This window comes from Achromobacter sp. (assembly GCF_050285565.1).
In the GTDB taxonomy this organism is placed as follows: Bacteria; Pseudomonadota; Gammaproteobacteria; order Burkholderiales; family Burkholderiaceae_B; genus Achromobacter.
In genome coordinates this window covers 169,254-226,924 of the sequence record NZ_JBLZXG010000009.1, presented here as the reverse complement: position 1 = coordinate 226,924, position 57,671 = coordinate 169,254, and the positions used below count along the sequence as shown (strand labels likewise).

Sequence of the window (57,671 nt, the reverse complement as noted above, 5' to 3'; positions counted from 1 at the left end):
CGAGGTGGCCGGCCACGCCCGCCAGGCGCCGCTGGCATCGGTGCTGGCGGCGCAGCCGGGCATCCGGGTGCTGGGGTCGTACCCGCGCAAATAGGCGCGCGGTGGCCGCGCCCGGGGGCCCGCGCCTAGGACATGGCAGCGCCCCCGCGCGCGGGGTCCGGACGGATCTTGAACCAGATCGAATACATCGCCGGCAGGAAAACAAGCGTCAGGATCGTGCCCGCGAAAGTGCCGCCGATGAGCGTATAAGCCAGCGTTCCCCAGAATACCGAGTGCGTCAGCGGAATGAAGGCCAGGATCGCGGCCAGGGCGGTCAGAATCACCGGACGCGCGCGCTGGACCGTCGCCTCGACTACCGCATCGAACGGCGCCAGGCCCGCGCGCTCGTTGTGGTGGATCTGGCCGATCAGGATCAGCGTGTTGCGCATCAGAATGCCCGACAGCGCAATCAGTCCGACCAGCGCATTGATGCCAAAGGGCTGCTGGAACAGCAGCAAGGTCGGCACCACGCCGATCAGGCCGAGCGGACTGGTGGCGAACACCATCACCATGGCGGCAATCGATCGTACCTGCAGGATGATGATGAGCAGGGTCAGCGCGATCATGATGGGAAACAACGGCATCATGGCGACGGTCGCCTTGGCCGACTCCTCGATGGAACCCGCTTGTTCGATGCGATATCCGGGGGCAAGCGCGTCGATGACCGGCTGCAATTGCTTCATGACCGCGGTCGACACATCGGGCGGTTGCAGTCCTTCGGCGATGTCGCCGCGCACCGTGATGGTGGGCGTGCGGTCACGGCGCCGCAAGATGGGATCTTCCATCCGCACCTCGACAGTGCCGACCTGCGACAAGGGCACGCGTTGGCCCGAGGACCCAACCAGCGTGAAGCCGGCGATCTTGGCCGGGTCGAGGCGGATGCCGCCGGCGGCGCGCCCCACCACCTGCACCGAGCGGATATCCTCGCGCACCTCGGTCAACGGCACGCCGCTCAGCAGAAACTGCATTTGCTGGCCCACTGAGCTGGACGTGAGCCCCACGGCCTGCAGACGATCCTGATCCAGGGTGAAATGCAGCACCGGCACGCGCGCGCCCCAATCGGTGTTCACGGTACGCATCATGGGATGGGCCCGCATGATGGCCTCGACACGCGCGGCGATGCCGCGCAGGATCTCCGGGTCAGGCCCCATCACGCGGTAGGCCACGGGAAATGGCGAGGGAGGGCCGAATACGATCTGGGTGACGCGCACTTGCGCTTCGGGCGCCAGGCCGTCCGCCACCGCCTGCCGCAGCCGGAATTTCAGGGCCTCGCGTTCCTTGTCGTCGCCCGCCAGAACCACGATCTTGGCGAACGAGGGATCGGGCAGCTCGGGCGCCATCGCCAGGAAGAAGCGCGGCGCCCCCTGCCCGATGTAGGCCGTCACGATCCTGGCTTCCTTCTGCCTGGCCAGCCAGGCTTCGACTTTCGCGGTCGCCTGGCTGGTCTGTGCAATCGAGCTGCCGTAGGGCATCTGCACCTCCACCAGTACTTCCGGCCGGTCGGAGGTCGGGAAGAACTGCTTTTTCACCGCGCCCATGCCGACGATGGCCAGCGCGAATGCGCCGACGACCGTTGCCGCCACCAGCCATTTGCGCGCGATGACCTGCCTGAGCACCCGCCGGAAGCGGTTGTAATGGCGCGTGTTGTAGATGGCGCCATGCCCGCCGTCCACCTTGCGAATGTCCGGCAGCATCTTCACGCCCAGGTACGGCGTGAATGCCACGGCCACCACCCACGACGCGATCAGTGCAATGCCGACGATCCAGAACATGTTGCTCGTGTACTCGCCCGCGGTGGACCGCGCAAAGCCGTTCGGCATGAAACCCACCGCGGTGACCAGCGTGCCGGACAGCATCGGCGCCGCCGTGTGGCTCCAGGCGTAGGCCGACGCCGCCACCCGGCTGTAGCCCTCCTCCATCTTCACCACCATCATTTCGATGGCGATGATGGCATCGTCCACCAACAGCCCCAATGCCAGGATCAACGAGCCGAGCGTGATGCGGTCGAAGTTCTTGCCAGTGGCCGCCATGATGACGAAAACGGCAGCCAGGGTCAGCGGCACCGCCGCCGCGACGACGACCCCAACCCGCCAGCCCATGCTGAGAAAACACACCAGCATCACCACGAGCAATGCGACGAAGAACTTCACCATGAACTCATCGACGGCGGCACTGATGTTGACCGCCTGATCGGTGACTTTGGTGAGGCTCATGCCCAACGGCAACGCGGCGTTGATGCGAGAGACCTCGCGTTCGAGTGCCTTGCCCAGATCCAGCCCGTTCCAGTCGTCGCGCATGACCACGCCAAGCAGCAGCGCCGGCTCGCCGTTGTTGCGTACCAGAAATGTGGCGGGGTCCTCGTAACCACGCTCGACGCTCGCCACATCCGCCAGTGTCAGGGTGCGGCCGTGGGCGCTGATGGGCGTCTGGCGGATCTTGTCCAGATTGTCGAACGCGCCGTCCACGCGCAGCAATACCTGCGGCCCCCGGGTCTCGATCGAGCCCGCCGGCGTGAGCATGTTCTGGCCATTGAGCGCGGCAAAGATATCCTGCGGGCTGACCCCGAGCGTGGCAAGGCGATCGTGCGAGAAAGACACGAAGATGCGTTCGGGCTGTTCTCCGATGATGTTGACCTTCTTGACGCCGGGCACGTGCAGCAGTTGCTGGCGCAACGCCTCCGCGTCACGCACCAACAGGCGCTGCGGTTCGCCTTTCGCCTTGAGCGCAAAGAGCGCAAAGGTCACATCCGCATATTCGTCGTTGACCATGGGGCCGATGACGCCCGCGGGCAGCCGCCTGGATTCGTCGGCCAGTTTTTTGCGCGCCTGATAAAACTCCTCCTGCACCTGCGCGGGCGGGGTACGGTCAAGCAGGGACACCATGGTGAAGGCAAGGCCCGGGCGCGTATAGGTTTCGGTGCGGTCATACCAACGCAATTCCTGGAGACGCTTCTCCAGGGGTTCGGCCACCTGGTCTTGCATCTCCTGCGCCGTCGCGCCGGGCCAGGCCGTAACCACCGTCATCTGCTTGATGGTGAAGGGCGGATCCTCGGCCCGGCCGAGCTGGAAGAACGCCAGGATTCCCGCCACCGAAACGAGGAAAATCAGGAACAGCGTGATGGCGCGCTCACGCACCGCGAGCGCGGACAGATTGAAACGTCCCTCGCTCATTGACGCTCTCCCGCCGCCGGCGTGTCATCCTGCCCGATGAGTCTTACCTTCTCGCCGTCCCGCAACAGGTGGGCGCCCAGCGCCACGACCCGCTCGCCGGCCTTCAGGTCGCCGCCGACCCTGGCAATATCGTCGCTCAGGCCATGCACCTGAACCGACCGCCGCGCCACCTGCGCCGGCGTGCCTTCGATGACCCAGACGCCGGGCCCGGCGCCGGCGTCGAACACCGCGCCGATCGGCACCTGCAACAACCGCTCCGTTGGCGCGCCGTCCGGCACATCGACCGTGACGGTCGCGCCCAGCGGCGCATGGGCCAGATCCTCCTCCAGCACGTACCTCGCCTCAAAAGTGCGGGTGACGCGATCCGCCGCGTCCGACAACTGCCGCAGCACTGCCGGCGCGGGCGGCGTCCGCGCGCCGTACAACGTGGCCCGGGCAACCGATCCCACGGCCGGCCGCAGTGTCTCGGGCAGATGCACGATGGCTTCGCGCTGTCCGGCCCGCGCCAGACGCACGACCGGCTGTCCGGCGCTCACGACCTGCCCCGGCTCGGCCAACGTATCGACGATAACGCAATCGGCATCGGCCAGTAGCACGGCGTAGCCCGAGGCGTTGCTGGCGACATCAGCCTGCGCCTCGGCGGCTTTCAGATCGGCCCGCGCCGTATCGGCCGCGGCCTTGATGCGATCGTAGGCGGACGCCGACACCGCGCCTTCGGCCACCAGGCCGCGGTAACGCGTTTCGTCCTCCACGGCCTGGCGGGCGCGCGCGCGGGCGGCGGCCACCGCTTCCCGTTGCGCGCGCGCCTGCAAGGCCAAATCCTCAGGATCCAGGCGCATGAGCGCCTGGCCGCGTTTCACCGTCTGTCCCGTGTCGACCAGCCGTTCCAACACCTTGCCGGCCACGCGGAATGCGAGTTCGCTCTGGACACGGGCCGCCACCACGCCGGAAAACGACCGCGACTCGGTGGCCGCGGGCCGCACCAAGGCGGCCCTGACGAGCGGGGCGTCCCCGCGCGGATCACGCGGCGGGCTATCGCCACAAGCCGCGAGGATGAGCGGCAACAGGCAGAAGGCAAACGGGACAAGCGGGCGCCGAACCATGGGGACCATTCCTTACAAGAGAAGGGCCCCATTCTATACTTGTGACTATATTAGTCAATAGTCACTTCACGAACTACGGCGCCAGGCTCCGCAGGATCAGGTTGGTCAACTGGAGGGTCGCTTCCGCGGCATTCTCCAGGTTGTGCTGCAACAACAAGGGATTGGTGTATGGCCGCATCACCAGATAGATGGCGTTGGCGGTCTCGTCCAGCGGTGTCTTGCGTTCGAAGTCGCCTGCTTCGCGGCCCTCTCGCAAGACCTGCACGATGAGGTCCTTGACGTGTGCTTCATAGGCACGCGCCGACGGCCACGATTCGCTGGCCGAGGTCCTGGCGATGTCATAGAGCTTGCTGTCCTGGAAGAACAGCTGGCTGCCCGCCTCCACCAGGGCCCGGAACATGCGCCGCAGGCGCTCGGGCGCGGAGCGCGCGTCGGCGACGGCTTCGTCCACGGCGACCATGATCTGGCTCAGCCGATTGCCGCAGATGACCTCGCCGATGGCCTGCTTGGAATCGAAGAACTTGTAGATGTAGGCCTTGGAAAAACCGATCGCCTTGGCCAGGTCGGAGACCGTGGTCTTGTCGAAGCCGTAAAGGCCGAAATACTCGGTGGCCGCTTCGACGATCTGATGACGGACCTCGTGATCCGAGGGGCCGCGGGCCTGGGGTGCGGGAGAGGATGCTTTAGTCATGTTGGCAGCTTACCGCGCGCGCAGATCCTTGACAACAAGTGACCAATTTGTATTATAGTCACGAAAAATGGCTTCCAAGGATTCCCATGCTCGCCCGTCGCCTCCTCCTGTTCCCGCTATGCGCCGGCCTGACGGCCGGATGCGCGGTGGGGCCCGATTACCACCCGCCCGAGGCGCCCTTGCCCGGTCACTTCCAGGCACAACAGGCCGCTACCCGCCCGGCGCGCGCCTGGACGGCGCTCGAACTGGCCACCTGGTGGCGACAGTTCGACGATCCGCTTCTTGCGCGCGTCGTCTCCCTGGCGCTCGCTCAAAATCTGGATCTGGCCCAGGCCACGGCGCGGGTAGCCCAGGCCCGCGCCGGCCTGGGCGCCGCCAACGCGGCCTTGCTGCCTTCGGCCGCGGCGCACGGTTCGGCCGCCCGCGCGTATCAGTCGGTTCAGACGCCGTTGGGGCAGGTGCTCAATGCCACGCCGGGCTATGACCGCTGGGGCAATGCCTATGAGGCGAATCTCGAGGCGGGCTGGGAAGTGGATCTGTTTGGCGGACTTCGACGCGGCCAGGAGGCGGCGCAGGCCGATTACCAGGCGGCCCAAGCCGCCGCCCTGGCGACACGCCTTGCCGTTGCCGCGCAAACGGCGGACATCTACATCACCATCCGCGGCTTGCAGACACGCCTGGACGTCGCACAACGGCAGATCGCGGTTCAGCAGCAGCTCGTGGCCAAAGTCGCGTTGCTCCTTAGCAGGGGCCTGGCCGCCGAATACCAGGCGCGGCAGGCAGAGGGGGCGTTGGCGCAAGCGCAGTCAACCGTGCCGGTGCTCCAGACTGGCCTGGATGCGGCCATGAATGCGCTGGACGTGATGCTGGGCGTCCCGCCGGGTACCTATCGAGCCGAACTCGCGCGCCCGGCGGCGATCCCCGCGGCGCCCCGCCTCGACGATATGGGGGCCCCCGGCGACCTGCTCAAACGCCGCCCCGATCTCATCGTGGCCGAACGCCGGCTCGCCGCCACCAATGCAAGAATCGGCGAAGCCATCGCCGAGTACTATCCGAAGTTCTCGCTGAGCGGATTGCTGGGAAGCGCCACGACGATTTCCAGCGGCAACCTGTTTGCCGGCGGCGCAAGCCAATCGGCGGGCGTGCTCGGCTTACGGTGGCGCCTGTTCGACTTTGGCCGCATCCAGGCGCAAATCGATCTGGCGAAGGGGCGCGACGCCGAAGCGCTGGCGGCGTATCGGCTGGCTGTCCTGCGCGCGACAGAGGACGTCGAAAACGCGTTCTCGGCGCTGGTCAATCGCACGCAACAGACCGCGACCTTGACGCAAGGCGAGGCCGCGCTCGCCCGGGCGCGGGCTTCCGCGTTCGCGGCCTATGAACGCGGCGCGTCGAGCCTGATCGATGTCCTGTATGCCGACGCGACCGTCCTGCAGGCGTCGGATGCCAGAGCGCAGGCACAGACCGAAACCGCGCGCGCCGCCGTCGCCGCCTACAAGGCGCTCGGTGGCGGCTGGCAACCGGTCACCGCCCAGGAACTCGCGCGACGCTGAGGCGTGACAGGGCGACATGCCGCCGCGCCTACGTCCGCCCCAGGGCCCGCCGGTCCAGCCACACCGCCACGAATTCAACCGCGCCCGCCAGCAGGCCGATGCCCCAGATCATCCCATGGCCGAGGAGCGCCGCGCCCAAGGCACTGCCGATGGCGAATCCCAGGTACATGGTGGAGGTATTCAAGGCCAGCGCCAGTGGCGCCTGGGCGGTCTCGCCGGCGGCGATCAGGCGCGCCATCTGCGCCGGGAAAAAAGACCAGACGGTAAAGCCCCAGACCGCGACGCCGAGCAGCACCGGCACGACCGCCACGGCGGGCGGCAGCGCGGTGGACAGCGCCAGCAGCCAGAACGACACCCCCAGCACCACCAGCGAGCCGCGCGCCACCCGCCGCGAGCCCAGCCGGTCGTTCAACGCGCCGCCGCTGGTGACGCCCAGCGCGGCGGCCAGCCCCCACAGCGCAACCGTGGCGTTGATACCGCCGGCCTGGTAGCCAAGCACGCTGCCCAGATAGGCCGCGATATACGGATAGGCGGCATAAGCGCCGATCGACCAGAACAGGCTGACCGACAAGAGGCGCACGACGGCCGGCTGGCGCAGGACGGCGACGCGCCGCGACCAGGTCGCCACCGGGATGCCGGCGCCGGCGTTCCTGTCGATGCCGATCAGGATGCCGGCAATGGCCGCCAGGCTCATCGCGCCCACCGCCAGAAAGGTGGCGCGCCAGCCAAAGGCGTGCCCCACCAGACCGCCCAGCGGCAAGCCGAGGGCGATGGCCAAGGTCATGCCGCCGCTGACAATGGCCAGCGCCCGGCCGCGCCTGACGGGCGCGACGATGGCTCCGGCGAGCGCATTGGCGTTAGGCACGTACAGCCCCGAGGCGACCGCCATCACGACGCGCGCGGCCATCAGCACACCGAAGTCCGGCGACCACGCCGCCAGCAGATTGCCGGCGGCGAACAGCGCCATCGCGATCAGCAGCGTGGCGCGGCGCGGCAGGCGCGCGCTCAACAGCGTCGAGACCGGCGCGCTCAGTGCCAGGGTCAGCGTGAACACCACGACCAGCAGCGCCACTTGGGGCACCGTCATGCGGAAATCCGCCGCCATGGTCGAGAGCAGCGGCGCGATCATGAAGCCTTCGGTGCCGATGGCAAAGGTGCCCAGGGCCAGGAAGGCCGCCGGGACCAGCGAGGGCGCGGGCGCGGCAACGCGCGGCGCGGAGGCGGCCGAGGCCGCGCAGGTGTCTGTGGACATGATGGTTTCCAGGGCGGGGCGGGCGGGCGCCCGCCGAAATGGCCGTCAGACCGGAATCGGCTGATCGACCAGGCTCTGGTTAAAGCCATGCACCAGCGCGTGCTCGTGCGCGCCGGGGTTGTCGCGCAAGGGGCGCACGGCCTCGACCAGCACTTCGGGGGCATCGGTCGCCAGCCCCTTCATGGTTTCGGCGATGAACGCATCCAGCGGCATGGCGCGCGGGTCGCCGCTCTTCTTGATGAGATCGGTGTCGACCCACGGCGGCGCGATTTCCTGCACGGTGACGCGGGTGTCGCGCAGCATGAAACGCTGCGACAGCGCGTACGAATGCAGCGCCGCCTTGGACGCCGAATAGACGGCGTTGGAAGCGATCGGCACGTAGGCCAGTATGGAAGTGTTGTGAATGATGGTGGCGCGCGGTTGCGCCTTGAGGTGTTCGATCAACGCCGAGGTCAGCCGGATCGGGCCCAGCAGGTTGGTCTCGAGGATGCGGCGCGAGGTGGCGTCGTCGATGGCGCCAGCGGGATTGTCGAACGGCATGATGCCGGCGTTGTTGACCAGCACGTTCAAGGCCGGGTATCTGGCGATCAGCGTCTTGGCCACGCGCGCGATGTCGCCGGCGTCGGCGATGTCGAGCTCGATACCATCGATGCCGGGGTGTTGCGCGGCGATCTCGTCCAACAGCGCCTTGCGGCGGCCGGCGACGATGACTTTGTTGCCCAACGCGTGAAAGGCCTGCGCCAGGGCGCGGCCGATGCCGGAGGTGCCGCCGGTGATGAGGATGGTGTTGTCGGTCAGTTTCATGGTGGTATCCAGGAAGGGAGGAGATTGCGTTCCCGCGGTGCAGGAGCGCCCATGGCCGTTACTATGACGCGCATGAATGAAGTCTCAAATGACATTAAAACGTCAATTTAAGACACTCATACCTCATGCTTGCGCTTTGCCGCCGCTGTCCGCTTCGATATCAAAACAATCGCAATTCAGCGGATACCACGGGCATCGGCTTGACGGCGCCCGCCCGGCATGAATTAATTGAAACCACCATTTCCAGACAACTCACCCGCGATGCGACAGATCGGCTTGATCCTTGAAGACGGCTTCCAGATCATGGGGCTCTCCGCGCTGGCGGCCTTTGAGTTCGCCAACGCCGAACTCGGCCGCGACGGCTACCGCATGACCATCCTGTCGGAACATGGCGGCATCGTCCGCTCGACCCTGAGCGCCGGCATCGAAACGGTCGCCTTCAACGTGATGCCGGACACCGTGATGGTGGCCGGCGAGCTGCTGCCCGGCCCGGTGTCGCCGGGCCTGAAAGCCTACCTGGTGCGCGCGGCCAGCGAGGCGCGGCGCGTGGCCGGGGTCTGCACCGGCGCCTTCGTGCTAGCCGAGGCGGGGCTGCTGGACGGCCGCGGCGCCACCACGCACTGGGCGCATGCGCGCGCCCTGCGCGAACGCTTTCCCGCCGTGCGGGTCGAGGAAGACCGGATCTTCATGCGGGACGGCAACATCTGGACCTCGGCGGGCATGTCGGCCGCGATCGACCTGGCGCTGGCGCTGATCGAGGACGATCACGGCGCGGCGCTGGCGCGCAACGTGGCGCGGCGGCTGGTGGTGTATCACCGCCGGCCCGGCGGCCAATCGCAGTTCTCGGCGCTGCTGGAGCTGGAGCCGCGGTCCGACCGGATCAAGCGCGCCCTGACCTACGCCAAGGAGCATCTGCGCAATGCCCTGTCGGTGGAAGAGCTGGCCGAGGCGGCGCGCTTGTCGCCGCGCCAGTTCAGCCGCCTGTTTCGCGCCGAAACGGGCCAGTCGCCGGCCAAGGCGGTCGAGTCGCTGCGGCTGGAGGCCGCCCGCGCCATGCTGGAAGATGGCAGCCACCCGCTGGACGTGGTGGCGCGCGATACCGGCTTTGCCGACCGCGACAGGATGCGGCGCGCCTTCCTGCGCGCCTATGGCCAGCCGCCGGCCGGACTCAAGCGCAGCCTCAGGTTGGTCGGCGGCGCGCCAGCCGACTGAGCGCGCCGCCGCGCCCTTGCCTCAATACTGATACCGCATCGTCAGCGTGGCGCTGCGACCGGCCGCCCACGCGCCCTGACTGTAGAAGCCGATCTGCGAGTAGTACTTGCGATCCATCAGGTTGTTGATGTTGAACTGCGCCGACAGGCCTTTATCGAACTTGTAGCGCGCCATCAGGTTGACCAGCGCATAGCTCCCCTGCCCCACGCGCTCATCGCCATTGGGGCCGCTGGCAATCTTATAGACATGACTCTGCCAGTTGACCCCGCCACCCACTGTCAGACGGCTCCAATCCCCCGGCAATCGATAGGTGGTGAACAACCGCGCCAGGCTGCGCGGCTGGTCGGTCTGGATGGGGTTGCCGTCGCCGTCGCGCGCGGTCCAGTGCGACCACCCCGCCGCCACGTTCCAACCCGGCGAGACTTCGCCGGACACTTCCAGATCGAAGCCCCGGCTGCGCGTCCCGCTGGCGGCGCGGGATGCCTGGATGAGCGTGCCGGGCACCAGGTAGCCGGGATCATCCTGCGCCAGATTGTCCTGGTTGATCTGGAACACCGCGGCCGAGGCATTCAGGCGACCTTCGAGGAATTCACCCTTGATGCCGGCCTCGTAGGCCTTGCCCTCCAGCGGATCGAGCCAGTTGCCGTTGCGATCCTGCTTGTCCTGCGGATTGAAGATCCCGGTGTAGCTGACGTACGCCGTGTAATTCTCGTTGATGTCATACAGCAGCCCGGCATACGGCACGAAGGCATCCTTGTCGAACGCCTGCCGGCTGCCACCGCCCCAGCCCACCGCGTCGGTTTTCCAGGTGCTGTAGCGGCCACCGACGATCAGCTTGAGCGGGTCGGCCAGACTGAAACGCAAGGCGCCATACCAGCCGGCCTGCTTGGTGGTGTAGCGACTGGCCAGGGTGGCGGTGTCGCTCCACTGCGGCTCGGGGTAAGAGCCGTCCCAATCGAGGAAATTGCCGATGGCGGCCGGCGATACCGCGCTGCGGTTGCGGAAATCGGCGTACTGGCGCGTGAAGCTGGCGCCGACCACGGCTTCGTGCGAGCGGCCGAACAGGCTGAAGGGGCCGGAGGCCTTGAGGTCGAGGCTGTTCTGCTTGCGGTCGCCGTAATAACGCTGGGCCGACGCGCCCATGCCCAGGCCGGTAGTGCGATCGGGCCAGCCGGTCAGGTAGAGCAGCTTGCCGTCCATTTCGTGCTTGGAATGCGAGCCGACGGCCTGCACGCGCCAGCCGTTGTCGAAGCGGTGTTCCAGGCTGGCGAAGGCGCCTTCGGTGGTGCTGGCCCACTTGCTCCAGTCGGCACCCGTGTTCAGCGAGCGCTTCCAGTCGGTGCGGCCGCCATCGGCGTACCACAGCGGAAAGCCGCCCCAACTGCTGCGTCGCGGCGCGTTGTCCTGGTAATTGAAGCCGGCGCTGAACGTGGTGCGCGCGCTCAGGTCGGCGTCGACCACGCCATAGAACACCTTTTTGCGGTTCTGGTAGCCGTCCAGGTACGAATGATTGTCCTGGTAGGCCGAAACGATGCGGCCGCGCACGCTGCCGCTGGCGTTCAGCGGCGCGGACAGGTCGGCGGTGGCGCGGTAGGTGTCCCAGGTGCCGGCGCTGACGCTCAGGTCGGCCGCGAATTCGCGGCGGGTGGCGTGCTTGCGCACCAGGTTGACCGAGGCGGACGGGTTGCCGGTGCCGGTCAACAGGCCGGTGGCGCCGCGCACCACTTCGACGCGGTCGTAGATGATGGGATCGACGGAGGACTCGCCCGCCGAGTAACCGGTATCGAAGCTGGTGGGCACGCCGTCGTACAGGTAGTTGCTGATGTCGAAGCCGCGCGAGCTGAAGGAATAGCGCTCGCTGTCGTAGTTCTGCACCGAGATGCCGGGCGTGTTGCCCAGGATGTCGGTCAGCGAACGCATGTCCTGGTCTTCGATGCGCTGGCGCGTGACGACGGTGACCGATTGCGGGGTTTCGCGCAGCGACAGCGCCAGGCCGGTGCTGGCGGCGGTGGCGCGCGGGGTGTAGGAACCGGTGCCTTCCGTCGTGGTCGGATCGCCGTCGGCCTGGACCTGCACGGCGGGCAAGGTGGCGACGCCCGCCTCCTGCGCCAGCGCTGTGCCGCTAGCAAGCGCCATCAGCACCAGGCTGGCGGTGCATCGCAGGGCGAGGCGCGGGCAGGTGGAGGGAATTGGGCCGGCGGGCCGCGGGTCTTGCATGATGGCTTCCTTTCGCGGGGGGATGAAACAAGGCGAAGGAAAGTTTAATGCGACTTATTCTCACATGCATTGGTGTTGCTAATCCGCATCGCATAAGTCGGGCGGCTTTCCGCGGGGTTGCGCCAGGGGGATAGGCGTGGCACGCGCGCGATTGGTGTGGCCCCGCCCAGCCGATGGCCCTGCCCTCACTGATCCACCGACTTCATATCGCAGGTCGTCTCCTGCGCCTCGCACAGCCCCCGGAACCATGCCCGTCCCGCCAACTGCTCGCCTTCGCCGCGCGCGACGATCTCGTCGCCGGGCGAGCGCTTGCGGTCCACCAGATAATCGATCAGTACCCAGTTCTCATGGCAGGCCCGGATGCCTTGGATCCTGCCCACTTCGGTGAGCCAGTCGCCGCCCAGATCCAGTACGCGCTGGCTGGCGGCGTCGGGCTTCAGATAGCCGCGCGCTGACTGGATGCCGACGCGGGCATCGTCGGCGCGGATCCAGCCTTCGCCCTTGTAGAGCTCGCGCGGAGGCAGGCCGGGATATTCTTCCTCGTTATAGGCGTCGCTGGCGTTGGCGATCCTGAGCCAGCCGTCCTGGGCCTGCTTCACGTCGAAGATGACGCTGTAGGCGTATGCCGGCTCGCCAGCCGCCGGCCGGGTGGGAATCTGGCCCAGCACCTTGGCGTGGGTGGCGGGCGCGGCGCGTACCGTGATTGAAGGTTTGTCATAGTTGGCCCAGGCGCCGAAGGCGCAGGCGGTCGCGCCGGCGGGAAGGTCGGCCTGCGGCGCGGCGCGGGCCGATGGCGCCGCAAACAGCGCGAGGGTGGCGAGCGAAGCGGCCAGGCGGGCACGAACAGGCATGAAGACTCCGAAGCGCTGACGTTCTGAACCCTGCCGGTATGGCCGGCAGGCGTTTCCATTGATCGGGCGATGCCGCGACTGTAGCAAATACGCCCGCGCCAGCCGGCGGCGGCCAGCGGGAACAGGTAGTAGCGCCCCAGCCCCAGCGCCTTGGCGCCCAGCGCCAGGGCCTTGAGGACGTGCGTGCCGCGCTGCGCGCCGCCGTCCATCATCACATCGATGCGGTCGCCGACGGCGTCGAGGATGTCGGCCGAATGCCCCTAGCCGCCCGGGCGTGATGGGCGCAATTGCAGCGGGCGGGCGGCGCGTCGCGCATAACAGCTTTGCCATCCGGGTGGAGCCTGCCGTGGCGCGGAAATCCTAGACTGGCCGCACTTCACAGCAGTCAAGGAGAAGGCGTTGCAGCCGCTGTTATCAAACCTGAAAGTACTCGACCTGAGCCGCGTGCTGGCCGGGCCCTGGGCCAGCCAGATCCTGGCCGACCTGGGCGCCGACGTCATCAAGGTCGAGCGGCCCGGCCAGGGCGATGACACCCGGTCCTGGGGGCCGCCCTTCCTGAAGGACGAACAGGGCCGCGACACCTCGGATGGCGCGTACTTCGTCGCCACCAACCGGGGCAAGCGCTCGATCACGCTGGATCTGCAGACGGCCGAGGGCCAGGCGCTGGTCAAGCAGTTGTGCCGCGACGCCGACGTGGTGCTGGAAAACTACAAGGTCGGCACGCTGGCGCGGCTGGGGCTGGACTATGCATCGCTGTCCGCCATCAACCCGCGCCTGGTGTACTGCTCGGTGACCGGATTCGGCCAGACCGGGCCGCGCGCGGCCGAGCCGGCCTACGATTTCCTGATCCAGGCCATGGGCGGGCTGATGAGCGTGACGGGCGAACGCGACGACAAGCCTGGCGGCGGGCCGCAGAAGGTGGGCGTGCCAATCGTCGATCTGACCACCGGCGTCTACGCCGCGCTGGGCATCGTGGCGGCGCTGCTGCGGCGCGCGCAGACCGGCCAGGGCGAGTACATCGACGTGGCCATGCTGGACGTGCAGGTGGGCCTGTTGGCCAACCAGGCGATGAACTTCCTGCTGGGCGGACGGGTGCCGCGCCGCACCGGCACCGCGCACCCGAACATCCAGCCGCAGCGCACCTTCGCCTGCGCCGATGGCGACATCGTCATCGTGGTGGGCAACGACGCGCAGTTCGCCACCTTGTGCGAGGCGCTGGGCCGGCCCGAGCTGGCGCGCGATCCGCGCTACGTCAGCAACAGCCAGCGCGTCAAGAACCTGGACACGCTCGATCCCCTGCTGGACGCGATCTTCGTTGCGCGGCCGCGGGCCCATTGGCTCGACCTGCTCAAGCAGGCCGGGGTGCCGGCCGGTTCGATCAACGCGGTGCCCGAGGTGTTCGAGGATCCGCAGGTGCTGCATCGCGGCATGCTGCGGCGCCTGCCCCACCCTGCCGCCGGCGAGGTGCCGCAGGTGATGAACCCGCTGCGCTTTGGCCAATCGACGCTGCGGGTGGAACGCGCGCCCGCGCTGCTGGGCGAGCACACCGACGAGGTGCTGGCCGAACTGGGACTGAGCGCGGCGCAGATCCAGGACTACCGCGACCGCAAGATCATCTGACCCGCCGCCTCTGACCAGACAACAAGGAGACAAACCATGAGCATGCCGGAAAACCTGGCCGGGCCCTACACCGCGCTGGACGTCGCAATCGACGGCGGCGTGGCCACCATTCTGCTGGCCAATCCGCCCGTCAACGCGCTCAGCACCGAGATGATGAACGAGCTGTCGTGGGTGCTGGACCGCATTTCCGAGACGCCCGAGGTGCGCGCGGTGGTGCTGTCGGGCCAGGGCAAGACCTTCTGCGCCGGCGCCGATCTGAAGAACCGCGCCGCCACCATCAAAGGGCCGGGCGACCTGCCGCAGCATTCGCGCCGCACGCGCGAGTGCTTCCACGCCATCCGCGAGTGCGCCAAGCCGGTGGTGGGCGCGATCAACGGCGCGGCGCTGGGCGCGGGGCTGGCCATCGTGGCCTCGTGCGACATCCTGGTGGCGGCGGCCGACGCCGTGGTGGGGCTGCCCGAGATCAACGTCGGGCTGTTGGGCGGCGGCCGCCATGGCATGCGGCTGTTCGGCCATTCGCGGCTGCGGCGCATGATGCTGACCGGGCTGCGGGTGGACGGCAACGAGCTGTACCGGCTCGGCGTGGTCGAAGAGGCGCTGCCGGCGGCGGCGTTGATGCCGCGCGCCCAGGAACTGGCGCGCGAGCTGGCCTCCAAGAGCCCGCTGGCGGCCATGCTGGCCAAGCAGACGCTCAACGCCATCGAAGACATGAGCCTGCGCGACGGCTACCGCTACGAGCAGGACATGACGGCCGCCATCGCCAAGACCGAGGATGCGATGGAGGCGCGCCGCGCCTTCCTGGAAAAGCGCGCGCCGGTGTTCCAAGGCCGCTAGCCGCGCGGCGGCGCAACGCATAACAGCTATTGCGGTAGCGCCGTAGGCGCTAGGCCGGGCGCTGCCTAGACTTGAAAAAAACAAGGAGACAACATGACGAGCGCGTTGGACGGCGTGAAGGTGCTGGACCTGAGCCGGGTGTTTTCGGGGCCGTGGGCGGCGCAGATGCTGGCCGACTTCGGCGCCGAGGTGATCAAAGTCGAACGCCCGGGGCGCGGCGACGACGTGCGCCACCAGGGCTACCCGCTGCCCGGGCGCGATGGCGCGCCAAGCCCGCAGACCTCGTCGTTCGTGGCGATGAACCGGGGCAAGAAGTCGCTGACGATCGATATCGCCCGGCCCGCGGGCCAGGCGCTGGTGCGCCGGTTGGCGCAGCAGGCAGACATCGTCATCGAGAACTTCAAGGCCGGCGACCTGCGCCGCTACGGGCTGGACTACGCGGCGCTGGCGGCGGTCAATCCGCGCCTGGTGTATTGCTCGATCACCGGTTTCGGCCAGAGCGGGCCCTATAGCCACCTGCCGGGCTACGACCCGATCTTCCAGTCCATGAGCGGGCTGATGAGCGTGACCGGCGTGCCCGACGGCGAGCCGGGCGCGGGGCCGGTCAAGGCGGGCTATTCGGTGTCGGACCTGACCGCCGGCTTTTATGCGGTGTGCGCCATCCTGGCGGCACTGCGGCACCGCGACCAGGTCTCGGGCCTGGGCCAGCATATCGACCTGGCGCTGCTGGACGCGCAGATCGCGGCGCTATCGCATATCGGCATGAACTACCTGGCCAGCGGCCAGTTGCCGGCGCGCATGGGCTCGGCCTCGCAGATCACGGCGCCGTTCCGGGCCTTCGAATGCCAGGACGGGCACCTCATGGTGGCGGTGGGCAACGACGCGCAGTTCCGCGCTTTCTGCGCGGTGCTCGGCCTGCCGGAACTGGGGCAGGATACGCGCTTCGACACCAACCCCAAGCGCGCGGCCGCGCAGCCGGAACTGTCGCGCCTGATCGAACCCGCGATGCGCACACGCACCGTGCAGGCCTGGAACCAGGCGCTGGCCGCCGCCAACGTGCCTTGCGGGCCGATCTACACGATGGACCAGGTGTTCGAGGACCCGCAGGTGCGCCACCGCCAGGTGCTGGGCAGCGTCGAGCATCCGCAGGTGGGCCGCATGCCGGTCATCCGCAATCCGATCCATTTTTCCGGCACGCCGATCGCGGCCGGCCTGCCGCCGCCCCTGCTGGGCGAGCACACGGCGCAGATCCTGCGCGCCGAACTGGGTCTGTCCGAGGACGAGATCGCCCGCCTGCAAGCGGAGGGCATCGTATGAGCGGCGCCGACCACGAACTGATCGAAGAGATCCGCGACAGCGCGCGCGACTTCCTGCAACGCCGCGACCAGCGCCAGCGCAAGCGCGCCGCCCAGGCGGATCGCGCCTACTGGCGCGAGATCGCCGCGGTCGGCTGGCTCGACATGAGCGTGCCGCAGGCGCTTGGCGGCCTGGACTTGGGTTGGCGGGCGATGGCGGCGGTGCTGGAGGAAGCGGGCCGGGCGCAGTTGCCCGAGCCCCTGGTGGGCGCCGGCGTGTTGCCCGCGACGCTGCTGGCGCGCATCGCGCCGGTGGATGAGGCGCGGCGCCAGGCACTGTTGCGGGCGGTCTGCGCCGGCGACAGCCTGATCGGTCTGGCCTGGCAGGAAACCGAGGGCCAGCTCGAAGCGGGCGAGGCCGCCTCGGCCTTCGGCGTCAGCGTGATCGAGCGCGAGGGCGCGTACGTGCTCAATGGCGAGAAGCGCCACGTGGTGCCCGGCGCCGGGGTCGACGGCTGGCTCGTCACGGCCGATGGCGAACAGGGCACCGCCCTGTTCCACCTGCCGGCCGGCACGCCGGGCGTGACGCTGCATGCCCATGCGCGCGCCGACGGCAGCGCCGCCTGCCACCTGACGATCGAATCGGCGGTGGTGGCGGCCGACGCGCTGCTGGCAAGCGACGGCGTGGCCGATGCGGTCGACGACGCCCTGGATCTGGGCCGGCTGATGCAGTCGGCCGAGTTGGTGGGCGTGGCGCGCCAGGTGCTGGCCGATTCGGTGGCCTACCTGAACACGCGCCAGCAGTTCGGCCGGCCGCTGGCGTCGTTCCAGGCCCTGCAGCATCGCCTGGTGGATGCGGCGATGCAGGTCGAGCTGGCCGCCAACAGCCTGCTGGACGCGCTCGATACCCTGGCCGCGCAACCGGACGACGCCACCCAGCGCAAGACGCTGGCCAGCCGCGCCAAGGCCCGCGCCGCCCGCGCCGGGCTGGAGGCGACGCGGCTGGCGATCCAACTGCACGGCGCCATCGGCTATACCGAGGAATGCGACGTCAGCCTGTATTTCCGCAGCGCGCTGCACCTGGCGGCGTGGCTGGGCAACGCCGGCGCGCACCGCCAGCGCTACGGCGCCCTGGCGGCGCTGCCCGGGCCCGCCGCCGACACCGACGACGGCGCGCCGATCACGCACTTTCCGCGCGAGGCCGACTGGAACGGCATGCCGGAGGCGGACTTCCGCCGGCTGGTGCGCGGCTTCTTCCGCGCCCACTACCCGGAGCACCTGCGCCACGTGCCGTGGCGGCTGCATTGGCACGAGATCAAGGACTGGTACTACACGCTGTCGCGCCAGGGCTGGATCGCGCCGTCGTGGCCGCGCGAACATGGCGGCATGGCGCTGTCGCCGGCCCGCCAGATCGCCTTCATCGAGGAAGCCGAGCGCCACGGCGTGGCGCGCGCTCCGGATCAGGGGCTGGTGATGCTGGGGCCGATCCTGATCCGCCATGGCACCGAGGAACAGCGCGCCCGCTTCCTGCCGGGCATTCTGTCGGGCGAGGCGGTCTGGGCGCAGGGCTATTCGGAGCCGAACGCCGGCTCGGACCTGGCGTCGCTGCGCTGCGAGGCGCTGGTGGACGGCGACGACCTGGTGGTGAGCGGCCAGAAGACCTGGTCGACGCTGGCGCAGGACGCCACCCACATGTTCATGCTGGTGCGCACCGACAAGACCGTCAAGAAGCAGGCCGGCATCAGCTTCCTGCTGGTGGACCTGGCCAGCCCGGGCGTGAGCCGCCGGCCGATCCGCACGCTGTCGGGCCACGAGGAATTCTGCGAGGTGTTCTTCGACCAGGTGCGCGTGCCGCGCGCCAATGTCGTCGGCGAACTGAATGCCGGCTGGGGCATCGCCAAGGCGCTGCTGGGCTTCGAGCGCCTGTTCAGCGGCAGCCCCAAGCACGCCAACCATGCGCTGCAGCAGATCTTCAGCATCGCGCGCCAGCGCGGCCTGCTGGCCGATCCGGCGTTCGCCGACCGGCTGGCCGAGCTGCGCCTGGATGCCGCCGACCTGACCGCCATGTACAGCGTCTTCGCCGAGCTGGCCAAGGCCGGGCGGCCGCTGCCGCCGGCGCTGTCGTTGCTGAAGATCTGGGCCACCGAAACGCACGAACGCCTGGGCGCGTTGCTGATCCAGATCGCCGAGGAATACGGCGGCGCGGACATGCGGCTGGGCTACGGCAACGGCCAGGTGCATGCGCTGGCGCCGTACGTCAACGCGCTGGCGGCGACCATTTTCAGCGGCACCAACGAGATCCAGCGCAATATCTACGCCAAGCAACTGGGGCTGGAAGGCGCATGACAACAACGCGCCGGCCGCGCGCCGGCGCCACAGGAGAGAGACAGATGAAACAAGCAACCGCATTGACGGTGGCGGCCCTGCTGCTGGGCGCCGCCTGCGTTCCGCCGGCCCAGGCCGCCGCGCCCTGGCCGAGCCAGCCGATCCGGCTGATCGTGCCCTACCCGCCCGGCGGCTCGGTCGACAACCTGGCGCGCCTGCTGGCGCCGGCACTGGGCCAGCGGCTGGGCCAGACCATCGTGATCGAGAACAAGGCCGGCGCCAGCGGCACCATCGGCGTGGACGCCACGGTGCGCGCCACGCCCGACGGCAACACCTTCGGCTTCGGCGTGCCGGGCGCCATCACCGGCCTGCCGCACGTGATGAAGGTGCCCTACGACGTCTCGAAGATCCAGTACGTATCGCTGGTAGCGCGCATTCCCCTGGTGATCGTGGTCAACCCGGCCCTGCCCGATGCCACGCTGCCGGCCTTCGTCGCCAGCGCCAAGCGCCAGCCCGGCAAGTACAACTACGGCTCGGCCGGCAACGTCACCACGCCGCACCTGGGCGGCGAGCTGCTCAAGCAGCAGACCGGTATCGACATCATGCACGTGCCGTACAAGGGCGCCTCGCCGGCGGTGACGGCGCTGCTGGCCAACGAGGTGCAGATGTTCCCCGGCGACGCCTCGGCGGTGCTGGGCTTCATCAAGGCCGGCAAGCTGCGCCCGCTGGCGGTGGCCAGCCCGGCGCGTTTCGAGGGCCTGCCGGACGTGCCGACCACCAGGGAAGCGGGTTTTCCCGACGTGATCGTCGAATCGAACTACGGCATCATCGCGCCGACCGGCACGCCGCCGGAGATCGTGCAAAAGATGTCGCGGGCCATCGCCCAGACCCTGGCCGAGCCCGCCTTGCGGCAGAAAATGATCGACCAGGGCGCGATCCCCACCGCGACCACGCCCGAGGCCTACCAGGCGCTGATGCAGGCCGAGTCGAAAAAATGGGGCGAGGTGATCCGGCGCGGCAAGCTGGGCCTGGAATAACGGACGCGCCCCAACATGCCGCGCCGCTTTTACCGTAACCTTGTGCCGTCTCTTTCGTTGCCGCGTTATCCATCATGCCGCCTGCCAAAGCCACGGGCCTGAGCCTGGACGTCACCGCCGACCTGCACAAGTGGCGGGCCTTCCTGGCGATCGCGGAACTGGGCAGCATCTCGCGCGCCGCGCTGTACCTGGACCAGGACCAATCGGTGCTGAGCCGCCGCATCAATGCGCTGGAGCGCGAGTGCAATGCGCGGCTGTTCAACCGCACCGGCCGCGGCGTGCACCTGTCGGAAGTGGGCGAGCGCCTGTTTCCGCTGGTGCGCACGCTGCTGGGCGACGCCGAGCGGCTGGAGCTGGAACTGAACGGCGAGGCGCGCGAACCGGCCGGCGAGGTCACGCTGGGGCTGCTGCCGTCCACCGCGCATCCGCTGATCCGGCGGTTGTTCTCGCGGCTGCGCAAGCAGTTTCCCAAGGTGCACCTGAAGATCCTGGAAGGCTCCAGCGGCCAGATCGAGGAATGGCTGACCGACAGCCGCGTCGACATCGCCATCCTGTACCGCTACGGCGACAAATGCCCGCCCGGCGAACAGGCGCTGGCCTCGGTCGATTCATACCTGGTGGGCGCGGCGGGCGACGCCCTGACGCGGGCCGGCGCGGTCACCTTCGAACAGTTGGACGGCCTGCCCTTTATCCTGCCGGGCGCGCCCAATGGCCTGCGCAATGCGCTGGACGGGCTGGCGCGGGCGCGCAAGATCAGCATCGCGCCGCTGATCGAGGCCGATTCGCTGCCGCTGATGAAATCCATCGTCGAACACGAGCACATGTACACGGTGCTGCCACTGCACGCGGTCTGGCAGGAGGTGCAGGAAGGCCGCCTGAGCATCGCGGCGCTGCGCGACCCGGCCATGGGCCGCATCATCTCGATGGCCTTCGCCCGCGCCAAGGGGCCGGGCCGCACCGTCACCGAGGTGGCGGCGCAGATCCAGAGCCTGGTGCGCGAGATCGGCGGCGAAGGCGTGTGGCACGCCAGCCCGTGACGGGGCCAGCGCTTCAAGCGAAGCCGTAAAGCCGCGCGGGATTGTCGACCCAGACCTTGCGGTGCATGGCGTCATCGCCCAGCCAGCGCTGCGCCACGGCCACCAGGGCGTCGGCCGAGGGCGCGGCCGCGCCCATGCGCACGAAGGGCCAGTCCGAGCCCCACAGCACCTGGTCGGGGTTGGCGGCGACAAAGGCGTCGTGGATGAAACGTGCGTTCTCGTAATCCGGCGCGCTGCCCACGCGGCACAGCGTCAGCTTGATCCAGACCCGGCCGTCGGCCAGCAGCCCGCGCAGCAGCTGGAAGGCCGGGTCTTGCGCGCCGCGCGCGGGCACCAGGCTGCCCAGGTGGTCGATCACCAGCGGCAGGTCCAATTGCGCCAGCGCCGGCAGGTGTTGCAGATAGGTGTCGCACGGCGCCCACAATTGCGCATGCAGGCCGTGCTGCTTCATGCGCGGGGCCAGCGCCGCGATCTGGTCGAAGCCCACGCTGCCCGGGAACAGCTTGCCGGCCGGATCGCGCGCCTCGACGAAGCGCAGCCCCCGCACGCCGCCGTCATACAGGGCTTGCAGTTGCGCATCGCTGATCGGCGGGTCGGCCACGGCAATACCGCGCAGGCGGTCGCCGCCCTGCGCCAGCGCGTCGAGCAAGGCGTCGGCGTGCGTGCCATAAGGCGCGGGCTGCACCAGCACGCCGCGCGCGGCGCCCAGGGTGTCCAGCATGTGCAGGTAGCGCGGCGCCGGCGCGTCGGGCGCGGCATAGGAGGACGGGTGCCACAGCGGAAAGCGGTCGTAGGGGCCGAACACGTGGCAATGCGTGTCGCAGGCTTGCGGCGGCAGGGGCCGCGCCGGAGCCGCCGGCATGCGCGGGGTCTCGACGCTGTCCGGCACGTAGGCGTGGGCGGCGGTCATGCCTTGCCCTCCGCGGCCAGCGGCGCCAGCCGGCTCAGCGCCGGCCGGCCGTCCTGTTGCGGCAGATCCAGCGGCGCGGGCGCGTCGTCCGGCATCGGGATCTCGTGCGCGTTCAGCGTCATCGACACCATGGTGTAGTAGCCGATGACGGCGGTCAGCTCGACCACGCCGACGGCGTCCCAGCGCTGCACCGCCTCGGCATACAGGGCAGGATCGACCTGGCCGGTCTCCTGCAACTGGCGGGCGTAGGCGTAGATGATCTCGTCGTCGCGGTGGTCGAACACCGGTTCGCGCCGCGCCTGGATGGCGTCCAGCACCGCGTCCGAAATGCCGGCGGCGCGGGCGGCCTGGGCGTGGATGTGCCATTCGATCTGGCTGTTCCAGCGGCGCGCGGTGACCACGATGGCCAGTTCGCTGACGCGCGGCGGCAGGCTGGTGCCAAAGCGCAGCAAGGCGCCCAGCGCCTGCCAGCGTTCGGCCAGCTCGGGGCTGTGCAGCGCCGCGCGCAAAGGGCCGACCAGCCGGCCGCGCGGACCAGAAACGATGCGCTCATAGACGCGCTTCTGGTCGGCGCTCATGCTGTCGGGGGTGGGCAGGGGGATACGGCTCATCGTCGTCCTTCGTTCAAGGGGTCTCATCGGGCTGGCTGCGTTGCACCGAGGGCCGGGCGCAGAACGCCCGATGCCAGGCGGCCAGCGCGGGATGGCCGTCGCGCCAGGCAATATCCGGGAAACGATAATCCAGGTACGACAACGCGCAGCCGATGGCGATCTGGCCCAGGTCGAAGCGGCTTTCGCGCAGGGCGGGCGCCTCGGCCTCCAGCACGGCCAGCGCCGCGCGGGTCTTCAGCGCGAAGGCGTCGAGCCAGGCCTGGGTCTGCTTTTCCAGAGGCTTGTTGCGTTCCTGCCGATACAGCAACAGCGCGTCCAGGAAACCATCGCCCAGGGCCTGGCGGCGCTCGGCCAGCAGGCGCGCGGCCGGGTCGGCGGGCAACAGGCCGGCGCCGGTCAAGCCATCCAGGTAGGCGCAGATGACGCGCGAATCGTAGACCGGCGTGCCGTCGTCCAGCACCAGCGTCGGCAACTTGATCAGCGGATTGTCGGCCACCAGGTCGAGGTTGGGCTTGTCCATCGCGACCGGCGTGCGCACTAGCGTCACGCGGTCGGCGATGCCGGCTTCGTACAGGACGATCATCACCTTGCGCACGAAGGGCGAGCGCGGCGACCAATGCAGTTTCATCAGGAGGCTCCCAGGAGATTCGAAATCGTGATTCGGTTCAATGGCCCTGCGCGGGCCGCACCGCCGGATCGTTGGCGGCGTCCGGCGCGCGCATCTGGAACAGGTCGCTGGTGTGCGCATACCAGCCGGCGCCATGCATGCGGCCCAACAGCCGCAGCGCCGGGGTGTCCACATGGAACCGCTGCGCGTCCAGCAGCGCATCGTCGCGCAGATACAGCGCCACCACCCGCGCCAACACGATGACGCGCTGCGGCGCGGCATCCAGCACCTGCCACACGCGGCATTCCAGCGCCGCCGGGCTGAGCGCGATGCGCGGCGGGGCCACCACCCGCGAGGGTTCGGTCGCCAGCCCGGCGCGCGCCAGTTCATCGACCTCGGCGACGTAGTCCAGACTGGTGTGGTTCATCTGCGCGGCCAGTTCGGCCGACACCAGGTTGATGACGAATTCGCCGGTCTCCAGGATGTTGCGCGAGGTGTCCTTCAACTGGCCGCCGCGCGGGCCGATGCCCAGCGCCACGATTGGTGGATCGCTGCTGATCACGTTGAAGAAGGAGAACGGCGCGGCATTGCGTTGCCCTTGCGCCGACTGGCTCACCACCCAGGCGATGGGCCGCGGCACCACCACGCTGGAGAGCAGTTTGAAAGCGTTGGCGGTGCTGAGTTCGCTGAAATCGAAGTTCATGGATGCGTTCCTGGCGGCCGGCGCCGCGTCTTCACTCGGCCGGCGGCCGCGGGCATGCGGGGTCGTGTGTCCAGTGGCCGTGTTTTCATTTGGCCAGCAAGCCCAGGGTGCCCAGCAGCCTGCGCATATCGGCCTGGTCCTTGGCGACGTAGGCGTCCGCTTCCGGCGGCGAAAATGCCATCAACGATATCGCCTGCTCCTGCATGACGCGGCGGTAGTCGGGATCGTCGTTCACGGCCCGGACGGCGTCGCTCAGCGTGCGCACGATGTCGGCGGGCGTGCCGGCCGGCGCCGCCAGGCTATACCAGGTGGCGGCATCGGCGCCGCTCACGCCGGCCTCGGCCAGCGTGGGCACGTCCGGCAGCAGCGGCGATCGCTTGTCCGAGGCATAGCCAAGCGCCAGCAACCGCCCCTGGCGGATGAACGGCAGGCTGGCCGACAGGTTCAGCATGGCCAGATCGGTCTGCCCGCCCACCACGTCGTTGATGGCGGGCGAGGCGCCGGCATAGGGAATGTGGTTCAGTTGCACGCCGGCAACCTGCTGGAACAGTTCGGCGCCCAGGTGCGTGGCGCCGCCCACGCCGGCCGAGCCGTAGCTCCACTTGCCGGGTTCGGATTTGGCGCGGGCGATCAGCTCGGACACCGAGCGGATGCCGCGCGATGGATTGACCACCAGCATGATGGGCTGCACCGCCACCACCGAACAGAAGGCGAAACCCTTGACGCCGTCGTACACGGTCTTCTGCATCAGCGGCGTGACCACGTGGCCGGCCGAGGTGCCCAGCAGCAGCGTGTAGCCGTCCGGTTTGGCGCGCGCCACGAAGCCGGTGCCGATGGAGGCGCCGCCGCCGGGCTTGTTCTCCACCACCACCGGCTGGCCCAGGCGCTTTTCCAGCGCCCGCGCCAGGCTGCGCGCCACCACGTCGGCGGGGCCGCCGGCGGCGTAGGGATTGACCAGGACGACAGGCCGGTCGGGATAGGCCGCCACGGCGGACACGGCGCCGACGGACAGGGCCACCGCCGCCAGCAGGGATCGAAGCATCAATCGCATGGAATTTCCTTCCAGGGGGCCCGGCCGCCGGGCGGGCCGGGAGCCGAGGCCTCAGTCGGCGCGCGCGCCGGACTGTTCGATGATGCGCGCCCATTTCGCCGTATCGACGCGGATGCGTTCGGCGAAGGCTTCGGGCGTGCTGTGGGTGGTCTGGATGCCGTAACCGGCCATGCGCTCGACCATCTGCGGCGACGTCATCAGCGCCTGGATGTCGGCGTTCAGGCGGTCGATGACGGGACGCGGCGTGCCCGCCGGCGCCAGCACGCCGGACCACAGGCTGACCTCGTAGTCCTCGAACCCCGGCGTCTCCGACATCGACGGCACGTCGGGCAGCGCCGCCAGCCGCTGGCGGCTGGTCACCGCCAGCGCCCGCACCTTGCCCTGCCTGACCTGCTCGATGAAGTTGGACGAGGTGTCGATCATCATCGAGATGCGGCCGGCCAGGAAGTCGTTGATGGCGCCCGAGGTGCCCTTGTACGGAATGTGGCGGATGTCGGCATGCGCCGCCGTCTTGAACATCTCGCCGGCCAGGTGGCTGGTGGTGCCGTTGCCCGAAGAGCTGAAGGTCAGCTCGCCCGGCCGCTGCCGTGCCAGTTCGGCCAGTTCGGCGACCGAGTTGACCTTCAGGTCGGGGTTGACCACCAGCAGGTTGGAGGTGAGGTTGGTCATCGACACCGGCGCGAAGCTGCGCTGCGGGTCGTAGCGCAGCTTGGGGTACAGCGACGGGTTGATGGTCAGCACGCCCATGGTGGAGTACAGCAGCGTGTAGCCGTCGGGCGCGGCGCTGGCCACGGCCTCGGCGCCGATGGTGCCGCCCGCCCCGCCACGGTTCTCCACCACCACGGTCTGACCCAGCTTTTCGCCCAGGCCCTGCGCCAGCGAGCGCGCCATCAGGTCGGTGGCGCCGCCGGCCGGGAACGGCACGATCAGTTTCACCGGACGCTCGGGATAAGCCCCGGCCGCCACGGCCACGGATATCAGGCCCGCGCCGAGCCACAGGCTGACCGCGGTCAGCGCATTTGCCATTCTCATGCTGTCTCCACCCTGGGGGTTTTATGTTTGCAGCATGGTAGGCGCGGGGCGGCGGCGGCGCTATGCGCGGGATCGCATATCTGCTTTGTGCGGACACCGGGGCGGCCGGGCGTGCCTGCCAGCAGCGGCAGCCTGCGCGAGGGCGGGATCGGGTATCGTCTGAACCAGGCCCCTTCCCCCCCTTCGTTCGCAATGCCCCACCGCTCCGACCTGTTCTCGCCGCCCACCCGCCAACGCGCCGCCCGCGCCAATTCGCTGCTGTGGATCCTCGACCCGCTGGAACGCGATGCCGGCTATCTGCGCCGCAGGATGTTCGGCTGCGACGCCGCTTATCTGGATGGCGCGCTTTACCTGGTGGTGGCCGACCGCGAGCCGCCCTGGAACGGCGTGATGGTGTGTTCCTCGCAGGACCGCCACGCGGCGCTGCGGGCCGACATGCCGAGCCTGCTGCCGCACCCGGAGCTGGGCAAGTGGCTGTACCTGCCGCAGACCGACGAGGCCTTCGAGACGCTGGCGGCCCGGTTGGTGGAACTGGCATTGGCGCGCGATCCGCGGTTGGGCGTGGTGCCCAAGCCGCGGGCGCGTCGCAGCAAGTCCTGGCGTTCGGAGGCGTGAACCGAAGCCTCGACGGCGACGATTCGGCCGGGCCCGCCTGACCGCATCGGCCAAACCGGCCGCCTTGCATGGGCCCGCCGTCGCCCCTGGTCTTGCCCGCTCCATGGCCCACACACTAGAATTGAGGATAATTCTCATTTCCAACGCACCATCCGCCCCGCTTTGCGCGCCGGAACCTCGACCGGATCACCCATGCCCCCGCCCAGTATCGAAGCGCTGTATGTCGACCATCACGGCTGGCTCAAGGGATGGTTGCGCCGGCGGCTGGGCAATTCGTTCGACGCCGCCGACCTGGCGCACGACACCTTCATCCGCCTGATCGCGCGTGAAGCCCCGCCCGTGGTACGTGAACCGCGCGCGCTGCTGACAACGGTGGCGCAAGGCGTGCTGTCGAACTTCATGCGGCGCCGCAAGATCGAGGACGCCTATCTGGCCACGCTGGCCGCCCTGCCCGAGCAGACCGCGCCCAGCCCCGAGACGCGCGCCATCCTGATCGAGACCCTGGTCGAACTGGACCGCCGCCTGGACGCCCTGCCCGCGCCGGTGGTGAAAGCCTTCCTGCTGTCGCAACTGGACGGCATGAGACAGGCCGACATCGCCGCCGAACTGAAGCTGTCGCTGGCCACGGTGCAACGCCATATCGCCAGGGCGGCGCATTGCTGCTTCTTCGGCGCCTGAGCCGACGCCCCGTCCATGCCCTACTCCACCGCCAGCCGTCCGCAGCCGGCCCTGCCCGCCCTGGAAGGCCCGCCGCTGCCCGAACACGCCAGCCGGGCCGCGGTCGAGTGGCTGGTGCGCCTGCAGGCCGCCGAAGCCGACGACGCCCTGCGCCGGGACTGGGCGCAGTGGCTGGCGGCCGACCCCGACCACGCGCGCGCCTGGCGCCACATCGAATCGTTCGGCGCGCACCTGCGCGGCCTGGACGCGCGGCTGGCGCGCGGCACCCTGGCGCGCGGCGGCGAACGGCGCGGCCGGCGCGGCGCGCTCAAGGCCCTGGCGCTGGTGGCGTTCGCCGGCTCGGGCGCCTGGCTGGCGCGCGACGGCCTGGTGCTGCAGTGGCAGGACCTGAACGCGGACTATCGCACCGGCACCGGCGAGCGACGCGCGCTGACGCTGACCGACGGCACCCGCGTCGACCTGGACACGCGCAGCGCCATCGCCCTGCGCTACGACGACGGCCAGCGCCTGATCCAACTGCTGCACGGCCGCATCCTGGTGGCCACCGCGCCCGACCCGGCGCGTCCGGGCTGGCCGGCCCGCCCGCTGCGGGTGGACACGGCGCGCGGCAGGCTGCGCCCGCTAGGCACGCGGTTCGTGGCGCAGCATCTGGACGACGCCGATCTGGTGGCCGTGCTGGAAGGCGCGGTGGAAATCCTGCCCCGGGATGACCCGTCGGCCCCCCTGGTCGTGCGGGCCGGTGAGCAAAGCCACTACAACCGGCTGGCCGCCGAGGCGCCGCTGCGCAGCGACCAGCAGGCGAACGCCCAGGCCGGCGCCTGGGCCGCCGGCATGCTGGTGGCGCGCGACATGCGGCTGGATGACTTCATCGCCGAACTGGCCCGCTACCGCCCTGGCCGCCTGGCCTGTGCGCCGCGGGTCGCGGCCCTGCGCGTCTCGGGCGTCTACCCGCTGGCGGACCCGGACAGGGTGCTGGACATGCTGACCCGCACCCATCCGGTCGAGGTCCGCGGCATGACGCGCTTCTGGACCACCGTGACGCCGCGCGGGGGCTGATACGGCCCGGATGAGGGGTTTTTCGTTCTCGCGTGGCAATCCCTATGAAAGCCACTTTTTTCATGGGAACTGAATACCATCATGCACGACCGCCTCTCGCGCCGCGCCGCCCGCCTCATCGGCCGCGCCGCCCCCCTGCTCTCGCCCGGCCGCCTGGCCGTGCTGTCCCTGTCGGCCACGTTGTTGTCGCCCGCCGCGCTGGCGCAGCCGGCCGCGCGCGCCTACGCGATTCCCGCCGGCTCCCTCGAAAGCGTGCTGACCCGCTACGCCCTGGAAAGCCGGCTGATGCTGTCCTATGCCGCGGCCGACGTCGCCGGCAAGCGCAGCGGCGGCCTGAGCGGCAGCCATGATCCGGCGTCGGCGCTGAGCCAGATCCTGGCCGGCACGGGCATGCGCGCCAGCCTGCAACCGAACGGCGGCTATCTGCTGCATCCCGCGCCGGGCGCGGATGGCGCGCAGACCTTGCCGTCGGTGACCGTGACCGGCGAACGACCCGAGACTGCCTGGGGACCGGCGCGGGGCTTCGTGGCCAAACGGAGCGCCACCGCCACCAAGACCGACACGCCGCTGCACGAAACGCCGCAATCGGTGTCGGTGGTGCCGCGCGCCCAGGTGGTGGCGCAGGCCGCCGATTCGCTCGACCAGGCGCTGGCCTACACCGCCGGCGTGATGTCACTGGACGGCGGCGCGGTGCGCAACATCAGCACCGGCTTCACGGTGCGCGGCTTCAACATCACCGGCTCGGCGCCGCTGTACCTGAACGGCACCAGGTTCCCCATCAACTCGCTGAGCGGCGCGATGGAGCCCTACAACTACGAACGCATCGAGGTCCTGAAGGGGCCGGCGTCGATCCTGTACGGCCAGGCCGCGCCCGGCGGCATCATCAACCTGGTCAGCAAGCGCCCCACCGCCGAACCGCTGCGCGAGATGGAGGTGAAATACGGCACCTGGAACACCCGGCAGCTGGCCATGGACTTCGGCGGCCCGCTCACCGAGGACGGCAATGTGCGCTATCGCCTGTCCGGGCTGGGGCGCGACGCCGACACCATGGTGCGCTACATCAACAACGACCGTCTGTCCCTGTCGGGCGCGCTGGAATGGCAAATCAGCGGCGCCACCCAGTTGACGCTGCTGGGCGGCTGGAGCCGCACCGACAATCCTTATGACGTGGGCAAGCCACGCGAAGGCACGCTGCTGCCCAACCCGAATGGCCGGATCTCACGCAGCGTGTTCCTGGGCGAGCCGGGCTTCGACCGCTTCGTGGTGCAGGGCGGCCACCTGGGCTACCTGCTGGAGCACAAGCTCAACGACGACTGGCAGGTGCGCCAGAACCTGCTGGGTTACAACCACCGCGCCAACAACCGCTACGCCTCGGTGATATCGATCAATGCCGCCAACCCGGCGCTGGCCGACCGCCTCGCCGTCTCGCGCGACGACACCGACAAGGGCATCGCCGTGGACAACCAACTGCTGGGCAAGCTGCGCCACGGCCGCTTCGAGCACACCCTGCTGTTCGGTGTCGACGCCAGCCGCAGCAGTCTGACGCGCGACCAGGCGCTGACCTTCGATGTCGCCCCGATCAACCTGTATGACCCGGTCTATGGAAACAAACCGACGCTTGGCCCCGCCAGGCGCGGTATCAGCCGCTCGCGCCAATTGGGTTTCTACGCCCAGGACCAGATCAAATTCGACGGACGCTGGATCGCCCTGTTCGGCGGCCGCTACGACCGCGCCCGCACCGAGGACCAACCCGGCGACGGCCCGCAGGATTCGCACGCCATCTCGCCACGCGCCGGCCTGATGTACCTGTTCGACAATGGCCTGGCGCCGTACTACAGCTTCACCAAATCGTTCCAGCCCACGGAAGGCATGGACTTCAACGGCAGGCCGTTCAAGCCGACCACCGGCACGCAACACGAAATCGGCCTGAAGTATGAGCCGCCCGGCGCCAACGCCTCGATCACGCTGGCGCTGTATGACATCACCCAGCGCAACGTTGTGACCGCCGATTCCGCGCATCCGGGCTTCTCGGTGCAGACTGGCGAAGTGCGTTCGCGCGGCGCCGAGCTGGAAGGCCGCGCCAGCCTCGGCCACGACCTGGACGTGGTCGCGGCCTTCACGCTGACCAACGCCAGGATCACCAAGAGCAACCGCGACGACGTGGGCGCGCGGCCGGTGTCGGTGCCGCGCACCATGGCCTCGCTGTGGCTGGACTACAAGGTGCCGGCGCTGCCGGGCCTGAGCACCGCCGCCGGCATACGCTACGTGGGCCACCAGGAGATCGAAGGAGTGCCGGTGCCGACCTACACCGTGCTGGACGCGGCGCTGCGCTACCGTCTGCGCAACTGGGAATTCGCGCTCAACGTCAAAAACCTGGCGAACAAGCGCTACATCGCGGCGTGCCCGGGTAACTGCTATTACGGCGACGAGCGCAATGTGATGCTGACGGCGCGGGTGAACTGGTAGGGCAGGAAGCCGGCATGGATCGGTGAATGCGCGCCGCCACGGCGCCGCGCGGCGGACAGCACGCCATGCCACTCGGATCGCGGCGACGCCTCGACGGCGCCATGAGGCGGTGTCGCCAGCGGGCCGGACATGTCGCCCAGTTGCGTCACACGCACGCGCCACAACTGCCCGGGCCAGCGGCGACCCAGCGTCAGGGAGGCGATGGATTGGTCGACCACCAGCCACGGCGGCTCGGCGCGTGCCAGGCGGACATGGTCGCCGGCGCGTTCAAGCGCCATGTCGGGATCGGCGGCGTCGAACCAGAAACCTTCCCGGTCGGGAGAAGCGCAAGGCGTGGGAGTCATCATGGCCGTCATTATCGACGCAAAGCGGCGGGTGGCCCGCCAACGGCCGCCGCGCCTGCCGCCATCCGGCCCGGGAGGGCCGCGTCGTCGGCCGGAACGACGCGGTTTCAGTCCGCGGCGGCGCGTTCGGGCGCCAGGGCCTCCTCCAGCCGGTCGCCGCCCAGCAATTTGGCGCGATAGAGCGCCAGGTCGGCGCGCGCCAGCGCATCGGCCAGCAGCGGCACGCCCTCGTCGAAATTGGCCAGACCCACGCTGACCGTGGCGGCGATGCCCAGGCCGTCGCCCGGGTTGGCGATGGTGGTGGCAAAGCGCCGCGCCGCAGCGGCCCCCAGTTGATGGGCGTGGCGCGCATCCTCGCCCGCCAGCAGCGCGGCGAATTCCTCGTCGCCAAGGCGCGCCAGGATGCTCTGCGGCCCGAGGGCACCCCGCACCACGGTGGCGAAGGCCGCCAACACCAGGTCGCCGGTGTGGTGGCCGAAGCGGTCGTTGATGGCCTTGAACTGGTCCAGGTCGAACGCCAGCACGGCGATGGGCTCGCGCCCCGCGTTGGCGGCGATCAGGCGCGCGCCCTGCTCGAAGAACCAGCGGCGGTTACCCAGCCGCGTCAGATAATCGGTCTGCGACTCGCGCACCAGCCGCACGTGGGTTTCCTCGCGGATCGGCTTGATCAGCGTCATCGGCAGCAGCACCGAATACAGCGCGCCTTCATGCATTGTGATGTTGCTGACCAGCCGTTGCAGCGACGGGCCGTCGACGGCCACCCACCACGGCAGCAGGAAGGCCCGGCCGAAATAGATCAGCGCGTGCACGCCGGCCACCAGACCAGCGCCATGACGACCAGCAAGCCCACCGAACGTTTGCGGTAATGGCGCCCGCTCAGCGAGGCAACGCTGTCCAGCACCAGCAGATAGCCACCAAGGATGAGCAGGTTGCTCAGCGGCGCGCCGATCGGGGCCGGCATGTCGGCGCGGAACAAGGCGCAGATGCAGCCCACCGCCAGTGTGCCGAAGCCGGCCGCCAGGATGCCCAGCGTACGGCTGCGGTTGGGGTGGATCCGATGCTCCCAGAACGTCAGGTCGGCACTGGCCAGCAACGTCCCGATGGTGATGAAGTAAAGGGTGAGGAGATCGACGTGAATCTCGGCCGGAAAGAGGGGGCACGCCAGGCGATCGCGGCGGCGTTCGCAATTTTCGGGGGAAATCCGCCGCGAAGAAGTGACGGGCGCGTGGCCGCCGGGAACCCATAAGTCCCCAATTCGCCCACGCGCCCGCCCCCCCGATCAGAACCGGTACGTCACGCTGCCGACCACCGTGCGACGGGTACCGAAAAAGCAATCGCCGCGGGCCAGGCAGGTACCCACGTACTGCTTGTCGAACAGGTTGGTGACGTTCAGCGCCAGGCGCACGGGGCCCGCGTCGTAGGCCAGCATGGCGTCGTACAAGGTGACGGCCGGCACGCCGTTCTGGCCGGTGCCGTCATCGCTGCTGCCGGTGTAGCGCACGCCCGCCCCCGCTATGAAGCCCGGCGTTCCCATCACGCTGAAGCGGTAGTTGGCCCAGAACGAAGCCATGTGCCGGGGGATGCTGGCCAACTGGCGCCCCTGTTCGGCCGGGGTGCCCTTGGCGACCTTGGCGTCCAGGAAGGTATAGGTGGCGACCAGATCGACGTTGCCCAGCGACGCCAGGGCTTCCAGCTCGGCGCCCTTGGTGCGGGCCTCGCCTACCTGCACCGTGTCGGCGATGCCGTTGACCACGCCGGCGACCTTGCGGTTTTTCTCGGTCATGTCGAACACGCTGGCGGTGACCGTCAGGTTTTCACCCGGCGGCTGGTACTTCAGGCCGGCCTCCCACTGCTTGCCGCGCAAGGGCTTGAACGCCTGGTTGGCACGGTTGAAGCCCGCCTGGCCCTGGAACGATTCGGAGTAGCTCAGATAGGGATTCAGGCCGGCCTCGGAGCGGTACATCAGGCCGAAACGCTTGCTCACTTCGCTGTCATCGCGCGACCCCGAAGGCGTATCGTCGACCGACGCCCGCGAACGGTCATGGCGCAGCCCCAGCATCAACAGCCATTTTTCCCATTCGAGCTGGTCCTGCATATACAGACCCAACTGATTGCCGCGCGAGGTCGGCGCGTTGACCGTCCCGGTGGGCGGCGTGAAGTTGCCGTACACGGGGTTGTGCACGTCGATCGGCGCGACCGTGCCGCCCACGCCCTGGCGCGCGTCCAGCACGGAGCGCTGGTAATCGATGCCGGTCAGCAAGGTATGGCGGATCGGGCCGGTCTGGAACTTGAACTGGCCCTGGGTATCGACCGCGAACTGCTTGAGGGTCGGCTGGTTCTGGTACATCACCCGGCGCAGCAGCGTGTCGCTGCCCGGCACCCAGCCGTGGCCGGCGCCGTTGAAGCCGGCCACGTAGATACTGCGGTAGTCCACTTCGCTGTGGGTGTAGCGCAGGTTCTGGCGCACCGTGACCGCGTCGTTGAAGGCGTGTTCGAACTGATAGCCGATGGCGCTCTGGCGCGCGGTGTATTTGTCGAAATCCGGTTCGCTGACGAAAAAGTCCTGCGGGATGCGGCCGGCCGGCGTGCTGGTGAGCGTGCCGCGCCACGGGAAGAACCCGACCATCGAGCCCGTATTGTCTTTCTGGAAATTGGCCAGCAGCGTCAACGAGGTGGCGGCGCTGGGCCGGTAGGTCAGCGACGGCGCGATGAAATAGCGGTCGTCGTCGACGTACTTGACCGAACTGTCGCTGTCGCGCCCCAGCGCCACCACGCGATACAGCCATTTGCCGTCGGCGTCGATCGGGCCGGTCAGGTCGGCCTGGATCTGCTTGCGGTTGTGGTTGCCGTAGCTCACGCCGATCTCGCGCATGGCCTCGGGCTGCGGCCGCTTGCTGACCTGGTTGACGATGCCGCCGATGGCGCCCTGCCCGTACAGCATGGCCGATGGCCCGCGCAGGATCTCGATGCGTTCCAGCGCGTACGGGTCGGGCCGGGTGTTGTTGTAGGAACCGACCGTGTTGAGCAGGCCGTCCAGGTATTGGGTGGAGTCGGTGCCACGGATCTTGATCGAATCGCCGCGGTTGTCCGGGCCGAACGCGCCGGCGGTGACGCCCGCCGTATAAGCCGCCGCCTGCTGCACCGACTGCGCGCCCTGCAACGTCATGCGGTCCTGCGTGATGATGCTGATCGACTGTGGCGTTTCCATCACCGGCGTGTCGGTCTTGGTGGCCGTGACGGCGCGCTTGGCGACGAAACCCTGCACCGGGCCCGTCGCGGTCTGCTCGACGCCGGCGGCGGTGACGGTCACCGCGGGCAACTGGACTTCAGCCCCGGCGGACTGCGCGGCCGCGCTGGTCGCGACCCCCAATCCGAATACGATCAAGGGAACATGCCGGACGCCGGGAAACGCCGAATGCAAGGGGGACAACGGGCGGGCAGCCATCAACACTCCGTTCAAACACTATTTGTAATAAGAACTAGTCTTATTACGACAAAGGAACGGAATTATAACCACGCTTGTTCAGCAAAATGCCAGAAAAAGCGGGCATCAGGCCCGTCGCGTGGGCCCGTCCGCCGGCCCGTCCGCCGGCCCGTGTGTCAGAACCGGTACGTCATGCTGCCGGCCACGCTGCGGCTGGCGCCCTAATAGCAGTTGCCGTTGGCCTGGCATGACGACAGATAGGTCTTGTCGAACAGGTTGTCGAGGTTCAGCGCCATGCGCATCGGCCCCGCGTCGTCCGCCAGCAGCGCGTCGAACACGGTCACGGGCCGCGGCCCATGACCGCCGCTGCCGTCGCCGCGGCTGCCGTTGTAGCGCGCGGCGTCGGCCTTGGGCCGCTTGCTGATCAGGTAGACGCTGCCGCGCGGCCCTCTGCCGCCAAAGAAACGCGTGGTGACAAATAGCGATAGCCTGCAATAATCGCATCCCAGCCCTCCTTTCGAGATGCGTGCCCCATGGCCAACCGAGCCTATCTGTACAGTCTGAGCAACCGCCCGGCCACTTTCGCCGACCGGCCCGAGACCCTCTCGGGGCTGTCGGAATGGGCCTATGCCGTCCCGTTCAGCTACCGGCTGCTGATGTCGGGCGACCCGCAACGGTGCGCTTCCCTGATTGCCGACGGGCTGGCAGACGACGAGCCGGGACACCCCACGCCGCTGTATGCCATCAGCAGCCGTTTCGAACCGGGTCTGGCGCGCCTCAAGCGCTTCGCCGGCATCGTGCGGGCGTTGGCGCCAGCGGCGGCCGAGCCCGCCGCCGCCCCGGCCGCGCCGCTGGCCAAGGCGGCGCCGTCCTTGCTGGGCCGGCTCAAGCGGCTGTTCTCGTCCGGTCACGGCACACCCGCCGAACCCGCGCCTCGGGCGGGTTCGGGCGCGCCGCGCCACGAACTGCTGGCGGCGTTGGACGAGAGCATCGCCTTCCTCGAAGCGCACCGCGACGACTATCTGTTGCTGGAGACGATCGAGCTGGACGTGATGACCGCGTCGGAGGCGGCCGCGCTCCAGGCCAATGTGGAACAGGAAATCGCGCGTTGCCGGCAGGCGGGCGCCGCGCTCGACGCGCTGCCGGCCGATCCGGCCGAAGCCGCGCGGCAATTGCGGGCGGCCACCCGGGAACACGCCGCCGCGCCGCTGGACGCCCTGCACGGGCTGCGCCTGGACGACGGCTTCGACGGCGGCGGCAACCAACCCGTGGAGTACGTCCTGGGCCTGATGTGGAGCGAGGTGCTGTACTTCGACCTGCACAACCGCGCCGAATTCGAGGCAAGCCGGCAGGCGTGACAGACGCCGCGGGTGCGACATCGCATCCGGATTGCCGCGCCCACCGCGCGGTGTGACAAATCCGTCACTCATCTACAATCCGGGGTCATATTGGCCGCCAGCGACGGCGGCCGGTCCGTCGCCCCCAGGTAGCATGACCCGCGCGAAGAAACCCGCTCCCAGAAAGAGAAGCTCTCCCTCCCGATCGCAGAGCGGCGCCGCCGGCCGCGTGCCGCGCTTTTTGCGCGCCCTGATCGTCACCTCGCTGGCCAGTTTCGGCACCGCCACCTACGTGCTGCATCCGCAATGGAAGATGCCGCCGCCGGTGGCCGACATGCTTTCGCGCCTGCAATGGCCGTCGCTGCAACGCAGCGCGCCGGTGGCCCTGCCGGCGCCCGATGGCGCGCTGGCGCAGACCGTCTTCAGCGATTGCCCGCAGTTCTTCCCGAATGCGCAGCCGCCCGCCGTGCCCGCCGCGCAACGCTTGCGCGAAGTCTGTTTTTCCTCGTTCGCCATCCTGCACAACGGCCAGACCAAGACGCCGGTGTTCGTGGCCGAACGCCTGAACCGCCAGAACCTGATGCAGGCCAAGGGGCTGCACCGCACCGACAAGTTCTACGCCGAGGCGCGGGTGCCGCGCGCCGAGCGCGCGGAGCTGGACGACTACCGCGGCTCGGGCTATTCGCGCGGCCACATGGCGCCGGCCGGCGACATGGCCACGCCCGAAGCCATGGCACAGAGCTTTTCGCTGGCCAACATGGTGCCGCAGGACCAGAGCCACAATGCCGGCCCGTGGAGCCGTATCGAGCAGGACACGCGCCATTACGTGATGCGCGCGGCCGGCGATGTGTACGTCTTCACCGGCCCGGTGTATGGCGACCGCCCCAAGACCATCGGCGCCGGCGTGGCCGTGCCCACCTATCTGTACAAGGTCGTGTACGACGCCACCACGCATCGCTCCTGGGTGCACTGGCAGGCCAACAGCGCTGGCACCAAGGCCGGCCCGCCGATCGGCTACGACGAATTCGTCAAACGCACGGGACTGCGGCTGCTGCCGCAATAGACGCGGCGCGGGCGCCCGATCCACCCCGGCGCCGCGTCGTAGATCACCGGCATGCGCCCCCGCCACCGAGCCCAGGCCGCGCCGCCCGTCCAGGGGCGCAACGCCTGCGGTGAACGCAACGATATGAAAGGCGTGATGGCTAACCGGGGATTGTCTCTGGCCCCGTCAACGCGGATTCAGGCAAAATGAGCCGCGCGCGATACCGCCCTGGCGCCGGGCGCGGCCGCGCGATCCGCGCCGCATCCCCCGCATCAAAAGGACAACCATGAAGAACGCCACCCGGCTCAGCCCCCTGAGCGCCGCGCTGCTGCTGGCCTGCGTTGCCGGCCACGCCCTGGCGGCCGGCGCGCCCGCCGTTTCCTCCCCGGCGCCGGTCAAGGAGACACCGGCCCAGGCCACGCCCGCCGCCGACGACGCCCGCGAAAGCGCCAATACCGGCCCCATCGGCGAAGCGGAATACATGGCCCGCGCGGAGATGTCGTTCAACAAGCGCGACGTCAACGCCGACGGCTATCTCAGCCGTGGCCCGCTGTCCCAGGAGGCGACGATGGAACAGATCGTGGCGATGGACACAGACGGCGATGGCCGCATCAGCAAGGCCGAATACCTTGCCTACATGCTGAAGAACTTCCGCGCCCGGCCGAAATTCGAACACGGCATCAAGCCGCAATGAGGCCTCGCGCCGCATGGCTTAACGATTGGATACACAAGGCGGGAATCGGCAATTATCCCGCCCCGGCCCGCGTGCTAAGTTACGTCCCCGTTGGCGCCGCCGTGGGGCGCGCCCGCGTCCCTGCGCTTTCCCTTCCTTTCTTCACGACCAACATGCACAAGAACCCAGATCGCGCCCCGGCCCAGGCCGGCAAGAAACGGATCGCCGCGCTGGCCCTGGGCCTGGCCCTGGCCGCGACCACCGCCGCCTCGCTGGCGGGCGACCTGCCGCCGCGCGGCGGCGGCGCCCAGCCGCAGACGCAACCGCAAGCGCAGCCCCAGGACGAAGGCCGCCTGCCGCCGCGCGGCGCGCCGGCGCAGCCGGCGCCGGCCCGCACCCAGACGCCGGCCCCCGCGCCCACCCAGGCACCGGCCGCCGGCGCGGCGCAGAAGACCGAGATCAAGAGCCAGGCCGCCTACGAGCGCCTGCTGCACAACAGCGGCATCAGTGTGCAATGGCTGTGGACCGACGCGCGCGGCAAGTTGAACGCGTTCGACGACAACGACGTGGTGCGGCTGGAAGGCGGCCACGCCACCGACAAAGGCTCGGTCTCGATCAAGGGCCAGGTGCTGTCGATCTCGGCCGACCGCTTCACCTTCCGCGGCACCATCCTGATCCTGGACGCGCCGGACAAGGGCCGTCGCTGCGAACGCACCGGCGACTACGAGTTCCGCGCCACCGGCAAGCGCAAATACTGGCGCCTGCAGCAGATGGAAGCGTGCGGCGGCCTGACCGACTACGTCGACATCTACTATTGAGCCAGGCTACCGCGCCGTCGCGGCGCGCCCCCCGGGCTGCCGCGACGCCCGCGCCTCACAGATGCCGGTGGCTGCACGCCATCGGCTGATCCACCATGCGGCCGACCGCCTGCGCCAGCGCCTCGGCGCTGCCCTGCTCCAGGCAATTGGCGCGGATCATGCGGAACCCCAGCGCCAGGCTGTAATGCCAGTCCAGGTCGAACAGGTGGTAGGCGCGGCCCGTGGCCGGGTCCTGCCAGCGCACCGCCGGGTCTTCACAGGCCACGCCGATGAAATCGACGTGCGAGCCCAACGGCGGCAGTTCCTGCAACGGTTCGTCCGAGCCCGGCAGGCTCGGCACTTCCAGGTTCTCGCCCACGCCGACATACGGCTCGGGCCCGTCGTAGGCCAGCAGCACCACGCTAAAGCCGGCCGGGTCGGCATCGTAATGGGCGCGCTGGCCGGGGTTGAGCAGCGCCCGCGCCGCCGGCCCCAGGCAGCATTGCGGGCTGCGCCAAGTGCTGCGCTCATGGTCGAGCGAGTCGTCCGGCGCGATGCCGTGCGCGGCCAGCAAGGCCAGCGTCTGCGCCAGGGTGTCATGATGGCGCACCGGGATGGCGGGCGGCAGGTGGCCGGCCGCTTGATAGAGCGCGATCACATCGCCGGTGGTGCGCAGGCCGTCGCGGTACTGGAACGAGCCCTCCTTCAAGCGGGCCAGGCCGTGGCTCAGATCGTTCAGGGCTTCGCGCGGCACGCGCTCACCGCGCGGCTCCAGCAGGTAGCCCTCGGCCAGCAGGCGCGCATACAGCGCCGGCCAATCGGGCGGCGGCAGATGGGGGTAGCGGGGAAAGATGAACTGGTGATGCTCGGACATCCGGGTCGAACCTCGTGATAGCGTATTCTCTGACGTTCAGGCAACCGCAAGGATATCTTGAATGAACCCGACCCTAATCAAGTGGTTGGCCAGCGTCGGCTTTGGCCTGGTGATCGGCCGCGCCGCCTATGGCGTCATCAACACCCTGCTGCAGATGGCTTTCGGTCTGGATCAACCGGGCACGCCCCTGGATCCCGAGGCGCTCGATCGCATGCTCATCACCGGCGGCGTGCTGTGCCTCGGCGTCGCCGCGGGGGTGGCGGCGACGCTGCTGCGCGTGGCCGACAACCGGCGCCGCATCGCCTGGGGCTGCCTGGCGCTGGGCGTGACCCTGCTGCTGACGTTGCTGCTGGCCCTGCCGGGCATGGGCCTGGGCGCGCATCCGGCCGGCTCCGCCGAGGCACGCGATGTGAACACGGCCGGGTTCTTCTGGCTGCTGATCTTCGGCCTGCCCTACCTGGGCGGCGGCCTGGCGTTGACGATCGGCGGTGTGGCGATGCTGCGCAAGTTCCGCCCCCCCGCGCGCCCGCCGGCCTGACGCCGGCGCCGCGCGCGGCGCCCGGCGCTCTTGGTACCGAAGCGCCCGGCACGCGTCCAAGTGGCGCGAGGTCCGGTCACCAGGCTTGCAGTCTGACACCATTTCCCCCGCGCGGGCCGCCAACGCCGAGCGGGCCGTGCCGGTACAATTTGCCCGCGTTTTCCTCCTGCCGTCTCATCTGCCGCCCAAGCTCCTCGCCCATGTCCAACCTCATCGTCCACGGCGGCACGCCCCTGCGCGGCCGCGTCATCCCGTCAGCCAACAAGAACGCGGTGCTGCCCATCCTGTGCGCCACGCTGCTGACCGACCAGCCGCTGCGGCTGCATGGCGTGCCCGACATCACCGACGTGCGCAAGATCCTCGACATCTTCCGTACCCTGGGCAGCGAAGTGCGCCTGGACGAAAACACCCGCACGCTGGAACTGCACCACCGCGACACCGCGTTCGACGCCACGCGCCACCGTCTGCCGGAAGAGATGCGCTCGTCCATCATGCTGGTCTCGCCGCTGCTGGCGCGCTTCGGCGTGGCGCGGCTGGAAGACAACGTCAAGGGCTGCACGCTGGGCGTGCGCGAGATCGATCCGCACGTCGATATCTTCCGCTCGTTCGGCGGCGAGGTCGAACGCGCCAGCGGCTCGCTGCTGGTGCGCAGCGCCGGCCCGCTCAAGCCGACCCATCACTGGCTCGACTACGCCTCGGTCACCACCACCGAGAACTTCGTGCTGTGCGCGGCCGCCGCCGCCGGCGAATCGACGCTGACCAACGCCGCCTCCGAGCCGCACGTGCAGGAGTTCTGCCGCTTCATGACGATGATGGGCGCCGATATCGACGGCATCGGCACCTCGCGCCTGACGGTGCGCGGCGGCGCCACGCTGCGCGGCGGCGAATTCACCTTCGAGGAAGACTTCCACGAGATCACCACCTTCCTGGCGCTGGGCGCGATCACCGGCGGCGACGTGGTGGTGCGCAACAGCACGCCGGCCAACTTCCCTCTGATCGACCGCACCTTCGCCAAGTTCGGCGTCAAGATCGTGCACGAGAACGGCTGGTCGCGCGCGCTGCGCGACGGCCCGCTGAAGGTGCAGACGCCCTTCACCAGCAACGTGCTGACCAAGGTGGAAGCCGCGCCCTGGCCGTATTTCCCGGTGGACCTGCTGCCCATCTTCATCGCGCTGGGCGTGTGCGCCGAAGGCAACGCGATGTTCTGGAACAAGGTCTACGACGGCGCGCTGGGGTGGACCGGCGAGCTGTCCAAGTTCGGCGCGCATGTGTTCTCGTCGGACCCGCACCGCGTCATCACCTTCGGCGGCAATCCGCTGACACCGGCGGTGGTGGAAAGCCCCTACATCATCCGCGTGGCGATCGCGCTGTTCATGATCGCCAGCAGCATCGAGGGCCGCTCCGAGATCCGCAACGCCACCCCGATCCGCCGCGCCCACCCGCGCTTCGTCGAGAACCTGCGCAGCCTGGGCGTGCAGGTCGAATGGGCGGCCGAGGAATAGCGCGGGCGGTTTCCTATAATCCCGGGATTGCCCCAAACGGCGCCACGGCGCCTTTTTTGCTTCCCAGGATTCCTACATGTCGTCGATTGCCAGCCAGGATGTCCATGTATCCACCCGGCAAGGCCGCCTGTTCGCGCGGCGCTGGGATCCCGCCGGGCGGCACGCGGACGCGGCGCCGATCGTGCTGCTGCATGATTCGCTGGGCTGCGTCGAACTGTGGCGCGACTTCCCCGAGCGTCTGGCCGGGGCCACCGGCCGCGCCGTCATCGCCTATGACCGGCTTGGCTTCGGCCGCTCCGATCCCAACCCCGCCACGCTGGCCACCGGCTTCGTCGAAGCCGAGGCCGCCGATGGCTTCCAGGACTTGCGGCGGGCGCTCGACATCGGCCCCTTCATCGCTTTCGGCCACAGCGTCGGCGGCGGCATGGGCATCTGCTGCGCCGCCACCCATCCCGGCGATTGCCGGGCGCTGATCACCGAGTCCGCCCAGACCTTCGCCGAGGACCGCACGCTGGAGGGCATCCGCGCGGCGCGGCGCAACTTCGCCGAACCTGGGCAACTGGACCGCCTGAAGAAGTACCACGGCGACAAGGCCGCGTGGGTGCTGAGCGCGTGGGTCGATACCTGGCTGGCGCCGGCCTTCGCCGACTGGAATCTCGACGACACACTGCGCCGGGTGCAATGCCCGGTGCTGGCGCTGCATGGCGAAGAGGATGAATACGGCTCGGCGGCCCATCCCGCGACCATCGCCCGCCTGACCGGCGGCAAGCAGGCGCTGCTGGAGAACTGCGGCCATGTGCCGCACCGCGAACAGCCGCACATCGTGCTCGACCTGGCCAGCCAGTGGCTGCGGGGCGCAGTGCCAGGCTGAGCGCCGGCCGCCGGTCTGCGCGGCGCCCTCCCCGCCGCGCCCGGAAGGGAAAACCCCAGGGGCGATATGGCGCAAAGGTTGTATACACTCTTTGCACACCATAGTACGCGCCAGGCTCCGTCCAAGTGTTGCTGCTGTATTGGTCCGCCCGGCTTCCTTTACGGCCATGCCCACACCTGGGTCAGGGAGCTAGCCATCGATATCCGAAATCCGTCGCCCGGCCTCTACAACGAGGACCTGGCCCCCACCAAGGAGCGCCGCTGGGGCGCGTTCAGCATCTTCAACGTCTGGACCTCGGACGTGCACAGCCTGTGGGGCTACTACCTGGCCGCCAGCCTGTTCCTCCTGTGCGGCAGTTTCGTCAACTTCCTGATCGCCATCGGCCTGAGTTCGCTGGTGATCTTCTTCCTCATGAACCTGATGGGCTATGCCGGCGAGAAGACCGGCGTGCCCTACCCGGTGCTGGCGCGCGCCGCGTTCGGCATCTGGGGCGCCAACCTGGCGGCGCTGGTGCGCGCGGTGGTGGCCTGTTTCTGGTACGGCGCGCAGACGGCGGCGGCCTCGGGCGCCATCGTCGCGCTACTGGTGCGCAACGACAGCCTGCTGGCCTTCCACCAGAACACGCAATGGCTGGGGCATTCGGGGCTGGAAGTGATCTGCTATGTCGGCATCTGGGCGCTGCAATTGCTCATCATCCAGAAGGGCATGGAGACTGTGCGCCGGTTCCAGGACTGGGCCGGCCCGGCCGTGTGGATCGCCATGCTGGTGCTGGCGGTGGGGCTGTGCGTGAAGGCGGGCGGGTTCAGCCTCGACCACGGCATTCCCATGGACGTGCTGCTGGACAAGACCAAGGACGCCGGGGTCAGCGGCGCGCCGGGCAGCTTCTGGGCACTGATGGCGGTGGGCGCCACCTGGATCACCTACTTCGCGGCGCTGTACCTGAACTTCTGTGATTTCTCGCGCTATGCGCGCGACAAACAGGCGGTCAAGCGCGGCAACCTGTGGGGCCTGCCGGTGAACCTGGTGGCGTTCTCGCTGGTGGCGGGCGTCACCACCATTGCCGCGTACAAGGTCTATGGCGAGGTGCTGCTGCATCCCGAGCAGATCTCCACCAAGTTCGACAGCTGGGTGTTGGCGCTACTGGCCGCGCTGACCTTCGCGGTGGCCACGCTGGGCATCAACGTAGTGGCGAACTTCGTGTCAGCCGCGTTCGACATCTCGAATGTGTTTCCCAAGCGCATCGACTTCAAGCGCGGCGGCTACATCGCGGCCCTGATCGCGCTGGTGCTCTACCCCTTCGCGCCCTGGGAAGGCGGCGCGGCGCACTTCGTCAACGCCATCGGCGCCACCATGGGGCCGCTGCTGGGGATCATCCTGGTCGACTACTACCTGGTGGCCAAGGGCCGCATCAACGTGGCGGCGCTGTATGACGAGCACGGCGAATACCGCTACCAGGGCGGCTGGAACATCAACGCGCTGATCGCCACCGGCATCGGCAGCGTGTTCTCGACCATCCTGCCGAACTTCACCGACCTGCTGCCGGTCTGGTGGGCCACCTATGGCTGGTTCTTCGGCGTGGGGATCGGCGGCAGCGTCTACTGGGTGCTGGCGACGCTGCGCCCGCGCGTGGCGCCGGCCATGGCGTGAGGCGCCCTTGCCCGCGCTTGCACCACACGCTGCCTCAGTGCGCTGCGACAGGTTGACGTTGCCCGGGGCGATCTGAGCCGACGCGCGGGCGATGGACTCCGCGGCGCGCCCCTGCCTCAGCCGCCGCGCATCCGTTCGCACAACGTGCCGATGGCGGCCAGGTCGCCCAGGCGCGCCAGGCGCTGCACTTGCAGGCTGAAGTCCTTGAAGGCCGGGTCGCGCGCCTGAATCGCGCGCGCCCAATCCATCAGATCCGAGATCCCGCCGATGTCCAGCAGGCGCTGCACCTGCTCCAGCTCGGCGGGCGACAGACGCGGCAACGGCGCCGAGCCGGGCGCCGCCTCGGTGGCGGCCTGCTGCGTCGACAGGTGCAGCAGCCGCGCCAGCACGTGCCGCAATTCGACCAGGTCGATAGGCTTGAGCAGGCTGGCGTCATAGCCGGCGCCGTCCAGCGTGGGCGCCTCCTGCGGCGTCGCCGATACCGCGACCACGGGCACGTCCGGCCAGCGCGCGCGGGCGGCCGCGAGCACGACCGAGCCGTCGGCGCCTTCCATGCGGTGGTCGGTCAGGATCAGGTCGGGCCGGCGCGCGTCGTCGGCGCGGATGCGGGCCACCATGCCGCGGCCGTCCGCCTCGCTTTCGACGGCAAAGCCCAGGCTGGCCAGTTCCTCGACCAGGAATTCGCGGATTTCCGGCGTGTCCTCGGCCAGCCAGATGCGCTTGCCGGCGCCGTCCAGCGCGGGCAGCACGTGCGCGGCGGCGGCGATGTAGTGGTGCGACACGCGCGATTCGTCGACCTGCCTGAGCGGCAGCGCCACACTGATGGTCGTGCCCTGGCCCACCTCGCTGTCAACGTGGATGCGGCCGTTCATGCGCTGCACCCACTGCTGGACGATGGCCAAGCCCAGCCCGACGCCGGGCTGGCTCTCGGCCGCCGACAAGCGCTGGAACGGCTCGAAGATGTGCTGCCGGTCTTGCGGCGCGATGCCGCAGCCGGTGTCGCGCACCGCCAGCGCCAGCCAGCCGGCGGTCTCGCCGGCCCCGGGCGCGGTGTAGTCCGCCGTCAGCGTGAGCACCCCGCCGCGCGTGAACTTGGCGGCATTGTCGATCAGGTTGGACAGCACCTGGCGCACGCGCTTGCCGTCCATGTCGAGAACGGCCGGCACCGCCTCCGATACCCGCAACTCGAAGCGGTTGCCCTGCCGCGCGGCGATCGGCGCGGCTTCCTTGGCCGTCGCGTCGAGCAAGGCGTGCACGTATTCGGGCGCCAGCCGCAAGGCCTGGCCGCCAGCGCCGGCGGCATAGTCGATCAGGTCGTTCACCATGCCCAGCATGTGGTCGGCGCTGCGGCGGATGATGGCGCCGCGCGGCGCATCGTCGCGGCCGCCGGCCTGGATCAGGTCGGCAAAGCCGATGATGGAGGTCAATGGGGTGCGCAGGTCGTGGCTGATGCGCGCCAGGAAGTCCTGGCGCACGCGGCCGGCTTCGTCGGCCTGGATCAGCGCCGCCTGCAGCGCCTGGGTGCGCTCGGTGACGGCCTGGTCCAGGCGCTGGTGCTCGCGCTCGCGCGCCTGCGCCAGTTCGCGCTGGGCCGCCAGCCGTTCCTGGCGATGCTGGCGCGAGCGTCCGTACAACAGCACGGCCAGCATCAGCGAGATCGACAACAGATCCCAGGCGACCTCCGGCCCGCCCTGCCAGCGGCCGGGCAGCAGACCCTGGATGTAGGCCACCCGCAGCAGCAGGCAACCACAGTAGACGGCGAAAGACAGCAGGAAAATGCGGGCATTGGCATGGCCGCGGCGCCAGCCATCGGCCATCGACACGAGCCAGACCACGGCCCACAGGAAGATCAGGCCGATCAGCGCCTGCGCGGCCTCGCGGTAGTCGCCCAGCGCCGCCCACACCGCGCCGGCGAACCCGGCGGCGATCAGCCCCAGGTAGACGCCGCGCCACATGCGGATCCGGTGCAGGCCCGCGAACAGCATCGCCATGCCGCCGAACAGCGACGCCGCCACCGTCGCCAGCACGCTGGGCGCGCGCAGCACCACCTCGCCGCCGCCCGTCAGGACATAGCGATACAGCAATCCCTGGAACGACAGGCTGTAAAGGATCTCGACGAAAATGGCGGCGGACAGCAGCAGATAGACCGGGTCGCGATGAACCGCGCCCAGCAGACCCGCGTAGATGCCCACCATCACCAACGCGCCGACCAGCACCGCCACCAGCATGGTGTTGCGCTGGGTCACGCCGACAAAGGCCGCCGGCGTGCGCAAGGCGGGCTCCATGTTGATCGCCGAGCGGCTCTGAACCCGCACCAGCACCGTCATCCGCTCGCCCGGCTCCAGCCGCAGCGGCGCCACCGAGACGGTCGACGGCACCTCGCGGGTAGCCAGCGGCTCGCGGTTGCCCGCCAGCAGCACCCTGGCCGGCTCGCGGCTGCCGTGGGGGAACAGGTAGAAGCGCACGTCTTCCAGACGCGGCACGCCGAATGACAGCCAGCGCTCTTGCGCGCTGTCGCTGCCGTTGCCGATTTCCAGCCGCAGCCAGAACGCCGACGCGGAGTACCCCCGGTTCAGCCAGCGCGGCGAGACGGGCTGCCAATCGCCATCCAGGATCTGGCCGACCTGGCGCGCGCCGGTCTGGTCTTCGATGCCGCGCAACTGGCTGGCCAACGGCAGGCCGCCGGTCACCGCGCCCAGGTCGACGACGGCTTGAACGTCCTGCCCCCGCGCCGGCAGCGCCACGCAGCACAAGGCCAGCCACAGCAGCCACGCCAGCCAGCCCGCGCGCCGGTCAGCCATGCGGATCCTGCTCTTGGCGCAAGGCCGTCGGCGCCATGCCGAAGCGTTCACGGAAGGCGGTGGAGAAATTGCCGCGGTTGCCAAAGCCCACCGCCTGCGAAATCGCCTGGATGTCCAGGCCGGTTTCGCACAGCAGGCGGCGCGCTTCGCGCATGCGTTCTTCGCGCAGGAACTCGAACACCGTGGTGCCGGCGCAGCGCCGGAAGGCCTGGTTCAGGCGGCGCGCATTGGTGCCCAGGGCCTGCGCCAGAACCACCAGCTCGGGGGTGTGATCCAAGCGCTCGCGCAGCAGCTTGCGCGCGGCGCGAAACAGCACGCCGTCCAGCGAGCTGCCCGCGGCGGCGGTCGATGTGCCGTCCGCGCTGACGGCAGCGGCCGCGGCGGCCGGCGCCGGCGGCACGCGCAGGTGAATCAGCAGGCGCAGGCGCACTTCCTCGAAGTCGAACGGCTTGGCGACGTAGTCGACCGCGCCCGCGGACAGGCCCGCCACCCGCTCCATGGGGAGCGACGCGGCGGTCAGGAAGATGACCGGAATGGCGCGCGTGGCCTGGTCGGCCTTGAGCAGGCGACAGGCCGCCAGGCCGTCGCAGCCCGGCATGTTCACGTCCATCAGGATGATGTCCGGCTGCACCAGTTGCGCCTTGCGGTAGCCGTCATTGCCGTCCTCGGCCACGTAGACGCGGCAGTCCTGGCTGGTCAGGAAATCCACCAGCAGCATGCGGTCTTCGGGACGATCCTCGACGACCAGCACACGCAGGCCGGCAAGCTGGCCGGGGATAAGCGGATAGGAGGCGTCATTCATGCCGCGCATTCTTTCATGCCGGCCGGCCGGCGCGTTGGTAACAAGCGACAAAACCAAGCCGGTTTTGTGAATATTTTTCCTTGCGGCAAACGTGCCGTGCATTCCGGCAAACATCCCAGATGCAATCATTATTCACACATGATAGTGTTTGTTACATGGGCGACTCGTCCGCCGAGGTCCTGGCTTTCCCTTCAAGCGCGACGCGAGTCGCGCCATCACCCCGGTGAACGCCCGTTTGCAATACGGGCCGCCGCGCCGGCAAGAATCCCGCAGTGCGCCGTACTTGTAAAGAACTTCAGAAAGATTGTTTATAGAAGTTTAAGAAATATATCAAAAAATATCATTTAAGTCTGATTGTAACCAATTGCTGCCTGAGCACCCATGCGCCGCCCATCCCCCCCTCGCCGTCCCGCCGTCCTTTGCCCGCCTCCCTTTTCCTTGCGCGCCGGCCTTGCGGCCGTGCTGCTGGCGTTAGCCGCCGGACCGGTGGCGGCGCAGAACGTCCAGCTGCCTTCGGCCGCCGAGCCAGGCCGTCCACTGCCGCAGCCGGTCATGCCGGAAAGCACCCCGACCGCGCCGTCGGTGACGGTGCAGCAGGGCGGCGTGACCGAGGCGCCCCCCGGCGCGGACAAGCTGACCTTCACCCTGAAGGACATGCGCATCGAGGGGGTCACCCGCTATCCCGCCGCCACCCTGCGTCCGCTCTACCAGGCTCTGATCGGCAAGACCATCAGCGTGGCGGACGCCTTCAAGGTCGCCAATGAGATCGAGCTGCGCTACCGCAACGATGGGTACGTCACCACGCGCGTGATCGTGCCGGCGCAGACCATCGAAGACGGCCTGTTCCGCGTCATGGTGGTCGAAGGCTACATCGCCGATGTCAAGTACGACGGCGACATCGGCCCGGCACAAGCCGCGATCGAGAAACTGGTACAGCGCCTGCGCGGCGTGCGTCCCATCAACGTGGCGCAAGTGGAACGCCAGTTGCTGCTGGCCAATGACCTGAACGGCATGACGGTGCGCGCCTCGCTGGAGGCGTCCCCCACCGAAGTGGGCGGCTCGGTGCTGGTGGTGCGCAGCGAGCGCAAGCCGGTCGATGCGCGCCTGGGCATGGACAACCGCGCCTCGCCCTACCTGGGCTGGAGCGAAATGACCGGCCAGGTCACGTTGAACTCGTTTGGCGCGCGCGCCGACAGCCTCACGCTGACCGGCCGCGTGGGCTTCCCGGCCTACCGCAGCAAGGCCGTGGGCGCCAACTACGACATGCTGGTCACCGACAGCGGCATGACGGTGGACATCGCCGCCAGCTACGCCAAGAGCGAGCCGGGCCGCGAGCTGGCGCCGTTGAACGTGGCCAGCGATGTGCAGGCCTATTCGGCCACCGCCACCTATCCGTTGATCCGTTCGCGCCTGCAGAACCTGCGCGCCTTCGGCATGCTGGACGTGCGCAACGTCACCACCGACATCACCGGCATTCCGTTCACGCGCGACCGCCTGCGCGTGTTGCGCGCCGGCCTGAGCTACGACCGCACCGACAGTTGGAACGGCATCACCGCCGTGCGCGGCACCGTGCACCAGGGCCTGGATGCCATGGGCGCCTCCAAGGAAGGCAATGAACTGGCCTCGCGCGCCAAGGGCCGGCCGGACTTCCTGAAGTTCACCGCCGAGCTGACCCGCCTGCAACAACTGTCCGACCGTTTCAGCCTGGTGGCCACCTTCGCCGGCCAGTACAGCGCCAACCCGCTGCTGGCCAGCGAAGAATTCGCGCTCGGCGGCCCCAACTTCGGCCGCGGCTACGACGACGGCGAAATGTCGGCCGACTCCGGCATGGCCGCCTCGCTGGAACTGCGCTACGCCGTGTCCTCCGACCGCTTCCTGCCGAACGGCGCGCATGTCTACACCTTCGTGGACGGCGGCCGCATCTGGTCGCGCAGTGAAAGCGCGCCGCTGACGCGCGCCAAGCTGTCCTCGTACGGCGCCGGCATGCGCGCCAACCTGACCAAGAACCTGTACGCCACGATCGAAGTGGCCAAGCCCATGAGTGGCGACGTCCTGACCCAGGGCAACAAAGATCCCCGCGTGTTCTTCAGCCTCTCGGCCCAGTACTAATCCGCGACAGAAAAGCGACCGACCATGACCCGTCAATCCCGCAGCCTCGCCCCCTCCGCCCGCCGCCCGTCCCTGAAGGCCCCGCCCCTGCCCGCGCTGACCACGCTGGCCATGGTGATCGGTTCGCTGGTCTCCGGCGGCGCCCAGGCCAATCCCACCGGCGGCAACGTGGTGGCCGGTTCGGCCACCATCAACAATCGCGGCAACGGCACGCTGGACATCAACCAGTCCACCGGCAAGGCCATCATCAACTGGAAAGACTTCAGCATCGGCGCCAATGAGACGGTCAATTTCCGTCAGCCGGGCAGCAACAGCATCACGTTGAACCGGGTGGTGGGCAACGATCCGTCGGCCATCTTCGGCCGCCTGAACGCCAACGGCACGGTGATGCTGGTCAACCCGAACGGCGTACTGTTCGGCAAGGGCGCGCGCATCGACGTGGGCGGGCTGGTCGCCACCACCGCCAACATCAGCGACAAGGACTTCCTGGCCGGCAAGTACAAGTTCGACCAGCCCTCGTCCAAGGCCAATGCCATGATCGTGAACGAAGGCACGATCAGCATCAAGGACAGCGGCCTGGCGGTGCTGGTGGCGCCGGCGGTGCGCAACTCGGGCGTCATCGAGGCCAAGCTGGGACGCGTGGCGCTGGCCGGCGCCAAGACCGTCACGGTGGACTTCCATGGCGATGGCCTGCTCAGCTTTGACGCCACCTCGGCGGTCAGCGACCTGCCCAAGGACGCCGACGGCAAGCCCGTCTCGGCCCTGGTCGCCAACAACGGCGTGATCCGCGCCGACGGCGGCACGGTGTTCATGACGGCGCGCGCGGTCAAGGGCGTGATCGACAACGTGGTCAATACCGACGGCATCGTCAGCGCCAAGGCGGTGGGCACGCAAAACGGCAAGATCGTGCTGTCCGGCGGCGATGCCGGCACGGTCAATGTGGCCGGCACGGTCGACGCCACCGGCGCCAATGCCGGCGAGCGCGGCGGCAAGGTGGTGGTGACGGGCGAGCACGTGAACGTGGCGCGCGGCGCGGCCATCGACGTGTCCGGCGCGGCCGGCGGCGGCGAGATCGCGCTGGGTAGCCAGGGCGTCGCGCCCGACGACGGCTCGGCCGCGTTCAGCGGCAAGTCGTCCACCGTCAAGGTGGCGGCGGGCGCCACGCTCAAGGCCGACGCGCTGGTCAACGGCAACGGCGGCAGCGTCACGATGTGGTCCAACGACGCCACCGCGTTCGCCGGCAGCCTGTCGGCGCGCGGCGGCGCGCAAGGCGGCGACGGCGGCTTCGCCGAAGTGTCCAGCAACAAGAACATCGGCCTGACCGGCTCGGCCGACCTGCGCGCGCCCAAGGGCAAGACCGGCCTGCTGCTGATCGACCCGACCGACCTGCGCATCGTCGATTCCGGCAGCGGCGGCTCGCAGGACGGCGCGGCCGGCGACGGCACCATCAACGGCGGCGACGCCAACACCGCCGACAACACCGTGTCGCGTGGCCTGCTGGAAAGCCTGGCCGGCACCACCAACATCAAGCTGGAAGCCACCGGCCAGATCACCGTCGCGGACATGGCCGCGATCAACCTGAAAACCACCGCCGGCCACAGCTTCACGATGCGCTCGACGCAGACGGGCGGCATCCGCTTCGAGAATTCGAACACCGAGATCAGCACCCAGGGCGGCGCCATCACGCTCGAAGCGCTGGGCGTGGGCAGCACGCTGGACAACATCGGCAAGCTCACCAGCCGCGGCGGCGCGATCACGCTGAACGCCACCGGCGACATCAACCTGGCCAACGTCATCAACGCCGGCAGCGGCGCCGCGCTGGTGCGCACCAGCGCCGGCTCGATCCGCAACACCGGCGGCGCCAGCCAGGTCGTGGCCGGCGGCAGCGTCAAGCTCGACGCCAGCGGCGGCAGCATTGGCGAGACCGGCGCGGCGATCAACACCCAGACGGCGCAGCTGTCGCTGGCCACCGGCGGCAACCTGGTGCTCGCCAACCGCCAGACGCTAACGTCGCTGGACATCACCAGCCGCCACGCGCAGCCGGGGGTGAACAACACTTACCAGCTCACCTCGCCCAACCTGCTGTTCATGCTGCAGGACAACAACGGCTACCTGCTGAACTCGGTCACCCAGCCGGGCCTGAACTTCGCGTTCACCGGCGACCGCACCATCACCGCCGGCACCCTTAACGTGGGCGCCGGCAACCTGGCGCTGACCTCGACGGCGGGCAACATCCTGGGCACGTCCAGCTCGCGGCTGACGGCCGGCCTGATCACGCTGAGCGCGGCCGGCAGCACTGGCAAGAACGGCGCGATCGGCTCGGCCTCGCAGGCGCTGAACACCGAAAGCCCCGTGCTCAGCGCCACCAGCGGCACCGGCGGCGTCTACCTGAGCGACAGCGCCGCGACCACCCTGAAGGCGATCGACACCAGCGGCAGTCTGGTCGCGCAGGCCGCCGGTCAACTGACGCTGGGCGACATCAAGGTCGGCGGCGCCACGTCGCTGACCTCGCTGTTTGGCAGCATCGTGGACGACGGCCTGGACGCCACCACGATCGCCACGTCCACGCTGACCCTGTCGGCCCAGAACGGCGTCATCGGCGGCGCCGCGCGCGCGCTCAAGACCAATGCCGGCGTGGTGTCGGCCACTTCGGACGCGGGCGTCTACCTGGACAGCAGCAACGCCAGCCTGACCATCACCCAGGCGCAGGCCGACAACGCCGCCATCGCCATCAGCGGCGCCGGCAGCGTGTCGGCCAACAACGTCGGTTCCGGCGGCGGCGCCATCAGCCTGACCGGCAACAGCATCGCGGCCGGCCAGGTCAACGCGGGCACTGGCAACGTCACCCTGACCGCCCGCGCGGGCAGCATCACCGGCAACTCGGCCTCGCTGATCACCGGCAACGTCGTCACCCTGTTGGCCCCGGCCACCAATACGTCGTACACCGTGGGCACGTCGGGCACCTACCTGCGCACCGCCGCCGGCGAACTGCACGCCACCGGCGGCAGCATCTATCTGAATCAGGCCCAAGGCTCGGTGCTGCTGGACGACCTGAAGGCCAGCAATGGCATTTACGTGACCGGCGCCGCCAACCTGACGGCCAACCAATTGGACGCCGGCACCGGCACGCTCTCGCTCAACGCCCAGGGCGGCAGCATCCTGCGCGCCAGCGCCGGCAGCGTGCTGGCGGGCAACAGTGTCAACCTGCAGGCGCAGCAGCATCTGGGCACCGCCAGCGACCACCTCACCACCGCCACCACCAGCCTGACGCTGGGCAGCGGCGGCGATATCTTCATCGACAATCCCGGCAAGACGCTGACCTACCTGGCCATCAGCAATTCGCACGCCGACCCGGCCCGCCGCAACACCCTGCTGGTGAACGCGCCGTTCCTGAACTTCGACATCAACGACGACCTGGGCAACGCCTACGAGCTCAAGCAGGTCTACAGCTCGCTGCTGAACCAGTTCTTGTTCACCGGCGACCAGAGCCTGAAGCTGGGCAACATCCGCGCCGGCAATGGCGTGTCGCTGACCTCCACCCAGGGCAGCATCTTCGACGACGGCTTGACGCAGACGCGCGTCACCGCCAGCAACGTCAGCCTGGCGGCCAACCAGGATATCGGCACCAGCACCGACTACGTGGCGGTCAACGCGCCCGCCCTGTCGCTGGACACGCGCGGCAACCTCTACGCCACCAACATCGCCGACCTCAGCTCGCTGACGGTAACCGCGCGCCACAAGGGCGCGGACGACCACTACGTGCTGGACGTGCGCGCGCCGTCGCTGCTGTTCAACATCACCGACGACGCCAGCGGCCACACCATCCGCGAGCTGCGCGACAGCAATGCGATCAACTTCAGCTTCATCAGCGACCGCGACGTCACCGCCGGCAGCATCGACGCCGGCTACGGCGGCAGCATCACGCTAAACGCCGCCGGCGACATCCGCGACGACGGCGACAAGCAGACCCGGCTGCTGGCCAACTCGGTCAACCTGGTCGCCGGCAAGGCTGTCGGCGCCACCGGCACGGCCTATATGGACATCCTGGCCGGCTACCTGAGCGGCTCGGCCAGCAATGGCGGCTTCTACGCGCAGCTGCCCCACCCCACCGGCTCGTCCAACACCACCGGCGTGGTCACGCTGAACAACATCACCGCCTCCGACGACGTGCGCATCGATACGCGCCAGGGCGATGTGTTGCTGGCCGGCACGGTGCGCAGCTGGAATGGCGTGGTGGCCCTGAACGTGGCCAACGGTTCGATGTTCGGCAATGGCACGGGCGGCGTCTACGCGGGCGCCAATGACATCCAGTTGACGGCGGCCGGCGCCATCGGCGGCATGTACAACGGCAGCGTGCGCTACGTCGGCGTGGGCGGCAGCGGCCTGGTCAACGTGCAGGCCACCGCCGGCACCGACCTCTACCTGAATGGCACCACCGGCAATATCAGGCTGACGCGCCTGGAGGCCGGCAACGGCCAGATCGGTTACACCCAGGCCTCTGGCGCCACCACGATAGGCAACCTGAGCGCCAGCGGCGCGGTCACCCTGTCCAATACCGGCGGCTCGCTGCTGGACGATGGCGATGCCGCCACGCTCATCCGCGGCAGCAGCATCGCCCTGACGGCAGGCGGCGCCATCGGCGCGGCCGGCGCCGCGCTGACCCTGCGGGCGCCCGATGTCAGCCTCACCAGCGGCGCCGGCATCGCGGTCGACAACCTGGTCGGTCTGACGCGCCTGAACATCACGCGCACCGGCACCGCCTACGGCGCCTACGCGATCACCGCGCCCAACCTGACGGCCTTCACCGTGACGGATGACGGCCTGGGCATCCACCTGAAGCAGATCGCCAGCGCCACCGATCTGGACTTCGGTTTCAGCGCCGGCAGCAAGAACCTGCTGGTCGGCAATATCGACACCGGCGCCAACGGCAAGGCCAGCCTCGCCGCCGGCCTGAACCTCAGCAACGACGATCCGGCCAACCCCGGCGCGATCCGCGCCGCGACCGTGGCGCTGAGCGCCGGTTCGAACGGCTCCATCGGGGCGTCCGGCGCCGGCGGCGCGCTGGTCCTGACCGGCACCTCGGCGCTCAGCCTGACCGCCGGCAACAGCTTCTACGTCGGCAGCGACACCGTGCTGCGCAGCCTGTCGATCAACAGCCTGAAGGCCGCCGGCAGCGCCAGCACCTTCGAGATCGGCGGCGGCGCCGGCCAGACCATCCGCATCAGCGACGACGGCACCACCCAATACCTGGAGCAGGTCGCCGGCGGCCTGACCGACTTCAGCTTCACCGGCCGCAAGAACATCCAGGCCGGCACCGTCACCGCCAGCAACACGATCAAACTGACCACCGCCGGCGGCGGCGTCTACTCCAGCATCACCAGCGATGGCGGCAGCGGCCGCATCGCGGCCAACAGCGTCACCCTGTCGGCCACCGGATCGGACAACTACACCGCGCGCGACGCCAACACCGGCGCCATCGGCAGCGGCAGCCGCGCGCTGCGCGTCAGCGCCAGCGACCTGGCGATCACCAACAACGGTGACATCACCCTGAACAACGGCGGCCTGGCGCTCAACAGCCTGAACCTGTACCTGTCGCGCCGCGATGCCGGCAACAGCGTCAACTACGACACCAACAGCTACGCCTTCGGCGGGCTGGGCGGCCAGTCGCTGTCGTTGGCGGGCGGCACCACGCTGGCGATCGGCGCCAACATGCAGGGCGCGGCGCTGACCATCAACACCGACACCGCGATCACCTCCAACACCATCAATACCGGCGCCGGCTCGGTGGCGCTGACCTCGCGCTACGCCAACAACGACCTGGCCCCCAGCATCGGCGGTTCGGGCCTGATCACCGGCAACAGCGTCAGCCTGAGCGCCCTGGGCAGCAACGGCAGCGTGTCGGCGCAGACCAGCACCGCCAACCTGGCGGTCGCCTCGGCCGGCAACGTGGCGGTGGCCAACAACAAGCAGCTCGATTCGCTGGCGCTGACCGCCAACCATGTAAGCACCGGCGGCGCGCTCAACAACAGCTACAGCATCACCGCCACCGGCATGTCGGCGTTCTCGCTGACCGATTCGACCGGCGTCGCCGGCCTGACGCTCAACGACATCCGCAACACCGGCAACCTGGCGCTGTCGATCTCGTCGGATCGCGCGCTGACCGTCAACAACGTCACCACCGCCGCTGGCGGCTCGGTCACGCTGGCCAGCAGCGGCACCATCTACGGCACCAGTTCGAGCGCCGGCACGCCCAACATCACCACCGGCGCGCTGACGCTCAACGCCGGCTCGGTGACGGGCGTGTACGCCACCAACCAGCCGCTGTACGTCAGCGTCGATGCGCTGTCCTCGAACATCCGCGGCAGCCTGTGGGTGTCGAACAACAAGAGCCTGACGCTGCTGGACAACAGCGCCACCAGCTCGGCGCAGGTGAACGTCACCAACGGCTCCATCTCGCAGGGCGCCGGCCGCTTCGTCAGCCCGGTGCTGACGCTGACCGCCACGCAATCGATCGGCGCCGCCGGCAACGCGATGCAGACCGACACGCGCCAGTTGACCACGCAGTCGGGCGGCAACCTGTACATCAACAACGCCAGCGACCTGTTCTCGCTGAGCGTCACCGCCAACCACGCCAACAGCGCGGTGGACAACGTGCTGCAGGTGGCGGCCAAGGGCCTGACGTTCGACGTCACCGACGCCAACGTCTACACCATGACGCAGGTCAGCGACGTCACCGGCCTGAACTTCACGTTCAACGGCGACCGCACGCTCTACGTCGGCAACGTCGACGTCGGGCCGGCCAATACCGTCAGCCTGGGCGCCTATGGCGCCAACGCCAACATCCTGAACCTGTCGCCGACCTCGCACGTCACCGGCGATTCCGTATCGCTGGGCGCCAGCGGCCAGATCGGCGTGGCCTCGGGCGACAACTCGGGTTCGATCCACGTCACCACCAGCGAGCTCTACCTCACGTCGGGCAGCCACGTCTATGTCGACAACGACCGCGACCTGGCCACCCTGTCGCTGTACGCCACCGGCGCGGCGCCCGCCACCTACCAGATCCAGTCGAACGAGCTGTTGTTCGACGTGGCCCATGACGGCAGCCGCCTGCAGGTCAACCAGGTGCGCGACAACACCGGCCTGAACCTGATGCTGTCGAGCAGCGTCGGCCAGGACATCGGCATCATCGACACGCAGGCCACCGGCACGGTGCGCCTGTCCAGCAACAACAGCATCCTGGGCAGCGCCGACGACAGCCAGCGCATCACCGCCGCGCAGGTCAACATCACCACCCAGGGCAGCGGCGGCATCGGCGCGGCCGGCCGCGAAATCAACCTGTCGGCGCCGATCGTCAACATCCAGAACGGCGGCGACGTCTACATCGATTCGGACACGCACATCGACTCGCTGTCGCTGTACTCCACCGGCAATGCCGCGCGCAGCTACAGCATCAAGTCGCCGACGCGCGAAGGCGGCAACATCAGCTTGCAGGCCTCGGACGGCGGCAGCGCCAGCAGCGCCGGCCTGGTCCTGAGCGAACTGGTCGACCAGGGCGGCCTGAACCTGAGCGTCACCAGCGACCGCACCATCACCGTGGGCAAGATCAACGTCGGCTACGACAACGTCAGCCTGACCTCGCGCGGCGGTTCGCTGCTGGGCGACGGCGACGGCACCACCAAGATCGATGCCGCGGCCCTGACCCTGACCGCCAACAACGCCATCGGCGCGGCCGGCGACGGCAACGCCATCGACACCCGCGTCAGCACCCTGAGCGGCCGCGCCAACAACGGCGGCGCGTACATCACGGTGGAAGGCAACACCAGCCTGCCCAGCCTGGTCTCGACCGGCGCCAGCTCGGTCGGCAACACCACCGGCGACATCGAACTGGGCACGGTCAACACCAACGGCAACGCCTTCACGGTCAACAACACCGGCGGCTCGATCCTGAGCGGCACGATCAACAACGCCACCACGGTCAGCCTGACCGCCAACGGTTCGATCGGCAACAAGAGCGCGATCCGCACCACCGCCCTGGCCAACGGCACCACCACGGTGACACTCAGCGCCACCAAAACCGACCGCGCCGACGGCAGCATCGCGCTGACCGAAGCCTATGGCCTGCAGGTGGCCTCGGTGGCCGCCGC

42 protein-coding genes and 2 pseudogenes (2 of these 44 cut by a window edge) are annotated in these 57,671 nt (G+C 68.9%); 23 read left to right on the top strand and 21 right to left on the bottom strand.

The genetic code is table 11. The features are described 5' to 3' along the window. A protein-coding gene (locus tag ACN6O8_RS20045; protein ID WP_427992741.1) for a prephenate dehydratase crosses the window boundary here: on the top strand, positions 1–94 show its 3' portion. Its footprint begins 770 nt before the window's first position; the window shows 94 of its 864 coding nt (coding positions 771–864); its start codon lies off the left edge, out of view; it ends in the stop codon at positions 92–94. Positions 95–125: 31 nt separating this feature from the next. On the opposite strand, the gene ACN6O8_RS20040 is transcribed toward ACN6O8_RS20045, so the two are convergent. The 3 genes from ACN6O8_RS20040 to ACN6O8_RS20030 form a co-directional block, all read right to left on the bottom strand. After that, on the bottom strand, positions 126–3,209 hold the full coding sequence (locus ACN6O8_RS20040) for an efflux RND transporter permease subunit (protein WP_427992740.1): 3,084 nt from the start codon (positions 3,207–3,209) through the stop codon (positions 126–128). Continuing rightward, the gene (locus ACN6O8_RS20035; protein ID WP_427992739.1) at positions 3,206–4,312 is read right to left on the bottom strand and encodes an efflux RND transporter periplasmic adaptor subunit; all 1,107 of its coding nucleotides are present in this window, start codon (positions 4,310–4,312) and stop codon (positions 3,206–3,208) included. Before ACN6O8_RS20035 ends, ACN6O8_RS20040 begins: the two co-directional genes overlap by 4 nt. A gap of 73 nt (positions 4,313–4,385) precedes the next feature. Beyond that, positions 4,386–5,003: a TetR/AcrR family transcriptional regulator gene (locus tag ACN6O8_RS20030; RefSeq protein WP_427992738.1), complete on the bottom strand. Its 618-nt coding sequence runs from the start codon at positions 5,001–5,003 to the stop codon at positions 4,386–4,388. 86 nt (positions 5,004–5,089) lie between these two features. Between ACN6O8_RS20030 and ACN6O8_RS20025 the strand changes: the two genes are divergently transcribed. After that, a complete protein-coding gene (locus tag ACN6O8_RS20025) occupies positions 5,090–6,553 on the top strand; it encodes an efflux transporter outer membrane subunit (protein WP_427992737.1) in 1,464 nt (487 codons plus the stop codon). A gap of 28 nt (positions 6,554–6,581) precedes the next feature. Here ACN6O8_RS20025 and ACN6O8_RS20020 read toward each other — a convergent pair whose 3' ends face one another. Together ACN6O8_RS20020 and ACN6O8_RS20015 are read right to left on the bottom strand one after the other, a co-directional pair. Next, complete coding sequence (locus tag ACN6O8_RS20020; RefSeq protein ID WP_427992736.1) at positions 6,582–7,805, bottom strand: MFS transporter; 1,224 nt, start codon at positions 7,803–7,805, stop codon at positions 6,582–6,584. A 45-nt stretch (positions 7,806–7,850) separates the two neighbouring features. After that, positions 7,851–8,609: an SDR family oxidoreductase gene (locus ACN6O8_RS20015; protein WP_427992735.1), complete on the bottom strand. Its 759-nt coding sequence runs from the start codon at positions 8,607–8,609 to the stop codon at positions 7,851–7,853. A gap of 261 nt (positions 8,610–8,870) precedes the next feature. On the opposite strand from ACN6O8_RS20015, the gene ACN6O8_RS20010 reads away from it, so the two are divergent. Beyond that, positions 8,871–9,821 carry a GlxA family transcriptional regulator gene (locus ACN6O8_RS20010; protein WP_427992734.1) on the top strand — a complete coding sequence of 317 codons (951 nt, stop codon included), beginning with the start codon at positions 8,871–8,873 and terminating at the stop codon, positions 9,819–9,821. 21 nt (positions 9,822–9,842) lie between these two features. Here ACN6O8_RS20010 and fhuE read toward each other — a convergent pair whose 3' ends face one another. The 3 genes and pseudogenes from fhuE to ACN6O8_RS19995 all read right to left on the bottom strand — a co-directional run. Next, positions 9,843–12,038, bottom strand: a complete 2,196-nt coding sequence (gene fhuE / locus ACN6O8_RS20005) for a ferric-rhodotorulic acid/ferric-coprogen receptor FhuE (RefSeq protein WP_427992733.1) — start codon at positions 12,036–12,038, stop codon at positions 9,843–9,845. 185 nt (positions 12,039–12,223) lie between these two features. Beyond that, positions 12,224–12,889, bottom strand: a complete 666-nt coding sequence (locus tag ACN6O8_RS20000) for a hypothetical protein (RefSeq protein ID WP_427992732.1) — start codon at positions 12,887–12,889, stop codon at positions 12,224–12,226. A gap of 92 nt (positions 12,890–12,981) precedes the next feature. Next, a pseudogene (locus ACN6O8_RS19995) lies at positions 12,982–13,140 on the bottom strand (alpha-hydroxy-acid oxidizing protein); the annotation flags it as partial. A 148-nt stretch (positions 13,141–13,288) separates the two neighbouring features. On the opposite strand from ACN6O8_RS19995, the gene ACN6O8_RS19990 reads away from it, so the two are divergent. The 6 genes from ACN6O8_RS19990 (at position 13,289) to ACN6O8_RS19965 (ending at position 21,037) form a co-directional block, all read left to right on the top strand. Continuing rightward, complete coding sequence (locus ACN6O8_RS19990) at positions 13,289–14,509, top strand: CaiB/BaiF CoA transferase family protein (protein ID WP_427992731.1); 1,221 nt, start codon at positions 13,289–13,291, stop codon at positions 14,507–14,509. A gap of 36 nt (positions 14,510–14,545) precedes the next feature. After that, positions 14,546–15,343 (top strand): enoyl-CoA hydratase/isomerase family protein, encoded by a 798-nt coding sequence (locus tag ACN6O8_RS19985; protein WP_427992730.1) that lies wholly within the window; start codon positions 14,546–14,548, stop codon positions 15,341–15,343. A 93-nt stretch (positions 15,344–15,436) separates the two neighbouring features. Then, positions 15,437–16,660: a CaiB/BaiF CoA transferase family protein gene (locus ACN6O8_RS19980; RefSeq protein WP_427992729.1), complete on the top strand. Its 1,224-nt coding sequence runs from the start codon at positions 15,437–15,439 to the stop codon at positions 16,658–16,660. Further along, complete coding sequence (locus ACN6O8_RS19975) at positions 16,657–18,984, top strand: acyl-CoA dehydrogenase (RefSeq protein ID WP_427992728.1); 2,328 nt, start codon at positions 16,657–16,659, stop codon at positions 18,982–18,984. Before ACN6O8_RS19980 ends, ACN6O8_RS19975 begins: the two co-directional genes overlap by 4 nt. A gap of 44 nt (positions 18,985–19,028) precedes the next feature. Beyond that, positions 19,029–20,000 (top strand): tripartite tricarboxylate transporter substrate binding protein, encoded by a 972-nt coding sequence (locus ACN6O8_RS19970; RefSeq protein WP_427992727.1) that lies wholly within the window; start codon positions 19,029–19,031, stop codon positions 19,998–20,000. Positions 20,001–20,074: 74 nt separating this feature from the next. After that, a complete protein-coding gene (locus ACN6O8_RS19965) occupies positions 20,075–21,037 on the top strand; it encodes a LysR family transcriptional regulator (protein ID WP_427992726.1) in 963 nt (320 codons plus the stop codon). A 13-nt stretch (positions 21,038–21,050) separates the two neighbouring features. On the opposite strand, the gene ACN6O8_RS19960 is transcribed toward ACN6O8_RS19965, so the two are convergent. From ACN6O8_RS19960 to ACN6O8_RS19935, 6 genes are all read right to left on the bottom strand, one after another. After that, positions 21,051–21,947, bottom strand: a complete 897-nt coding sequence (locus ACN6O8_RS19960; RefSeq protein ID WP_427992725.1) for an amidohydrolase family protein — start codon at positions 21,945–21,947, stop codon at positions 21,051–21,053. Then, positions 21,944–22,558, bottom strand: coding sequence for a carboxymuconolactone decarboxylase family protein (locus ACN6O8_RS19955; RefSeq protein ID WP_427992724.1), 615 nt, complete (start codon positions 22,556–22,558; stop codon positions 21,944–21,946). Before ACN6O8_RS19955 ends, ACN6O8_RS19960 begins: the two co-directional genes overlap by 4 nt. A 13-nt stretch (positions 22,559–22,571) precedes the next feature. Further along, on the bottom strand, positions 22,572–23,186 hold the full coding sequence (locus ACN6O8_RS19950) for a glutathione S-transferase family protein (protein ID WP_427992723.1): 615 nt from the start codon (positions 23,184–23,186) through the stop codon (positions 22,572–22,574). 37 nt (positions 23,187–23,223) lie between these two features. Continuing rightward, complete coding sequence (locus ACN6O8_RS19945) at positions 23,224–23,868, bottom strand: flavin reductase family protein (protein ID WP_427992722.1); 645 nt, start codon at positions 23,866–23,868, stop codon at positions 23,224–23,226. Positions 23,869–23,953: 85 nt separating this feature from the next. Beyond that, on the bottom strand, positions 23,954–24,910 hold the full coding sequence (locus ACN6O8_RS19940) for a Bug family tripartite tricarboxylate transporter substrate binding protein (protein ID WP_427992721.1): 957 nt from the start codon (positions 24,908–24,910) through the stop codon (positions 23,954–23,956). Between the two features lie 60 nt (positions 24,911–24,970). After that, positions 24,971–25,951: a Bug family tripartite tricarboxylate transporter substrate binding protein gene (locus ACN6O8_RS19935; RefSeq protein ID WP_427992720.1), complete on the bottom strand. Its 981-nt coding sequence runs from the start codon at positions 25,949–25,951 to the stop codon at positions 24,971–24,973. Positions 25,952–26,143: 192 nt separating this feature from the next. On the opposite strand from ACN6O8_RS19935, the gene ACN6O8_RS19930 reads away from it, so the two are divergent. The 4 genes from ACN6O8_RS19930 (at position 26,144) to ACN6O8_RS19915 (ending at position 30,766) form a co-directional block, all read left to right on the top strand. Beyond that, positions 26,144–26,566: a hypothetical protein gene (locus tag ACN6O8_RS19930; RefSeq protein ID WP_059271251.1), complete on the top strand. Its 423-nt coding sequence runs from the start codon at positions 26,144–26,146 to the stop codon at positions 26,564–26,566. A gap of 192 nt (positions 26,567–26,758) precedes the next feature. Further along, the gene (locus tag ACN6O8_RS19925) at positions 26,759–27,244 is read left to right on the top strand and encodes a sigma-70 family RNA polymerase sigma factor (RefSeq protein WP_427992719.1); all 486 of its coding nucleotides are present in this window, start codon (positions 26,759–26,761) and stop codon (positions 27,242–27,244) included. Between the two features lie 15 nt (positions 27,245–27,259). Continuing rightward, positions 27,260–28,300: a FecR domain-containing protein gene (locus tag ACN6O8_RS19920; protein WP_427992718.1), complete on the top strand. Its 1,041-nt coding sequence runs from the start codon at positions 27,260–27,262 to the stop codon at positions 28,298–28,300. A gap of 81 nt (positions 28,301–28,381) precedes the next feature. Next, positions 28,382–30,766, top strand: coding sequence for a TonB-dependent siderophore receptor (locus ACN6O8_RS19915; RefSeq protein ID WP_427992717.1), 2,385 nt, complete (start codon positions 28,382–28,384; stop codon positions 30,764–30,766). On the opposite strand, the gene ACN6O8_RS19910 is transcribed toward ACN6O8_RS19915, so the two are convergent. The 4 genes and pseudogenes from ACN6O8_RS19910 to ACN6O8_RS19895 form a co-directional block, all read right to left on the bottom strand. Then, positions 30,718–31,113 carry a hypothetical protein gene (locus ACN6O8_RS19910; RefSeq protein ID WP_427992716.1) on the bottom strand — a complete coding sequence of 132 codons (396 nt, stop codon included), beginning with the start codon at positions 31,111–31,113 and terminating at the stop codon, positions 30,718–30,720. The genes ACN6O8_RS19915 and ACN6O8_RS19910 overlap by 49 nt on opposite strands. A gap of 104 nt (positions 31,114–31,217) precedes the next feature. Next, positions 31,218–32,248 (bottom strand): annotated as a pseudogene (locus ACN6O8_RS19905) (diguanylate cyclase domain-containing protein). A 141-nt stretch (positions 32,249–32,389) separates the two neighbouring features. Continuing rightward, positions 32,390–34,555: a TonB-dependent siderophore receptor gene (locus ACN6O8_RS19900; protein ID WP_427992715.1), complete on the bottom strand. Its 2,166-nt coding sequence runs from the start codon at positions 34,553–34,555 to the stop codon at positions 32,390–32,392. Positions 34,556–34,755: 200 nt separating this feature from the next. After that, on the bottom strand, positions 34,756–34,878 hold the full coding sequence (locus tag ACN6O8_RS19895; protein ID WP_427992714.1) for a hypothetical protein: 123 nt from the start codon (positions 34,876–34,878) through the stop codon (positions 34,756–34,758). 189 nt (positions 34,879–35,067) lie between these two features. Between ACN6O8_RS19895 and ACN6O8_RS19890 the strand changes: the two genes are divergently transcribed. The 4 genes from ACN6O8_RS19890 to ACN6O8_RS19875 all read left to right on the top strand — a co-directional run bounded on the left by ACN6O8_RS19890 (position 35,068) and on the right by ACN6O8_RS19875 (position 38,404). After that, positions 35,068–35,892, top strand: coding sequence for a hypothetical protein (locus ACN6O8_RS19890; RefSeq protein WP_427992713.1), 825 nt, complete (start codon positions 35,068–35,070; stop codon positions 35,890–35,892). 133 nt (positions 35,893–36,025) lie between these two features. Then, positions 36,026–36,934, top strand: a complete 909-nt coding sequence (locus ACN6O8_RS19885; protein WP_427992712.1) for a DNA/RNA non-specific endonuclease — start codon at positions 36,026–36,028, stop codon at positions 36,932–36,934. 265 nt (positions 36,935–37,199) lie between these two features. Further along, the gene (locus ACN6O8_RS19880; RefSeq protein ID WP_427992711.1) at positions 37,200–37,607 is read left to right on the top strand and encodes an EF-hand domain-containing protein; all 408 of its coding nucleotides are present in this window, start codon (positions 37,200–37,202) and stop codon (positions 37,605–37,607) included. A 152-nt stretch (positions 37,608–37,759) separates the two neighbouring features. Continuing rightward, on the top strand, positions 37,760–38,404 hold the full coding sequence (locus ACN6O8_RS19875; protein WP_427992710.1) for a hypothetical protein: 645 nt from the start codon (positions 37,760–37,762) through the stop codon (positions 38,402–38,404). Between the two features lie 55 nt (positions 38,405–38,459). On the opposite strand, the gene ACN6O8_RS19870 is transcribed toward ACN6O8_RS19875, so the two are convergent. Next, positions 38,460–39,257, bottom strand: a complete 798-nt coding sequence (locus tag ACN6O8_RS19870; protein WP_427992709.1) for a hypothetical protein — start codon at positions 39,255–39,257, stop codon at positions 38,460–38,462. 61 nt (positions 39,258–39,318) lie between these two features. On the opposite strand from ACN6O8_RS19870, the gene ACN6O8_RS19865 reads away from it, so the two are divergent. From ACN6O8_RS19865 to ACN6O8_RS19850, 4 genes are all read left to right on the top strand, one after another. Further along, positions 39,319–39,795: a hypothetical protein gene (locus ACN6O8_RS19865; RefSeq protein WP_427992708.1), complete on the top strand. Its 477-nt coding sequence runs from the start codon at positions 39,319–39,321 to the stop codon at positions 39,793–39,795. A 200-nt stretch (positions 39,796–39,995) separates the two neighbouring features. Then, the gene (locus tag ACN6O8_RS19860; RefSeq protein ID WP_427992707.1) at positions 39,996–41,297 is read left to right on the top strand and encodes a UDP-N-acetylglucosamine 1-carboxyvinyltransferase; all 1,302 of its coding nucleotides are present in this window, start codon (positions 39,996–39,998) and stop codon (positions 41,295–41,297) included. Positions 41,298–41,373: 76 nt separating this feature from the next. Beyond that, a complete protein-coding gene (locus tag ACN6O8_RS19855; RefSeq protein ID WP_427992706.1) occupies positions 41,374–42,168 on the top strand; it encodes an alpha/beta fold hydrolase in 795 nt (264 codons plus the stop codon). Between the two features lie 195 nt (positions 42,169–42,363). After that, the gene (locus ACN6O8_RS19850) at positions 42,364–43,815 is read left to right on the top strand and encodes an NCS1 family nucleobase:cation symporter-1 (RefSeq protein ID WP_427992823.1); all 1,452 of its coding nucleotides are present in this window, start codon (positions 42,364–42,366) and stop codon (positions 43,813–43,815) included. 116 nt (positions 43,816–43,931) lie between these two features. Here the strand turns inward: ACN6O8_RS19850 and ACN6O8_RS19845 are convergent, their stop codons facing one another. Both ACN6O8_RS19845 and ACN6O8_RS19840 read right to left on the bottom strand, forming a co-directional pair. Continuing rightward, a complete protein-coding gene (locus ACN6O8_RS19845) occupies positions 43,932–46,616 on the bottom strand; it encodes an ATP-binding protein (protein WP_427992705.1) in 2,685 nt (894 codons plus the stop codon). Beyond that, a complete protein-coding gene (locus tag ACN6O8_RS19840) occupies positions 46,609–47,427 on the bottom strand; it encodes a response regulator transcription factor (protein ID WP_427992704.1) in 819 nt (272 codons plus the stop codon). Before ACN6O8_RS19840 ends, ACN6O8_RS19845 begins: the two co-directional genes overlap by 8 nt. Positions 47,428–47,970: 543 nt before the next feature. On the opposite strand from ACN6O8_RS19840, the gene ACN6O8_RS19835 reads away from it, so the two are divergent. After that, positions 47,971–49,527 carry a ShlB/FhaC/HecB family hemolysin secretion/activation protein gene (locus tag ACN6O8_RS19835; RefSeq protein ID WP_427992703.1) on the top strand — a complete coding sequence of 519 codons (1,557 nt, stop codon included), beginning with the start codon at positions 47,971–47,973 and terminating at the stop codon, positions 49,525–49,527. A gap of 24 nt (positions 49,528–49,551) precedes the next feature. Then, a protein-coding gene (locus ACN6O8_RS19830; RefSeq protein ID WP_427992702.1) for a filamentous hemagglutinin N-terminal domain-containing protein crosses the window boundary here: on the top strand, positions 49,552–57,671 show its 5' portion. Its footprint extends 6,550 nt past the window's final position; the window shows 8,120 of its 14,670 coding nt (coding positions 1–8,120); it begins with the start codon at positions 49,552–49,554; the stop codon falls past the right edge of the window.

Bases quoted from the DNA above. Each gene is read 5' to 3' on its own strand.
- ACN6O8_RS20040 (WP_427992740.1), bottom strand. From the start codon at position 3,209: ATGAGCGAGGGACGTTTCAATCTGTCCGCGCTCGCGGTGCGTGAGCGC.
- ACN6O8_RS20035 (WP_427992739.1), bottom strand. From the start codon at position 4,312: ATGGTTCGGCGCCCGCTTGTCCCGTTTGCCTTCTGCCTGTTGCCGCTC.
- ACN6O8_RS20030 (WP_427992738.1), bottom strand. From the start codon at position 5,003: ATGACTAAAGCATCCTCTCCCGCACCCCAGGCCCGCGGCCCCTCGGAT.
- ACN6O8_RS20025 (WP_427992737.1), top strand. From the start codon at position 5,090: ATGCTCGCCCGTCGCCTCCTCCTGTTCCCGCTATGCGCCGGCCTGACG.
- ACN6O8_RS20020 (WP_427992736.1), bottom strand. From the start codon at position 7,805: ATGTCCACAGACACCTGCGCGGCCTCGGCCGCCTCCGCGCCGCGCGTT.
- ACN6O8_RS20015 (WP_427992735.1), bottom strand. From the start codon at position 8,609: ATGAAACTGACCGACAACACCATCCTCATCACCGGCGGCACCTCCGGC.
- ACN6O8_RS20010 (WP_427992734.1), top strand. From the start codon at position 8,871: ATGCGACAGATCGGCTTGATCCTTGAAGACGGCTTCCAGATCATGGGG.
- fhuE (WP_427992733.1), bottom strand. From the start codon at position 12,038: ATGCAAGACCCGCGGCCCGCCGGCCCAATTCCCTCCACCTGCCCGCGC.
- ACN6O8_RS20000 (WP_427992732.1), bottom strand. From the start codon at position 12,889: ATGCCTGTTCGTGCCCGCCTGGCCGCTTCGCTCGCCACCCTCGCGCTG.
- ACN6O8_RS19985 (WP_427992730.1), top strand. From the start codon at position 14,546: ATGAGCATGCCGGAAAACCTGGCCGGGCCCTACACCGCGCTGGACGTC.
- ACN6O8_RS19980 (WP_427992729.1), top strand. From the start codon at position 15,437: ATGACGAGCGCGTTGGACGGCGTGAAGGTGCTGGACCTGAGCCGGGTG.
- ACN6O8_RS19975 (WP_427992728.1), top strand. From the start codon at position 16,657: ATGAGCGGCGCCGACCACGAACTGATCGAAGAGATCCGCGACAGCGCG.
- ACN6O8_RS19970 (WP_427992727.1), top strand. From the start codon at position 19,029: ATGAAACAAGCAACCGCATTGACGGTGGCGGCCCTGCTGCTGGGCGCC.
- ACN6O8_RS19965 (WP_427992726.1), top strand. From the start codon at position 20,075: ATGCCGCCTGCCAAAGCCACGGGCCTGAGCCTGGACGTCACCGCCGAC.
- ACN6O8_RS19960 (WP_427992725.1), bottom strand. From the start codon at position 21,947: ATGACCGCCGCCCACGCCTACGTGCCGGACAGCGTCGAGACCCCGCGC.
- ACN6O8_RS19955 (WP_427992724.1), bottom strand. From the start codon at position 22,558: ATGAGCCGTATCCCCCTGCCCACCCCCGACAGCATGAGCGCCGACCAG.
- ACN6O8_RS19950 (WP_427992723.1), bottom strand. From the start codon at position 23,186: ATGAAACTGCATTGGTCGCCGCGCTCGCCCTTCGTGCGCAAGGTGATG.
- ACN6O8_RS19945 (WP_427992722.1), bottom strand. From the start codon at position 23,868: ATGAACTTCGATTTCAGCGAACTCAGCACCGCCAACGCTTTCAAACTG.
- ACN6O8_RS19940 (WP_427992721.1), bottom strand. From the start codon at position 24,910: ATGCTTCGATCCCTGCTGGCGGCGGTGGCCCTGTCCGTCGGCGCCGTG.
- ACN6O8_RS19935 (WP_427992720.1), bottom strand. From the start codon at position 25,951: ATGAGAATGGCAAATGCGCTGACCGCGGTCAGCCTGTGGCTCGGCGCG.
- ACN6O8_RS19930 (WP_059271251.1), top strand. From the start codon at position 26,144: ATGCCCCACCGCTCCGACCTGTTCTCGCCGCCCACCCGCCAACGCGCC.
- ACN6O8_RS19925 (WP_427992719.1), top strand. From the start codon at position 26,759: ATGCCCCCGCCCAGTATCGAAGCGCTGTATGTCGACCATCACGGCTGG.
- ACN6O8_RS19920 (WP_427992718.1), top strand. From the start codon at position 27,260: ATGCCCTACTCCACCGCCAGCCGTCCGCAGCCGGCCCTGCCCGCCCTG.
- ACN6O8_RS19915 (WP_427992717.1), top strand. From the start codon at position 28,382: ATGCACGACCGCCTCTCGCGCCGCGCCGCCCGCCTCATCGGCCGCGCC.
- ACN6O8_RS19910 (WP_427992716.1), bottom strand. From the start codon at position 31,113: ATGATGACTCCCACGCCTTGCGCTTCTCCCGACCGGGAAGGTTTCTGG.
- ACN6O8_RS19900 (WP_427992715.1), bottom strand. From the start codon at position 34,555: ATGGCTGCCCGCCCGTTGTCCCCCTTGCATTCGGCGTTTCCCGGCGTC.
- ACN6O8_RS19890 (WP_427992713.1), top strand. From the start codon at position 35,068: ATGGCCAACCGAGCCTATCTGTACAGTCTGAGCAACCGCCCGGCCACT.
- ACN6O8_RS19885 (WP_427992712.1), top strand. From the start codon at position 36,026: ATGACCCGCGCGAAGAAACCCGCTCCCAGAAAGAGAAGCTCTCCCTCC.
- ACN6O8_RS19880 (WP_427992711.1), top strand. From the start codon at position 37,200: ATGAAGAACGCCACCCGGCTCAGCCCCCTGAGCGCCGCGCTGCTGCTG.
- ACN6O8_RS19875 (WP_427992710.1), top strand. From the start codon at position 37,760: ATGCACAAGAACCCAGATCGCGCCCCGGCCCAGGCCGGCAAGAAACGG.
- ACN6O8_RS19870 (WP_427992709.1), bottom strand. From the start codon at position 39,257: ATGTCCGAGCATCACCAGTTCATCTTTCCCCGCTACCCCCATCTGCCG.
- ACN6O8_RS19865 (WP_427992708.1), top strand. From the start codon at position 39,319: ATGAACCCGACCCTAATCAAGTGGTTGGCCAGCGTCGGCTTTGGCCTG.
- ACN6O8_RS19860 (WP_427992707.1), top strand. From the start codon at position 39,996: ATGTCCAACCTCATCGTCCACGGCGGCACGCCCCTGCGCGGCCGCGTC.
- ACN6O8_RS19855 (WP_427992706.1), top strand. From the start codon at position 41,374: ATGTCGTCGATTGCCAGCCAGGATGTCCATGTATCCACCCGGCAAGGC.
- ACN6O8_RS19845 (WP_427992705.1), bottom strand. From the start codon at position 46,616: ATGGCTGACCGGCGCGCGGGCTGGCTGGCGTGGCTGCTGTGGCTGGCC.
- ACN6O8_RS19840 (WP_427992704.1), bottom strand. From the start codon at position 47,427: ATGCGCGGCATGAATGACGCCTCCTATCCGCTTATCCCCGGCCAGCTT.
- ACN6O8_RS19835 (WP_427992703.1), top strand. From the start codon at position 47,971: ATGCCGGAAAGCACCCCGACCGCGCCGTCGGTGACGGTGCAGCAGGGC.